Annotated in this window: 54 protein-coding genes and 1 pseudogene; 31 read left to right on the top strand and 24 right to left on the bottom strand. The window is 53.7% G+C overall.

Features of this window, described 5'->3' with window-relative positions; genetic code table 11:
• Window positions 1-202: 202 nt before the first annotated feature.
• Window positions 203-937 (bottom strand): winged helix-turn-helix transcriptional regulator, encoded by a 735-nt coding sequence (locus L1S32_RS09675; protein WP_278154899.1) that lies wholly within the window; start codon window positions 935-937, stop codon window positions 203-205.
• A gap of 13 nt (window positions 938-950) precedes the next feature.
• Window positions 951-1,760 carry a hypothetical protein gene (locus L1S32_RS09670; protein ID WP_278154898.1) on the bottom strand — a complete coding sequence of 270 codons (810 nt, stop codon included), beginning with the start codon at window positions 1,758-1,760 and terminating at the stop codon, window positions 951-953.
• Between the two features lie 342 nt (window positions 1,761-2,102).
• Between L1S32_RS09670 and L1S32_RS09665 the strand changes: the two genes are divergently transcribed.
• Genes L1S32_RS09665 through L1S32_RS09655 form a run of 3 tightly spaced genes read left to right on the top strand, consistent with a single transcriptional unit; the run spans window position 2,103 to window position 5,557 of the window.
• Window positions 2,103-3,029 carry an ABC transporter ATP-binding protein gene (locus L1S32_RS09665; protein ID WP_278154897.1) on the top strand — a complete coding sequence of 309 codons (927 nt, stop codon included), beginning with the start codon at window positions 2,103-2,105 and terminating at the stop codon, window positions 3,027-3,029.
• The gene (locus L1S32_RS09660; protein WP_278154896.1) at window positions 3,026-4,108 is read left to right on the top strand and encodes an ABC transporter permease; all 1,083 of its coding nucleotides are present in this window, start codon (window positions 3,026-3,028) and stop codon (window positions 4,106-4,108) included. The genes L1S32_RS09665 and L1S32_RS09660 overlap by 4 nt, the downstream gene beginning before the upstream one ends.
• A 9-nt stretch (window positions 4,109-4,117) precedes the next feature.
• Entirely contained in the window at window positions 4,118-5,557 is a 1,440-nt protein-coding gene (locus L1S32_RS09655; RefSeq protein WP_278154895.1) for an NEW3 domain-containing protein, read from the top strand.
• Window positions 5,558-5,833: 276 nt separating this feature from the next.
• On the opposite strand, the gene L1S32_RS09650 is transcribed toward L1S32_RS09655, so the two are convergent.
• The 4 genes from L1S32_RS09650 to L1S32_RS09635 all read right to left on the bottom strand — a co-directional run bounded on the left by L1S32_RS09650 (window position 5,834) and on the right by L1S32_RS09635 (window position 9,940).
• A complete protein-coding gene (locus L1S32_RS09650) occupies window positions 5,834-6,679 on the bottom strand; it encodes a glycine betaine ABC transporter substrate-binding protein (RefSeq protein ID WP_278154894.1) in 846 nt (281 codons plus the stop codon).
• Window positions 6,680-6,899: 220 nt separating this feature from the next.
• On the bottom strand, window positions 6,900-7,790 hold the full coding sequence (locus tag L1S32_RS09645) for a glycine betaine ABC transporter substrate-binding protein (protein WP_347403345.1): 891 nt from the start codon (window positions 7,788-7,790) through the stop codon (window positions 6,900-6,902).
• A gap of 90 nt (window positions 7,791-7,880) precedes the next feature.
• Complete coding sequence (locus tag L1S32_RS09640) at window positions 7,881-8,720, bottom strand: proline/glycine betaine ABC transporter permease (RefSeq protein WP_278154892.1); 840 nt, start codon at window positions 8,718-8,720, stop codon at window positions 7,881-7,883.
• Window positions 8,720-9,940 carry a glycine betaine/L-proline ABC transporter ATP-binding protein gene (locus tag L1S32_RS09635; RefSeq protein ID WP_278154891.1) on the bottom strand — a complete coding sequence of 407 codons (1,221 nt, stop codon included), beginning with the start codon at window positions 9,938-9,940 and terminating at the stop codon, window positions 8,720-8,722. The genes L1S32_RS09640 and L1S32_RS09635 overlap by 1 nt, the downstream gene beginning before the upstream one ends.
• A 262-nt stretch (window positions 9,941-10,202) precedes the next feature.
• Here L1S32_RS09635 and L1S32_RS09630 point away from each other — a divergent pair, with 262 nt between their 5' ends.
• The 9 genes from L1S32_RS09630 (at window position 10,203) to gpmA (ending at window position 18,320) form a co-directional block, all read left to right on the top strand.
• A complete protein-coding gene (locus L1S32_RS09630) occupies window positions 10,203-10,745 on the top strand; it encodes a KH domain-containing protein (RefSeq protein WP_278154890.1) in 543 nt (180 codons plus the stop codon).
• Between the two features lie 185 nt (window positions 10,746-10,930).
• Window positions 10,931-13,204, top strand: a complete 2,274-nt coding sequence (locus tag L1S32_RS09625; protein WP_278154889.1) for an ATP-dependent DNA helicase — start codon at window positions 10,931-10,933, stop codon at window positions 13,202-13,204.
• Entirely contained in the window at window positions 13,197-13,754 is a 558-nt protein-coding gene (gene cgi121 / locus L1S32_RS09620; RefSeq protein ID WP_278154888.1) for a KEOPS complex subunit Cgi121, read from the top strand. Before L1S32_RS09625 ends, cgi121 begins: the two co-directional genes overlap by 8 nt.
• 52 nt (window positions 13,755-13,806) lie before the next feature.
• Window positions 13,807-14,211 (top strand): hypothetical protein, encoded by a 405-nt coding sequence (locus L1S32_RS09615; RefSeq protein ID WP_278154887.1) that lies wholly within the window; start codon window positions 13,807-13,809, stop codon window positions 14,209-14,211.
• A 68-nt stretch (window positions 14,212-14,279) separates the two neighbouring features.
• The gene (locus L1S32_RS09610; protein ID WP_278154886.1) at window positions 14,280-14,870 is read left to right on the top strand and encodes a YIP1 family protein; all 591 of its coding nucleotides are present in this window, start codon (window positions 14,280-14,282) and stop codon (window positions 14,868-14,870) included.
• A 200-nt stretch (window positions 14,871-15,070) separates the two neighbouring features.
• Window positions 15,071-15,364 (top strand): hypothetical protein, encoded by a 294-nt coding sequence (locus L1S32_RS09605; protein ID WP_278154885.1) that lies wholly within the window; start codon window positions 15,071-15,073, stop codon window positions 15,362-15,364.
• A 201-nt stretch (window positions 15,365-15,565) separates the two neighbouring features.
• Window positions 15,566-16,456, top strand: coding sequence for a hypothetical protein (locus tag L1S32_RS09600; RefSeq protein ID WP_278154884.1), 891 nt, complete (start codon window positions 15,566-15,568; stop codon window positions 16,454-16,456).
• Window positions 16,457-16,529: 73 nt separating this feature from the next.
• Window positions 16,530-17,447, top strand: coding sequence for an AEC family transporter (locus L1S32_RS09595; RefSeq protein ID WP_278154883.1), 918 nt, complete (start codon window positions 16,530-16,532; stop codon window positions 17,445-17,447).
• Window positions 17,448-17,570: 123 nt separating this feature from the next.
• Window positions 17,571-18,320 (top strand): 2,3-diphosphoglycerate-dependent phosphoglycerate mutase, encoded by a 750-nt coding sequence (gpmA, locus tag L1S32_RS09590; protein WP_278154882.1) that lies wholly within the window; start codon window positions 17,571-17,573, stop codon window positions 18,318-18,320.
• A 174-nt stretch (window positions 18,321-18,494) separates the two neighbouring features.
• Here gpmA and L1S32_RS09585 read toward each other — a convergent pair whose 3' ends face one another.
• Together L1S32_RS09585 and L1S32_RS09580 are read right to left on the bottom strand one after the other, a co-directional pair.
• Entirely contained in the window at window positions 18,495-20,129 is a 1,635-nt protein-coding gene (locus L1S32_RS09585) for a PKD domain-containing protein (RefSeq protein WP_278154881.1), read from the bottom strand.
• Window positions 20,129-21,871, bottom strand: a complete 1,743-nt coding sequence (locus L1S32_RS09580) for a YIP1 family protein (protein WP_278154880.1) — start codon at window positions 21,869-21,871, stop codon at window positions 20,129-20,131. Before L1S32_RS09580 ends, L1S32_RS09585 begins: the two co-directional genes overlap by 1 nt.
• A gap of 168 nt (window positions 21,872-22,039) precedes the next feature.
• Here L1S32_RS09580 and L1S32_RS09575 point away from each other — a divergent pair, with 168 nt between their 5' ends.
• Window positions 22,040-23,371, top strand: a complete 1,332-nt coding sequence (locus tag L1S32_RS09575; RefSeq protein WP_278154879.1) for a PEGA domain-containing protein — start codon at window positions 22,040-22,042, stop codon at window positions 23,369-23,371.
• A 243-nt stretch (window positions 23,372-23,614) separates the two neighbouring features.
• On the opposite strand, the gene L1S32_RS09570 is transcribed toward L1S32_RS09575, so the two are convergent.
• Window positions 23,615-24,061, bottom strand: coding sequence for a ribonuclease III domain-containing protein (locus L1S32_RS09570; RefSeq protein WP_278154878.1), 447 nt, complete (start codon window positions 24,059-24,061; stop codon window positions 23,615-23,617).
• 159 nt (window positions 24,062-24,220) lie between these two features.
• Between L1S32_RS09570 and cbiM the strand changes: the two genes are divergently transcribed.
• From cbiM to L1S32_RS09540, 6 genes are all read left to right on the top strand, one after another.
• Complete coding sequence (gene cbiM, locus L1S32_RS09565; protein WP_278154877.1) at window positions 24,221-24,865, top strand: cobalt transporter CbiM; 645 nt, start codon at window positions 24,221-24,223, stop codon at window positions 24,863-24,865.
• Window positions 24,862-25,203: a PDGLE domain-containing protein gene (locus L1S32_RS09560; protein WP_278154876.1), complete on the top strand. Its 342-nt coding sequence runs from the start codon at window positions 24,862-24,864 to the stop codon at window positions 25,201-25,203. The genes cbiM and L1S32_RS09560 overlap by 4 nt, the downstream gene beginning before the upstream one ends.
• Before the next feature lie 183 nt (window positions 25,204-25,386).
• Window positions 25,387-26,220 carry an ATP-binding cassette domain-containing protein gene (locus tag L1S32_RS09555; protein ID WP_278154875.1) on the top strand — a complete coding sequence of 278 codons (834 nt, stop codon included), beginning with the start codon at window positions 25,387-25,389 and terminating at the stop codon, window positions 26,218-26,220.
• Entirely contained in the window at window positions 26,217-27,035 is an 819-nt protein-coding gene (cbiQ, locus tag L1S32_RS09550; RefSeq protein ID WP_278154874.1) for a cobalt ECF transporter T component CbiQ, read from the top strand. The genes L1S32_RS09555 and cbiQ overlap by 4 nt, the downstream gene beginning before the upstream one ends.
• Window positions 27,036-27,092: 57 nt before the next feature.
• Window positions 27,093-27,893 carry a hypothetical protein gene (locus L1S32_RS09545; protein ID WP_278154873.1) on the top strand — a complete coding sequence of 267 codons (801 nt, stop codon included), beginning with the start codon at window positions 27,093-27,095 and terminating at the stop codon, window positions 27,891-27,893.
• A 59-nt stretch (window positions 27,894-27,952) separates the two neighbouring features.
• Complete coding sequence (locus L1S32_RS09540; protein ID WP_278154872.1) at window positions 27,953-28,522, top strand: hypothetical protein; 570 nt, start codon at window positions 27,953-27,955, stop codon at window positions 28,520-28,522.
• 11 nt (window positions 28,523-28,533) lie between these two features.
• Here L1S32_RS09540 and L1S32_RS09535 read toward each other — a convergent pair whose 3' ends face one another.
• Complete coding sequence (locus L1S32_RS09535; protein ID WP_278154871.1) at window positions 28,534-29,013, bottom strand: peptidylprolyl isomerase; 480 nt, start codon at window positions 29,011-29,013, stop codon at window positions 28,534-28,536.
• Between the two features lie 141 nt (window positions 29,014-29,154).
• On the opposite strand from L1S32_RS09535, the gene L1S32_RS09530 reads away from it, so the two are divergent.
• Complete coding sequence (locus tag L1S32_RS09530; protein WP_278154870.1) at window positions 29,155-29,562, top strand: CARDB domain-containing protein; 408 nt, start codon at window positions 29,155-29,157, stop codon at window positions 29,560-29,562.
• A gap of 157 nt (window positions 29,563-29,719) precedes the next feature.
• Here the strand turns inward: L1S32_RS09530 and L1S32_RS09525 are convergent, their stop codons facing one another.
• The gene (locus L1S32_RS09525) at window positions 29,720-31,636 is read right to left on the bottom strand and encodes a PAS domain-containing protein (protein ID WP_278154869.1); all 1,917 of its coding nucleotides are present in this window, start codon (window positions 31,634-31,636) and stop codon (window positions 29,720-29,722) included.
• A 1,048-nt stretch (window positions 31,637-32,684) separates the two neighbouring features.
• On the opposite strand from L1S32_RS09525, the pseudogene L1S32_RS09520 reads away from it, so the two are divergent.
• The 5 genes and pseudogenes from L1S32_RS09520 to L1S32_RS09500 form a co-directional block, all read left to right on the top strand.
• Window positions 32,685-33,146: pseudogene (locus L1S32_RS09520) on the top strand (hypothetical protein); the annotation flags it as partial.
• 17 nt (window positions 33,147-33,163) lie between these two features.
• On the top strand, window positions 33,164-33,910 hold the full coding sequence (locus L1S32_RS09515; protein WP_278154868.1) for a hypothetical protein: 747 nt from the start codon (window positions 33,164-33,166) through the stop codon (window positions 33,908-33,910).
• Between the two features lie 59 nt (window positions 33,911-33,969).
• Window positions 33,970-34,647, top strand: coding sequence for a HisA/HisF-related TIM barrel protein (locus L1S32_RS09510; RefSeq protein ID WP_278154867.1), 678 nt, complete (start codon window positions 33,970-33,972; stop codon window positions 34,645-34,647).
• A gap of 126 nt (window positions 34,648-34,773) precedes the next feature.
• Window positions 34,774-36,702: a HAMP domain-containing sensor histidine kinase gene (locus tag L1S32_RS09505; protein ID WP_278154866.1), complete on the top strand. Its 1,929-nt coding sequence runs from the start codon at window positions 34,774-34,776 to the stop codon at window positions 36,700-36,702.
• A gap of 47 nt (window positions 36,703-36,749) precedes the next feature.
• The gene (locus tag L1S32_RS09500) at window positions 36,750-37,397 is read left to right on the top strand and encodes a histidine kinase dimerization/phosphoacceptor domain -containing protein (RefSeq protein WP_278154865.1); all 648 of its coding nucleotides are present in this window, start codon (window positions 36,750-36,752) and stop codon (window positions 37,395-37,397) included.
• 207 nt (window positions 37,398-37,604) lie between these two features.
• Here L1S32_RS09500 and L1S32_RS09495 read toward each other — a convergent pair whose 3' ends face one another.
• Entirely contained in the window at window positions 37,605-40,646 is a 3,042-nt protein-coding gene (locus L1S32_RS09495) for a PAS domain S-box protein (RefSeq protein ID WP_278154864.1), read from the bottom strand.
• A gap of 247 nt (window positions 40,647-40,893) precedes the next feature.
• On the opposite strand from L1S32_RS09495, the gene L1S32_RS09490 reads away from it, so the two are divergent.
• Window positions 40,894-41,979 carry a DMT family transporter gene (locus tag L1S32_RS09490; RefSeq protein WP_278154863.1) on the top strand — a complete coding sequence of 362 codons (1,086 nt, stop codon included), beginning with the start codon at window positions 40,894-40,896 and terminating at the stop codon, window positions 41,977-41,979.
• A 36-nt stretch (window positions 41,980-42,015) separates the two neighbouring features.
• Here the strand turns inward: L1S32_RS09490 and L1S32_RS09485 are convergent, their stop codons facing one another.
• From L1S32_RS09485 to L1S32_RS09475, 3 genes are all read right to left on the bottom strand, one after another.
• Window positions 42,016-42,171: a hypothetical protein gene (locus tag L1S32_RS09485; protein ID WP_278154862.1), complete on the bottom strand. Its 156-nt coding sequence runs from the start codon at window positions 42,169-42,171 to the stop codon at window positions 42,016-42,018.
• Between the two features lie 115 nt (window positions 42,172-42,286).
• Window positions 42,287-42,670 carry a response regulator gene (locus L1S32_RS09480; protein WP_278154861.1) on the bottom strand — a complete coding sequence of 128 codons (384 nt, stop codon included), beginning with the start codon at window positions 42,668-42,670 and terminating at the stop codon, window positions 42,287-42,289.
• A gap of 1 nt (window position 42,671) precedes the next feature.
• The gene (locus tag L1S32_RS09475; protein ID WP_278154860.1) at window positions 42,672-43,901 is read right to left on the bottom strand and encodes a histidine kinase dimerization/phosphoacceptor domain -containing protein; all 1,230 of its coding nucleotides are present in this window, start codon (window positions 43,899-43,901) and stop codon (window positions 42,672-42,674) included.
• Between the two features lie 195 nt (window positions 43,902-44,096).
• On the opposite strand from L1S32_RS09475, the gene L1S32_RS09470 reads away from it, so the two are divergent.
• A complete protein-coding gene (locus tag L1S32_RS09470; RefSeq protein ID WP_278154859.1) occupies window positions 44,097-46,217 on the top strand; it encodes a PAS domain S-box protein in 2,121 nt (706 codons plus the stop codon).
• 86 nt (window positions 46,218-46,303) lie between these two features.
• Here the strand turns inward: L1S32_RS09470 and pdxT are convergent, their stop codons facing one another.
• The 6 genes from pdxT to L1S32_RS09440 form a co-directional block, all read right to left on the bottom strand.
• The gene (gene pdxT / locus L1S32_RS09465) at window positions 46,304-46,897 is read right to left on the bottom strand and encodes a pyridoxal 5'-phosphate synthase glutaminase subunit PdxT (RefSeq protein WP_278154858.1); all 594 of its coding nucleotides are present in this window, start codon (window positions 46,895-46,897) and stop codon (window positions 46,304-46,306) included.
• A complete protein-coding gene (gene pdxS, locus L1S32_RS09460; protein ID WP_278154857.1) occupies window positions 46,887-47,783 on the bottom strand; it encodes a pyridoxal 5'-phosphate synthase lyase subunit PdxS in 897 nt (298 codons plus the stop codon). Before pdxS ends, pdxT begins: the two co-directional genes overlap by 11 nt.
• A gap of 77 nt (window positions 47,784-47,860) precedes the next feature.
• Window positions 47,861-48,781 (bottom strand): adenosylcobinamide-phosphate synthase CbiB, encoded by a 921-nt coding sequence (gene cbiB, locus L1S32_RS09455; protein WP_278154856.1) that lies wholly within the window; start codon window positions 48,779-48,781, stop codon window positions 47,861-47,863.
• Window positions 48,763-49,305 carry a hypothetical protein gene (locus L1S32_RS09450; RefSeq protein ID WP_278154854.1) on the bottom strand — a complete coding sequence of 181 codons (543 nt, stop codon included), beginning with the start codon at window positions 49,303-49,305 and terminating at the stop codon, window positions 48,763-48,765. The genes cbiB and L1S32_RS09450 overlap by 19 nt, the downstream gene beginning before the upstream one ends.
• A gap of 26 nt (window positions 49,306-49,331) precedes the next feature.
• A complete protein-coding gene (locus L1S32_RS09445; protein ID WP_278154853.1) occupies window positions 49,332-49,535 on the bottom strand; it encodes a methytransferase partner Trm112 in 204 nt (67 codons plus the stop codon).
• A 4-nt stretch (window positions 49,536-49,539) separates the two neighbouring features.
• Entirely contained in the window at window positions 49,540-50,541 is a 1,002-nt protein-coding gene (locus L1S32_RS09440; RefSeq protein ID WP_278154851.1) for an adenylosuccinate synthetase, read from the bottom strand.
• A 148-nt stretch (window positions 50,542-50,689) separates the two neighbouring features.
• Here L1S32_RS09440 and L1S32_RS09435 point away from each other — a divergent pair, with 148 nt between their 5' ends.
• Entirely contained in the window at window positions 50,690-50,866 is a 177-nt protein-coding gene (locus tag L1S32_RS09435; RefSeq protein ID WP_278154850.1) for a hypothetical protein, read from the top strand.
• 67 nt (window positions 50,867-50,933) lie between these two features.
• On the opposite strand, the gene L1S32_RS09430 is transcribed toward L1S32_RS09435, so the two are convergent.
• From L1S32_RS09430 to L1S32_RS09420, 3 genes are read right to left on the bottom strand one after another with little or no spacing between them, the layout of a single operon-like run.
• Window positions 50,934-52,091, bottom strand: a complete 1,158-nt coding sequence (locus L1S32_RS09430) for an aminotransferase class I/II-fold pyridoxal phosphate-dependent enzyme (RefSeq protein WP_278154848.1) — start codon at window positions 52,089-52,091, stop codon at window positions 50,934-50,936.
• A 9-nt stretch (window positions 52,092-52,100) separates the two neighbouring features.
• Window positions 52,101-52,592 (bottom strand): Lrp/AsnC family transcriptional regulator, encoded by a 492-nt coding sequence (locus tag L1S32_RS09425; RefSeq protein ID WP_278154846.1) that lies wholly within the window; start codon window positions 52,590-52,592, stop codon window positions 52,101-52,103.
• Between the two features lie 8 nt (window positions 52,593-52,600).
• Complete coding sequence (locus L1S32_RS09420; RefSeq protein WP_278157079.1) at window positions 52,601-53,860, bottom strand: ORC1-type DNA replication protein; 1,260 nt, start codon at window positions 53,858-53,860, stop codon at window positions 52,601-52,603.
• 743 nt (window positions 53,861-54,603) lie between these two features.
• Here L1S32_RS09420 and L1S32_RS09415 point away from each other — a divergent pair.
• From L1S32_RS09415 to L1S32_RS09405, 3 genes are all read left to right on the top strand, one after another.
• Complete coding sequence (locus L1S32_RS09415; RefSeq protein ID WP_278154844.1) at window positions 54,604-54,831, top strand: hypothetical protein; 228 nt, start codon at window positions 54,604-54,606, stop codon at window positions 54,829-54,831.
• Between the two features lie 103 nt (window positions 54,832-54,934).
• Window positions 54,935-55,174 (top strand): hypothetical protein, encoded by a 240-nt coding sequence (locus tag L1S32_RS09410; protein ID WP_278154842.1) that lies wholly within the window; start codon window positions 54,935-54,937, stop codon window positions 55,172-55,174.
• Window positions 55,175-56,853: 1,679 nt separating this feature from the next.
• Window positions 56,854-57,342 carry a MogA/MoaB family molybdenum cofactor biosynthesis protein gene (locus L1S32_RS09405; protein WP_278154841.1) on the top strand — a complete coding sequence of 163 codons (489 nt, stop codon included), beginning with the start codon at window positions 56,854-56,856 and terminating at the stop codon, window positions 57,340-57,342.
• The last annotated feature ends 329 nt before the right edge of the window (window positions 57,343-57,671 follow it).

The following is a 57,671-nucleotide window of genomic DNA, read 5'->3' as shown; positions in this document are numbered from 1 at the left end:
AATCGAGAGAGAGCGAGAGCTCAATTTCCTTTAATCTATTTGATTTTCCGAAAAATGACAATCCTATCTGAAATCAATGTTAACACTCTCTTTATTTAATGCATTCATAAAATAATCACAAAATAGGTTCTTCACTGAATATAAACCGTGACAGAACACTCCCCTTCTCAAAAATCAGATAAATCTTGGAGAACGTGGAGACCTACACAGGTTTTCCCCTGATAGTATACTGGTTTTCCTGAATCACGGATTCGGCGTCATCACGAATGATGTATGACACAGACCGTCCTTCCGTGCGGACATCGATCACCCCGTCCTCTTCCAGACGCTTCATATGCCATGTCACGGTGGAACCGGTAATGTCGAGCGATTCGGCAATATCTTTTCTCGTCGCAAACCGGTCTGCTGCAAGAACCGCAAGAATCTCCCGCGTCGTTGCATTCCGCATATGCTTCAGCACCGTCTGCTGAGAGGCGGAATAGGTCCCGCTGTTTTCAAAATAATGCGTATATCCACGATCTTCAAGTGCTGCAATGGTATGACTGCGTCGCAGCTGGTCGATGTGATAGCGAAGGGTACCCAGCGTAATATCAGTCTCCTTTCCAATGCCCCGCAGATGGATCCCCGGGTTCCTTCGGATGCAGTCGAAGATCTTCCGGCGGGTATCATTTGCAAGCACGTCATCTCCACGGATCCGGTAGAGGCCGAACAAACCGCACGATTGTATTGTGCCAATCATCTCTACCGGCAGACAGGCACACTGGAGGAGAATGATCCAGAGGGGCAGCTCCCAGAAGGAGACGGGCTGCGGGGAGACCATCGTCCCTTCCGCCGGGTGATCGTAGCCCGACTGCACAACATACTGGTTCGCTGATACTCCCGCCATACAGACGCCCAGGACGGCAATACAGAGCAACAGATACCGGAATATCTTCATATCAGCCTCTCCTTCAATAGTAGTTGGTGAAATTAAAGTTGCTGTATCCGCCGTTCAGGTTGGTCACCGTGTAGTACCACATTCCGGGAGAAAGGTGCGGCGATGCTGAGATATCCAGATAGATGCGTTGATTCATCTTCCCGTCGGCCGCATCTTCAAACGGCCCGATGACGGTATCGGGCGGATATATGGTTAGCTGGTATCCCATCTCGGGTCCGGTCCAGTTGAGATCGACCCAGAGATGCCGTTTTTCTTTGGGGACATACAGCTGAAAGTGATGATTCGTGCTCCCGGATGACACAAAATTATTGGCTGGCGAAAAATCCATGGTTTCGACCGGCTTCTGGTTCAGATCGACCAGATAATACGGCGGATTGTTGAGAAACATCCCGAGGTCCATCACAGAAACCATCATATCCTGCAGCAGGCTCAGAAGATCCCCCTCTCCCGGCTCCGGTACTGCGCAGCATTTCTCCGAACCGCGAACACCCGCAGAATACCCGGAGCCACCGCCGCCACCTCCATATTCGTACGTCACTTCATTCTCATTCAAATACTGAAGAACACCTGAGTCCAGAGCATTCAGGATAATAACATCGTTACCGGCCCATCCCTCAGGACCATCAGCCTTTACATACGGTTGTGCTTTGTTCAGGGGGATGAAGGTCAGAGAAGAAGTATATTCGCCGGTATCAGTGATGTATATCACCGGCACATAGTCCGCATCGGAATGGAAATTCAGGTCATTGCGGTCACCGGCAGCACCGGCAGGAAGGACCAGTACTATTACCACCAGAAACAGGATGACCTCCCGATGCATCATTGTACTACGTTTGATGAGAACAGATAAGAATAATATGGCACAATCGTCTTCCTGACCGGCCCCGCGGCACATGTCGTACCACCCCATTCCTCTCTCTGAATCAGCCATCCCACATACCAGTCCCGTCTCCCACCAGTTTTCCCGTGCTCCTCCTTTCCCCCGGAGCGGGGGGCCCCCTCCGTGCCGCTCCGGAACCCAAACAGGATACCCGGACATACGTCCTGGATGTCGTGGTTATCGCACAATCATTAACTTTTCCCGATATGTTCACAACTGTGCGACAACTCTAATAACCATTCGCAGACCATCTTTCTGCATTCCCCCTACCGGAATAGTGAAACCATGATCACCTTTGACCACCTCTCAAAAGTATATAACGGCATATCTGCCGTCGATGATCTCACCTTTGAGATCCCCGACGGAGAGATATTCGGCCTCTTAGGACCAAACGGAGCAGGGAAAAGTACAACAATCCTGATGCTCACGGGCCTTATCGAACCGACGGCGGGAAGATGCCTGATAGACGGGGTCGAGGTTGCAAAAAACCCCATCGGGGTGAAGCATCGTATCGGCTATATGCCGGAAGATGTCGGCTTCTACACAAACCTCACCGCCGGAGAAAACCTCGACTTTTTTGCCCGTCTCTATGGCATGAATGCCGCCGCACGAAAATCCCGGATTGACGAACTGTTATCGCTCGTGAACCTCGACGGCGTGGAGAAACCGGTCGGGGGCTACTCAAAAGGCATGCGGCAGCGCCTTGGAATTGCCAAGGCAATCCTGAATGACCCGGCCGTCATCATCCTGGACGAACCGACAGCAAACCTGGATCCCCAGGGGGTCGCCGATTACCGCCAAATAATCAGACAGATGGCGGCAGACGGAAAGACCATCCTCGTCTCGTCCCACATCCTCTCAGAAGTCAGTCTGGTCTGCTCTTCCATCGGTGTATTATCCCGGGGGAAACTGGTGGCACAGGGCACCTGGAAAGAACTTACACAGGCCTTTGATGCAACCCGGCTCGAACAGGTGAAGATCCTGGTGGAAACCCGTGATGCCATGCCCGAATTTATCCATCCCGATCTGATCGCGGCAGAATACGCCAATGATAACCGTGAAGCCGTCATCACTGCTCGCTCCGACATCAGGGATACAATCGCAGACACCCTTCGGGATGAGGGTGTAATGATACGTCAACTTTGCTTTGACCGCTCAACCATCGAGGAGAGCGTCCTCTCGTATTACAACACAGGAGAGAAACAGGCATGAAATCACATGGATTACCGGTGATCGCACAAAAAGAACTGCGTGATCACTTCAGAAGCAAGAAATTTCTGCTTATTTTCGGGATATTCCTGATCATCACGATCATCGGCATGACAACCGGGGTCGCAGAGTATGCACAAAACCTGCAGGACTATAACGACCGTCAGTCGGTCGCAGACGATGATATATACCCTGGCGGATACGGATGGGGAAAACCCTCCATCGTGACCATCTATCTCGGTGTCAGCTCACTGATCGTCACGCTTGGTGCCGTCCTCGGGATTGCGATGGGATTTGACCTGATATCAAAGGAAAAAGAGACAAAATCCCTGAAGATCCTGCTCTCGCACCCGATCTACCGTGATGAAGTGATCAATGGAAAGGCATTGGGGGGCCTGATGTCACTTGCCATCGCGCTGGGCATCACGTTCATCGCCACTTTCGCCATCCTCCTCATCGCGGGAATTGTACCTGCAGGCGACGAACTTGCAAAGATCATCATTTACGGAGGTGCGGTATTCCTGATGATCCTCTCGTACTTCGCGCTCTCGCTGTTTATGTCCACCATCGCATCCGATAGTGGCAAGGCCCTTGTCTATACACTCATCGTCTTTGTCGCCCTCATGAGCCTGCCGATGCTCATCAACGGGTCGGTGATGAACATGATCATCGGCGACCCCCCTGAATTCCCCCAGGATGCGTTTATGTCGGACGGAGCATTCAGCGTCGTAGCGGTGTCATCCGCAAAGGAAACGGGAGAGATGGCAATCGAAGAACCGAATCCAGTCTGGCAGGAATACGAACGGGAATTTGATGAATACTGGAAGAAACGCCAATCGGTAACCGACATCGTCACCCTGATCTCTCCGACACAGAACCTGGAAACAGTCTCATACAACCTGCTGATACCGGATTATGCAGCAATGATGTCATCCATTTCGTTCAGGGCGAGTGATGACTATGAACTTGAGGATACCGATGTTTTCGGACAGATCATCCAAAACATCATCGCACTCCTTGCCTTCCCGGCACTCTTTCTGGGATGTGCCTATGTGCGGTTCATGCGGATGGATATCAGATAGGAGGCGACGATGAAACAACTGCCATATCTTTTACTCATCATTCTTCTCCTTTTCACGGTGACCCTCCCAACGCCGGTCGCGGCAGAGGAGAGTGCGGACGGCCGCGATGTCCAGATACACTGCACCTTTCCGGGCATTGTGCTTGAAGCGGGGGAGAGCACTGAATTCGCACTCTCGGTGACCAACAACGGAAACGCCGACCCCAAAAAATTCTGGGTGGAGACCTTCGGGGAATCTTCCGACTGGGAGTATCATTTCCTGAACGGTGAGACCGAGATCACGAGAGCCGCCATTCCCACGGGTTCCAGTCAGAACATCGGGTTTACCGTCAAGACCTCTTCTGATACGCCGGTAGGCGAATACTATGTGAAAATACATATAGGAAACGGGTACTGCTGGCTCTACATCACCATCTCGAAGACCCATGCAGGAGAGCGCGGTGTCCTTAAACTGACGACCGTCAATGAACTGGGTGAAACGGTGAAGGGCGCAACCGTTGCCGTCATGGAGGACAAATCCACCGAACCTTTCATGACCATTCAGACATCAACAGACGGAAAAATCAGAAGCGAACTCCCGCACGGCGACTATACGCTTGTGATCACGAAGGATGGATATCACAGTGCCCTCCCGGTCGATGTCGAGGTGAATTCCGGTCTCGAGACGGATGCCGGCAATATCCTGCTCGAAAAGATGAACACCGCAGTGGAGGTATCGTACAAGACTCTCTCCATCACCACATCCCTCGACAAAAATTCGGTCTTTGTGATGAACCTGAAAAATATCGGACGGGCGGACAGCATCTTCAGCCTGGATGCAACCGGGATGCCGGAAGACTGGTACACCCGGTTCAAGGAATCGGAGAATTCGGGGGAGAGCCTCTCAGAGATATTCCTCTATGCAGGAGAGGAAAAGACCCTTTACCTCGAAGTCATTCCTGCATACGCGACAGATACCGGGGACTATTCGATCACCTCCGTCGTGACCTCCCCGGCCGGTGACACCTATGAAGAGGTGCTCGCCATAACCCTCCGCGGTGAGTACCGCCTGAAGGTCTACCCGGATAAATACCGATATGAACTGGGGAAGGGTGACAAGGTCACCTTTGATGTCATGCTGAAAAACACCGGCAGTGCAGGTCCGCTGACAAACATCAGACCTGAGATCTCCGCACCGGACGGCTGGACCGCAACCATATCACCCAAGACTCTGGCAAGTTTAGAGCCCGGTGAGAGCGAGACGATCTCGGTCACCGTCATCCCGCCCTCAAACATTGCCGCAAGCGAATACAAGGTTACCCTGAAGGTCACATCCGACCAGACCGAGACGAGCGATGATTTCCGCATGGTGATAAAAGAGAGTTCTTTTGTCACCATCCTCGGACTGCTCCTGCTTGTAGGAGTCTGCGGCGGCGTCTGGTATGCATTCAGGAAACACCAACGGCGCTGAATTCATTCCTTCCTTCTCATTATGAGATGGAAATCAACCTTCTCTTTTTCGATTCCCGGAAACACACCGTGAATAATACCTGAAAAGTACGTATCAACGCATTTCCGGTTCGGAAATAAACGGCATGCACTCCTTTGCCAAACCTGATCTTTTGCAAGTAATCCGTCTGGTGATGACTCAGGATGAATGCCAGAATATCAATACCTGTCCATAATACCATCATATAAGGCATTCCCCGGATTTCAGAGAAATATTAAAAAAGGGATGCTGAGAGAATTATCCGTTAATCCAGTAGATAACGGTATCCTGGTTTGCATCCACCCATGCCTGTGCGGCAGCTTCAGGGGTTTTTCCGCCTTCAACAGCGAGCATCACGGATTCCATGTCTGAAGGCTCCCAGGAGAAGCGCTCAAGAATCGCATAGGCATCGGGATTCTCTTCCTTAAGGCCCATGCGGGCAAGGCTTGCGATGTACTCTTCGCCGCCGTATATCCCTTTGGGGTCTTCAAGGTACTTCAGGTCGAAGCGAACGAACTTCCAGTGAGGCGTCCAGCCGGTGACAACGATCCACTTTTCGTCTGCATATGCATCGGTGAGCTGGGCAGCCATGGCAGCGCTCGAAGATGCAAGAAGGGTATAATCGAGGTCGTACTCTTCAATCGCTTTTTCGGTTGCCGCCATGATGCCTGCACCCGGCTCAATGCCGGTGATGGTGTTGTCAAACTTGTCTGCAACACTGTTCATCTCGTCAATTGAGTCGATAGTCACGTACGTCGGAACGACAAGTCCAATCTTTGCTCCCTGGAGATTCTGGCCAACCATATCAATGGAGTCACCATAGGTATCCCAGTAGCTGGCATGCGTCGCGGGCATCCATGACGAGATGCTCATATCGACCTGACCATCAGCGAGTGCCTGATAGAGAGGGCCTGCATCAACGGCCTTGAGCTCGACATTGTAGCCGGCCTGTTCATACACGGTTTTTAATACATTCGTACTTGCAATCTCTGAGTCCCAGAGCACATAGCCGATGGAGACCTCTTTTGGAACGGTTCCGGGTTCAGAAGGGCCGGATTCATCTGTGCAGCCGGCACAGATAATCCCACATAATAATACACACAAAACAAGTATTATTCCTCTAAATTTCGAATTTGACATGGTGTATCACATCCATCGAATCAGAAACAACACGCCGGGGGAAAGAGTTGGAAACTGACGTGAGAACACATATTCTCAGATCATATATATACATCACTCCCGTCGTTAATCGGAGTAAATTTTGATGTAACCGGTCAGGAACAATCCTTTCCGACCTTTCGGCTAAAAAAGAGAAATCAGGGAATTATCCGTTGATCCAGTAGATAACGGTATCCTGGTTTGCATCAACCCATGCCTGTGCGGCAGCTTCAGGGGTTTTTCCGCCTTCAACAGCGAGCATCACGGATTCCATGTCTGAAGGCTCCCAGGAGAAGCGCTCAAGAATCGCATAGGCATCGGGATTCTCTTCCTTAAGGCCCATGCGGGCAAGGCTTGCGATGTACTCTTCGCCGCCGTATATCCCTTTGGGGTCCTCAAGGTACTTCAGGTCGAAGCGAACGAACTTCCAGTGAGGCGTCCAGCCGGTGACAACGATCCACTTTTCGTCTGCATATGCATCGGTGAGCTGGGCAGCCATGGCAGCGCTCGAAGATGCAAGAAGGGTATAATCGAGGTCGTACTCTTCAATCGCTTTTTCGGTTGCCGCCATGATGCCTGCACCCGGCTCAATGCCGGTGATGGTGTTGTCAAACTTGTCTGCAACACTGTTCATCTCGTCAATTGAGTCGATGGTCACGTACGTCGGAACGACAAGTCCAATCTTTGCTCCCTGGAGATTCTGGCCAACCATATCAATGGAGTCACCATAGGTATCCCAGTAGCTGGCATGCGTCGCGGGCATCCATGACGAGATGCTCATATCGACCTGACCATCAGCGAGTGCCTGATACAGAGGGCCTGCATCAACGGCCTTGAGCTCGACATCGTAGCCGGCCTGTTCATACACGGTTTTTAATACATTCGTACTTGCAATCTCTGAGTCCCAGAGCACATAGCCGATGGAAACCTCTTTTGCGGCTTCGGCCCCGGTTTCGGGTGCTGAAGAACCGGCTTCATTCGTGCAGCCGGCGACAAAAATGACACTGAATAAGACTAACAAAACAAGAATAATTCCTTTCGATTTTAAATGTAGCACATAAAACACATCCAATTTGTCAGAAAAAAACCATCGAAAACGGTTAAGAACTGACTTAGGGAGAAATTAGATAGGGATATATATATATCACTATTGGTTTTGGCCGGAGCGGATCACATTCTGTGTGATCCGGTCAAGGATGATCGCGATTATGACGATACAGAGGCCAGCCTCGAACCCGCCGCCGATATCGACCCGCTGGATACCCATCAGGACATTGAGACCGAGACCAGCCGCCCCGATCATCGCCGCGATGACGGTCATCGAGAGGGCGAGCATGATGCACTGGTTGACACCGGCCATGATCGTGGGCAGGGCAACCGGCAGCTGAACCTTGATCAGCTTCTGCCACTCCGTTGCCCCGAACGCCTCACTCACCTCAATGAGCTCAACCGGCACCTGCCGGATACCGAGGTTGGTGAGACGGATGGCAGGCGGCATCGCAAAGATGATGGTTGCAATCATCCCCGGGACATTCCCAAGGCCAAAGAAGATGACCGCTGGTATCAGGTAGACAAAGGAGGGCATCGTCTGCATCAGGTCGAGAACGGGCCTGAGGGCGGTATCAACGGCTACCGACCGTGAGGCGAGAATCCCTAAAGGAATGGCGATTGCAAGCGTCACCACCGTTGAGGTGAGGACGAGGGCAAGGGTCAGAATGGTCTCAGCCCAGAGGTCCAAAAGATAGATAAAAAGGAGCCCGAAGAGGGTCAGAAGCGCGATTTTGATGTTCTTATGGGTGAGCACCCATGCAAGCACCGCAAAGATTGCGATGAGAATAAGCGGCGGAACAGCCGCCATCCCGTCCTGAAATCCGCTCACGAGGATATCCATGGCTGTGGTTATGGCATCCAGCAGCCACCCGAAGGTCTCATTGATCCATGCAACGACTGCTTCAGCCGCCTCACCGACCGGCAGAATGTCTGACATCAGACCTCAACCTCCAGCCGGGCAAGGCCCGCAAGAAGCGATCCCCGTACAATGATTCCCTTTATTTTCCTTTCGCCGTCAAGAACCGCCACCGGATAGGCAGTCTCCGCCATAATAGGCATCAGCTCCTGTGCCGGTGTGTCCAGCAGGACCGTCGGGCTGTCTGTCACCATCACCTCTTTGAGGGGTATCTCCCGTTTTTTTGCTTTAACAGCCCCTTCAACGGTGACAAGACCACGAAACATCCGATCCTTTCCGGCGACAAAGATGCTCGATATACCATACTCCTCCATCAGGCGGAGCGCATTTCTCGGCCCCGAATCAGGGGGAAGAAGCGGTTCGGGACGCTTCATCACGTCCTTTGCGACGAGCACGCGGGAGAGGTTCACGTCTTCGACAAACCGTTCCACATAATCACAGCGCGGATTCTGCAAAAGGTCTTCGGCGGTTCCAACCTGGGCGATGGCACCGTCCTTCATGAGCGCGATACGGTCCCCAAGCTTGAGTGCCTCATCCAGATCGTGGCTGACGAAGATGATGGTCTTGTTCACCCGTGCCTGAAGTTCAATCAGTTCATCCTGCATATCACGGCGGATCATAGGGTCAAGTGCACTGAAAGCCTCATCCATCAGGAGGATATCTGCATCGCTCGCAAGCGCCCGGGCCAGCCCGACCCGCTGCTGCATTCCGCCGGAAAGTCCGGACGGATAGCTCTCCTCATACCCGGAGAGGCCGACGAGGTCAATGGCCTCCCTCGCTTTCTGTTCCCGCTCTTCCACAGGCATATTCTGGATCTCAAGGCCGAATGCCACATTCTCCAGAATAGTTCGGTGAGGCAGGAGGGCAAAGCTCTGGAAGATCATGCCGATCTTCGTCCGTCGCACCTGCCTGAGTTCATCCTCGCTCATCGCGACGATATCGGTTCCATCTATGTCAATGGCTCCGCTGGTCGGTTCGATGAGCCGGTTTATGCACCGCAGAAGGGTCGACTTTCCGCAGCCGGAAAGACCCATGAGAACGAACAGTTCGCCCTCATAGACATCAAAAGAGACGGAGCGGAGTGCAACATTCTGCTGTGTCTCCTCAAAAATCTCCTGTTTTTTCTTTCCCTGTTTCACAAGTGCGAGAGCATCTTCAGGATATTTACCGAAAATTTTCGTAAGGTTTCTGACACTGACTTTGATTTGTTTTTGTGGTTCTTCTTCCAGGATTTCTTCCATGTTATGGCAACTCCGGGAAATTTGGGTAATTGCCAAGGCAATCCCGAATTACATAAATCTTTTTCTATTGAGCTTACAAGAATGGATTGGGTTCCCCAATTTGGGGGACTATTAGGTCGAATCAATATAATGATTTTGGTCATACATCAGGATGTGACGGAATCAATTCTCTTCAGTGTGAACAAGACGCGCGAGCTTCCGCGCCACCAACCATTATCCCCTTTCCCACCCCATTATACTGTATACAGGGAGAATACCCACCATGACCACCACTGAATTAAAAATCACCGCCAACCGCATCCCGGTCCTCATCGGGAAAGGCGGAAAAACCAAACGCGATATTGAGAAAAAGACCGGCACCACTCTCAGGATCGATTCTGAGGATGGCCTCGTTGAGATCGAAGGGGAGGACGCCATCGCGGTCCTCCGGACTTCAGAGATGGTGCGTGCCATCAACCGGGGTTTCTCCCCCGAACGGGCAGCCACCATCTTCGAGGATGAGGACATGATGCTTGACATCCTGGACCTTTCCAGCGTCTGCACCACACCAAAGCAGATGGAGCGTCTCCGGGGACGGATCATCGGCAAGGAGGGACGGGCCCGTGAGCAGATTGAGGACATGACCGGCGCCATCCTCTCTGTTCAGGGCAAGACCGTCGCCATCATCGGTATGATTGATCAGGTGAAGAATGCCCGGACTGCAGTCGAGATGCTCGTTGAAGGTCTGCCGCATGCGACCGTCTTCTCCTTTTTGGATCGCAAGAAGAAAGAGGCCAAATTCGACATGCTCGATTATTATTACTGACCCCTTCATCTGCACATCATTTTTTTGAAGATGCCGCATATCAAAAAGGACACATGAATCCCTGAAATCTGGAATGTAAAGGATTAAACGGATGATTTCCACTGGAATGCATATACCTGTTTTCTGCTCGTTTTCGGTGAATAAAGTAATTAAATCTGTTTTACACTGGAAAAGAAGGGGTGCCTTTGGACTTTTCTGAATTGTCGCTGCCTACGGCGTTTAAAGAGCATTACAAAGAGAAAGGCATCGAATCTTTATACCCGCCCCAGAGTGAGTGCATAGCAGCAGGCCTTCTGGACGGGGCAGATCTGCTGGTCGCCATCCCCACCGCATCCGGCAAGACACTGATCGCCGAGATGGCCATGCACGCCGCCATCGCACGGGGCGGCATGTGCCTCTATGTCGTGCCCTTAAAGGCGCTTGCGACTGAGAAGGCCCATGAATTTGCCGGCAAGGGAGCTGCCATCGGTGTCGCCACCGGGGACTATGACCAGAAAGAGAACCGTCTGGGCGCAAATGACATCGTCATCGCCACTTCGGAGAAGGTGGACTCCCTCCTCAGAAACGGTGCCCCGTGGCTTTCCCGTGTCACCTGCCTCGTGGTCGATGAGGTGCACCTCATCGACGATGAATCCCGCGGTCCTACCCTTGAGATGGTGATCACCAAACTGCGTCATTCCTCCCCCGGAATGCAGGTGATTGGCCTCTCTGCCACCATCGGCAACCCGAAACAGCTCGCCGGATGGCTGGGCGCCGGCCTCATCACCTCAGACTGGCGTCCGGTAGACCTCCGGGAAGGCATCTGCTATCGCAATACCATTTATTTTGCCGATGAGGAGAAGGAAATCCCCGCTCCCGCAAAGACCGAGGATATCAATCTCCTGCTTGACTGTGTGGCAGAGGGGGGCCAGTGCCTTGTCTTCGTCTCATCACGGCGGAATGCGGAAGGGTATGCGAAACGGGCAGCAACAGCCCTGAAATATTCCCATGCAGTACTGGACAGTATTGCAGAGAAACTGGAGGCTGCAGCAGAGACCGATATGGGGCGGGTGCTTGCCGCCTGTGTCAGAAACGGGGCAGCGTTCCACCATGCCGGAATGAACCGGATACAGCGGACACTCGTCGAAGAGGGATTCCGAACCGGGTTTATCAAGGCCATCTCATCCACGCCGACACTCGCCGCAGGGCTGAACCTCCCGGCCCGGCGCGTGATCATCCGTGACTACCTCCGCTTCGCCGGCGGTGAGGGGATGCGGCCAATTCCGGTGCGCGAATACCGCCAGATGGCAGGGCGTGCCGGACGGCCGCATCTGGACCCTTATGGTGAGGCGATCCTCATTGCAAAGGCCGAATACGCGGTAAACGACCTCTATGAGGAATATGTAGAGGCACCCGATGAGGATGTGCAGTCCCGGTGTGGAGAGGAAGGGGTGCTCACGGCGCATATCCTCTCGCTTATCGCAACCGGGTATGCCAGGTCCCGTGATGAACTGATGGCATTTCTGGAGAAGACCCTGTATGCATACCAGCATACCGGCAAACGGGCGCTCTCCCGGACACTGGACGATGCCCTCGTGTTTCTTATCGAAGCCGAGATGGTGACGGATCTCTCAGGTATGCTGCATGCAACCGAATACGGGGAGCTGACCAGCAGACTCTATATCGACCCACATTCAGCCGAAATCATCACCACTGCCCTCCGCGAAGAAGGGAATCTCACAGACCTTGCCCTGCTCCAGCTGCTGTGCATGACACCTGACATGTTTACCCTTTATGTAAAGAAGAACGACCTCGGCATGCTTGAGAAGTTCTTCTATGAACATGAGGAGGAGTTCAGGACCGAGTTCTCCTATGATGAGATGGAGGAGTTCTTCCGCAGTCTGAAGACCGCAATGCTCCTCTCTGACTGGACGGATGAAATCGGTGACGATACCATATGCACGCGCTATGGGGTCGGGCCGGGCGACATCTACAATGCGGTCGAGGGAGTGGGATGGCTGCTGCACGCCTCCGGGCGGCTGGCCCGCCTTTTTGCTCCCGGGCACCGTGACGCGGTGGAGGAGACCACCCTCCGGGTCCGCCACGGCATCCGGCGTGAGCTGATCCCTCTGGTGCGGATCAAAGGCATTGGCAGGGTCCGGGCACGACGACTCTTCACGAATGGCATCACCACCCCCGAAGCGCTTGCCACAGCAGACCCTTCGTTGATTGGGAGCATTGTGGGCGGCAAGACCGCAGAAAGTATCATCCGGGCGGCCAAAGCCGGAAGACGGGGCGGTATCCGCAGGGACATCACATCCGAACGCATGGCCGCACGCAAAGGGGAAGGCGACCAGCCCACCGAGATGGATGGCGGGGCCCCTGCCGGAAAACCAGGAGCCGAAAGAAACAGCCACCCAGCTGATGATTCCACCGCACAAAAAAGCCTCTTCTCATTCGGAGCGAAATCAGATGAATAGCACAGACAAAAACCCCATGCCCCCGCACACCCTCCTCTATGCTGATGCAGAGATACCAGATATCCGGGCCTTTCTTGCAGCCGTACATACCGCAGCCGACCACCTCGGCCCGCAGACCCACATCATCTGCATTAATGCAGACAAAGTCGCCGGCAGCCTGCACGTAAAGACCGCACTGAGCCATGCCTGCCGGGCCTGGTTTGCGGATAAAAACCCGGTCGCCCGCTCCTTTGAGATGGAGGTGCTTCTCTGGGTGGCGGCAAGCCGCCAGACAAGTGAAGCCGCGGGCTTCGGGGCACAGAACGGGGCGATGGCCCTCTGGGTATTGGTCGTGGGTGCAGAAAAGAGGCCGGAAGATGAGATTGCCCGCCTACCCGGCATGACCCTCCATGCCAGTCCTCCGCTCAGCGCTGAGGAGATGAATGCCGGGAAGCGGGCACGCCTGATGCAGGACTTCTCTGTCACTGAAGAAGAACTTTCAACTGTAGGGAATGAACGCCTCCCGGAACTCATCGCAGAACGTGTCGCCTTATCGGCTGTATACCGCTAGGTGCACGAACGATATTCTTTTTTACCCGGGCCACCCCATACCAGCACTATCCATGGACCTCTCCCGTCTCTGCTCGGTGGCTGTGAAGGCTGTCTCCATCAAAAGAGTCTCAGTTGCGTCCATTCACGGGACCGTAACGATGGCCGTCACCTCCCGTGCACCGACCCGCCTGACCCTCTCAGAGGTGAGGTTTGATGTCCTCCCCACGGACGGCACAACGGAACGGGCCATCATCCACGGATGGACCGAAAACGTCAGCCTGGGCGCCTATACCACCACCGAGGTTCCGATTCCCGTTACCGTCACCTCGGCAGAGGCGGTCCGCTTCCTCACCGGTGCCCTGACCCGCGACATGGACGCCCGCGTACGGGGCACGGCGAAGATAGACGCCTATCTCTCCGAAATAACGATTCCTTTTGATAATGTAGTCACCCTGCCGTCCATTCTGAAACGGTGACCATCTGAATTCCTGTACTACGTAAAATACGTACATTTATTTGCTCAGGGGAGCGATACCCGGCGTATATGGCACAGGGGTTCATCCTCCGGGCAGCTGATATTCTTCTGAAACCTGCGGCATTCTTCCGCCAGGTACAGGATGGCACCCTCATGGAGGCGGCCCTCTTCTTTCTCACCGCCCTCTGTATTCATAGCATCCTTGCCGGTGTGGTTATCCGGGGCGGCGTGGGCGGATTTTTTTGCAGTGTCCCCTTCATCAGCACCACACCCACAGGGGCAGACTCAATCATCGCCGCCATTGCCGGCAGTTTTCTCTTCGGCATCATCTCAGTAACCGCTACAGGCGCCGGCATCCATCTCACGGCAGTGGCATGCGGTGCAAAAAACGGCGTCACGGAGACCTTCCGTGCCCTGCTCTATGGGGTTACCCCTCTGCTGCTGATCGGATGGATTCCCCTGGCAGGCATCTTCACCACGTTCTGGAGCATGGCTGTCACCACGTACGGCATCCGGGAACTGCAGAACCTCTCTTTATTCCGGGCGGCTGTTACCGTATTCATACCTGCGGCTATCCTCATCGGAGTGTGCTCATTCGGTATCGCCCCCCTCTTCTTTGGCTATGATTATACCCGGTTCTTCTCCCTGCCCTGCCGATAATACACCGGTGAACAAAAAAAGGACTGATACCGGGATTACAGGCCGATACGCTGCTTCCGGGATCATAGCCGTACCATCACATTATCGCCATGCACAAACAAGGGTCCTGCCACATATCCGTCTCATGCCGTCCTCCCGAACCCGGTACTGAAACAACCCGTGCCATTATTACCGACAAATGAGAATAACTCCCTGATACTATGGCAGGAACACGAGGACACTTTGAAAAAGGCGTATGGGTGGAAGAACCGATGCCTGCTGATGAGGCAGAGAGGGCAGCACCTGAGGTCGATGTTGAAGAAATAATTGCCACTGCCCGGAAATCAGTCTCACGGACGATAACGGATGTAAAGACACTCGGAAAGACCCTCTTTGGTACAAAAGAAGGCCGCAGCCACCTGGAAAAGGAGGCGACAAAGGCCGGAGATAAACTGGAGAAGGCGATAAACGAGGCCGTCGAGGATGCACGAAAGCTACTGAAAAAAACAGAATAACTCATATTTTTACCGGTTCGCTCCATCTGAACCTCATATACCAAATATGACTGAATCGCTCTCTTGCCCTATACCAGACAAAAGCGGACAGGAATAGTCATTTTGGTTCATATCAGCACCCAAGGTTATTATAGAGAGGGGTAGTATTGGAAGAGTACCACAGGACCGAACGGTGTGAATGGTTCTTTGGAGGTGTGTCTTGTGACGAAACGGTATATAATGGAATTTCTGGTCATTCTTCTCATTGCAATGTGTATTGTGATGCCCGCTGCGGCAGTTGAACTGGAAGAGGTATTCCTGGGAACAGTGACAAAGGCGGATAAAGCGACAGGCGTGCTTGATGTGAAGATATCTGCGCAGTGGAACGGGAAGCAGTTTGCGCCGGTCGACCCGGTGACCATCTATGGGACCTCGACATTCGATGTCCTGTTTGACAACATCAAACAGGGCGATGAGGTGGTCGGCACCCTGATGGGCGGTGAAGAGTGGATTGCCATCGGCCTCGTCGGGTCGAAACAGTCCACCCAGAAACAGCTGGCGTGGATGGTCGGCGACCCGAATGCGATGGTAACCCCATTTGTCGGCAACTACAGGGTAACGTATACGGCAACGCCGAAGTGTGACTCCTGCATGGGATCAGTCTGCTACGCGCAGTCGGTGGATGTAGTCGCGACCATTGTCGGGTATGACGCAAATGGAAAGGAGTACACGGTATCAGATGTCGGGACACAGACCCTGCTGCCGGCAGAGACCTGGAATGCACTGGCGACAGGAAACCAGCAGTATCTGGAGATCCTCTTCATCAAAGGTGAGGCCCCCGCATCAGCCTGTCCGCAAAGTGAGATGATTGTCGGCCCACAAGCCGTGTCTGCCTTCTTTATCAAATCCATGAGCACCGCGTCTGCAGTGCCCACCACAGCACCGGTGACCGAAGAGACGACTGCGGTGCCCGCAACACTGCCGGAAACAGAGACCACGGCACCCACCGCGTCTGAAGTGCCCACCACACCCTCGTCAACTCCGGTTCCAGGATTTGGCCTGATGGCGGCTCTTCTCGGCTGTGCCACAGCACTGGTGGTCATCCGCCGGTAACTCCCCCTTTTTTTCCAGACACCTGCCACGTTCGCAAATAGTATTGTAGCCGCTTCGCCAATGTACTGAACATATGAGTGTCACGGTCATTGCAGAGAGCATCATCATCCTCTTTCTGTTGATGGGCATCGGCTTTCTCTGCAGGCGGACCGGCGTCATCGGCCCGGACGGAGCCCGCGGACTTTCTTCGTTTGTGGTGAACGTAAGCCTTCCTGCCCTGATTGTGATGGCCATGCAGGTGCCTCTCACTCCCGAACTGGTGGCCAATGCGGGCGGTATTCTGCTCGGGGTGGCGGTATTCTATGCGGTCTCCTTTACGCTCGCCTTCACCGTGCCCCGCTTTGTCGCAGACTCTGACCTTGAGGAGGGCGTGATGCGGTTTATGCTCGTCTTCTCAAACCTCGGGTTCATGGGCATCCCGGTAGCAGGCGCGGTATTCGGCCCGGAATCTATCTTCTATGTCTCCATATTCAACCTCACATTCAGTCTCCTGCTCTTCTCAGTGGGCGTGCTTATGCTCAGGCCAGACATGGGCCGCTACCTTGACCCGAAACTCTTCCTGAACACAGGCATCATCGCTTCAGTGACGGGTCTGATTCTCTTCGTACTCCAGATCCATATTCCGTCACCGTTCGCTGACGTACTTACCCTGCTCGGCAGCACCACCACCCCGCTTGCAATGGTCGTCGTGGGAGCACTGCTTGCAACCCTGCCTGTTGAGGGCCTGTTTACCGACAAAAAAATATGGGTCATCGCCGCACTACGCCTCTGTATCATTCCCCTTGCAGTCTTTCTCCTTCTCCGTCCCTTTGTATCGGGGCCATTCCTGCTGGGTATCCCGGTACTTCTCGCGGCAATGCCGGTTGCCGCCAATGCGGTTATGCTTGCAGAAGAATACCATGTAGACGCCACCATCGCCTCGAAAGGGGTCTTTCTCACGACCACCCTCTCTCTTGCAACACTCCCGCTCATCACCCTCCTCATCACCTGAAGGGAGACAAAGAAGAGGGTACTCCTCCCCACCCGGCAGGACAGGAGCAGGGTGCAGCGAACGGGCAGGATGACAAGGTATTTTTTTGGTCCCGACGAGAGGTATGCAGGAGATTTCTGATCTATGTACAGACTTGTGCTGCTCCGTCATGGGGAGAGCGAATGGAACCGCGAGAACCGCTTTACCGGGTGGACTGACGTTGACCTTTCTGAAAAAGGCCTGGAAGAGGCGCATGCGGCAGGGGCCCTCCTCCGCCGCGAGGGGTTCACCTTCGATGTCGCCTACACCTCGGTGTTGAAACGGGCCATCCGCACACTCTGGATCACCCTCGACGAAATGGACCTGATGTGGATTCCCGTGCGACGCTCATGGCGCCTGAACGAACGCCACTACGGTGCCCTGCAGGGTTTAAACAAGGCAGAGACCGCAGCAAAATACGGTGACGAGCAGGTATTCATCTGGCGGAGAAGCTACATCATTCCTCCCGAACCCCTTGCAGCGGATGACGAACGTTCACCGGCAAATGATCCCCGGTATTCTTCTCTTTCACCGGAAGAGATTCCCCTCACCGAGTGTCTTAAGGATACGGTCGCCCGTTTCCTCCCACTCTGGAGCGGGGAGATTGCCCCGGACATCCGGGCAGGGAAGAATGTGCTCATCGCTGCACACGGCAACAGTCTGCGGGCACTCGTAAAAAATCTGGAGGGCATATCTGACGAAGACATCTCACAACTCAATATACCGACCGGGATCCCGCTCGTCTATGAACTTGATGATGACTTAAAACCCATCCGGTCGTACTACCTCGGTGATGAAGAGGCGGTCAAAGCGGCAGCACAGGCCGTAGCAAACCAGGGAAAAGCTAAGAAATAATTCTTTTTTTCCGGATAGAGCGATACCTGTTCCTGAGAGCAATGCTGGAACTCTTCAGGCATTTGGAAAGGGATGTACGGTGGCGGTATCCGGACACAGGTTCTTTTGACTGAAACAGTAAGTCTGGCAGTGTGTGTGCCGAAAAATCCTTTCACGTCGAAAAAATGAATTTTATTAGCTCTTTTTCACCGCAAAGATCAGGAAACCGGGTTCATCATCGATTCCAAGGAAGCCGAAGAGTATTCGGATATACTCATTATAGAGACCGGTCATCTGCCGGTATTCTCCGTCAATAAATCCGGTATCCTCTCCAACAGGCACCGGAGTCGCGGTGGGAACAGGAGTCTGCGTCATGGCTGCAGCAGTCACCGCCGGGTTGACGATGATGTTCATCGTAAACTCATCCGTCCTGCCGTTCTCATCCTCTATCTCGAGGGAGGCCGTGTAGGTTCCGGGCGATGAATAGACGACATTGGACGGCGACGACCCCGTGTAGGTCCGGCCGTTGCCGAAGTTCCATTGATATGACTCAATGCCGCTGCCCGTGGATGCGTCCACAAACCGCACAGTGAGCGGGGCCGAACCACTTGACGGATAGGCATTGAAGCGGGCATTGAGCTGGACGGTGCCGACAGTGACTGTCTTTCCTATGATATTGCTCCCGGCGTCATTCCAGACCGTGAGTGTCACATAGTAGCTGCCGGAGTTCTGGTAGGTGTGCTGAGGATTCCGGAGTGTGCTTACCCGGTTGCCGGTGAAGTCCATCGCATCATCAAAGTCCCACTTCCACTGATCGATGCCTTCACCGGTTGAGGTGTCGGTGAAGGAGACCGGACTCCCCACCACCGGGCTTGAGGGGGTCCAGGAAAAAGAAGCGGTTGGTTTATCACCGGTTACGGTTGTCGTGCCTTCCCCCACGGTGATTGTTTTGGTGACGGTGTCGGAGAACCCACCTGATTTTCTGATGGTAAGTTTTACATCATATTCACCATCAGAGGAGAAGGTATGAGACGGATTCTGGTTCTCAGAACCGGTATTGTCATCAAAATCCCATTCCCAACTGGTTGGATTCCCTTCTGATTCATCAGTGAAGGAGATGGAATCCCCGGCATCAGGACTTGACGGGGAAAAATCGAAATCTGCATCCAGAGTATTCGCCGACGCAACGACAATCGACCGTGTATAAGCAGCAGACGTCCCGGCAGCATTCGAAACAGTCAGGCTGACGATATAGGTTCCGGCAGACGAATAGGTCTGGGCAGGAGGATACTTCACCGCGCTGATCTGTCCGTTGCCAAAATTCCAGTAGTAGCCGGTCGGACTGCCGCTTGACGTATCAGTAAATGTGACCGCGGTTCCCGGTGCCGGGTTTGACGGACTGTACGAGAACGAGGCGACCGGCAGAGCGACCTGTGTCTGTGTGGCTGTCGCAGTAGCGGTTGCAGTCGCTGTCGCAGTCGCTGTGGCAGTTGCTGTGGCAGTAGCGGTTGCAGTAGCGGTTGCGGTAGCGGTTGCGGTTGCCGTAGCAGTTTCAGTAGCCGTTGCGGTAGCGGTTGCGGTTGCAGTTGCGGTCGCAGTCGCTGTGGCAGTTGCTGTTGCAGTTTCAGTAGCCGTTGCGGTTGCCGTAGCAGTAGCTGTAGCTGTTGTATTCGTGATTCCGGCCATTGGCGTTGTATTATCCGCACATACCGGTGGGACGGCGCATGCGATGATGACAAGCACAGCCATCAGCGTGCCGAGAAGGCCGGATATCGTCCCGTCCGGAAGATTCTGCATCCATTGGGGAAGGAAGAGTATTGATTTTTTCATTACTGTGAACCTCCTGCTGAGAAAAAGAGAGAGAATATCACCCCAAAGAGGATGACCGGCACGGCAACCGCAAGCAGCGCAAACCTGTTCTCCACATCATCTGCCGCAACAAGTCCTTTGTACTGCAGTACAAGCATCCAGATTGCTGCAAGAAACGGGCCGAAGAAGGGGATGAGCCCCACTGTGCCAAAGGGCGTTGCCGCATAGGCACACGTACGGAAGGTCTCTGTTACATCATCACTCTGGCCGAGAATGCGCAGCAGGATGTGCATGACAAGTGACCAGATGAGGATGCCCGCGATGCCAAGGATGACAATTCTCGGGATAAGAAGGAGCGAACCCACAATATCAGCTCCCAGAGCGGCCATCCGGGGATACTCCGCTGCATCAAGGGAACCGGCGAAGAGGTGCAGCACAATCGAGGTAACAGCTGCAAAGATGGCAAGAACTGCTGCAAGATAGACCAGCGCCTGCCCGAAACTGTCGGTTCGTGTATACCGGAATGCGTCATCCGGTGCAGCAAGAAAACCGAAAAATTTCTCAATGAACGGAACCTCGGAGAGGCCCAGCTCCTGGCTGCGGAACCGGAATGAGGCCTTTTTTCGTGGCTGCCGCTGTTTTTTTTCCTTTTTTTCCCGCTTCTGACGTGGTTTCTGTTTCTTTGCCGGGCGCTCATCTTCTATGGCCGCATCAAAGGGCAGGTCGCGAATGCCAGTGGTGGCCTGTGCCGATCCGCTCCCGGAACCAACCGGCGATCCGCAGTTCGGACAGAACCTTGGGCTTCCCGTGAGCGGTGCTCCACACTCAGTGCAGAACTTTGCCCCACAAGGGATTGAACCGCCACCCGGTGGACGGGCTGTAGGAGGGGAGAACGGCGCCTCCCGTTCTCCGCGGACGGGCCGGATTGGGCGCGCGACAGGCGTCACGGGTGCCGCGGCAGTCTCTGTGAGTGCTGCCGCCCATTCCTCACGTTCCGGTGCCCGGCCGCCGGAGTACCACTCCGAGAATACCAGCACCATTGTCCGCTCATTGCCGTCTGCCGCCCGGACCCGGAGATGCAGGGAGGGGTCACCCCCTGCCGACTCCTTCGCGACAACGCCGGTAATCTCTCTCCTGCGCACCGTAAGCGGAGGCGCCTTCGGGTCCTCGTGCCGGACGAGGGAGATGGTATCCGGTGTCAGGGAGGCAGTGAACTCACGGCCTTTCACGATGATATGCTCTGCTTTCAGACCGGAAACAGAGGGAGAAGGAGGCCGGACAGGGAGTTTTTCCGGTGCAGGCTCATTCTCAGGGCGAAAAATCGACGAAACGGATACGGGGGGAGCCGGTTCGGATACCAGAGTCTCTGCCGGCCCGGTAGAAGACGGAGCTTCGGTTTCTGCCTGATCGGGTATGGAAGGTGAGAAGACAGCAGCAGGGGCAGGGCCCGGCGGGGGTGCTGTTTTTCCAAGCATACCAGCAACCAGTTCTGCCAGCCGGTCCCGTTCATCAGCCGGTTTAAACCCACCACCCCCGTCAAATGCCAGGACCATCGTCCTTTCACCCCTTTCGGACATGACCGTAAGGGAGAGGGACGGGTCCCCCTCAGCGGTCTCACCGCGCGAGAAGGCCGAAACCATGCTGAATACAATATCCACCTGAGGTGCATCCGGATAATCCGGCTGGGTAAGAATGAGACGTTTTTGCGTGAGGAAGAGATCAAAAAAATGAGATTTGACCCTGACAGAAGGTGAAGTCGTCACCAGTTTTTCATCGTCGCCGAGGTCAGGATATATCGTATAATCACCTGAAGAATGTTTTTCCTGAGATTAAAATATAGTATCGCCCGCATGCATGCCAAATACCTCATGTCCGGACATCTCCATTCCCGACCAGTCAGCTATATCTTTGCACTCACTGTATATTCACCTATGACAGGTCGCGCACACCGGCGCCTCTGTGCCGGCATTCTGATCCTCCTTGCAGGTGCCCTCCTCCTCTGTCCCGCCGCAGCAGGACTGGCACAGTACCGCATCCACACCAACATCGATTATGCACCGGTATATTTTGACAGCGTCTACCAGGGTCAGACCTCAGGAGGGGTTCTGACCGTCACCGTCTCTACCACAGGCCCCCGCTACAGCACAGTTGAAATACGGAAAGCCGGGTATTATACCGTCTCACAGAATCTGCCCTATGTTTCGGACGGATCATCCACTGACCTCTACTTCACCCTCACCGCAGACAGCGGCACGACCACCGGTACGCTTGCCGTGCAGACCTCTCCCACCGGTGCCTCAGTCTATATCAACGGCATCTACCAGGGAACGGCTCCCGTGACCGTTACCCGTCTCCGTCCGGGCACATACACCGTCATCGCCGAGATGCCGGGTGCTGAGAGTGCAACACAGATCGTCACCATGACCGGCAGTGAATACCGGACCGTCACGCTTAATCTGGGCGGCAGCGGCGAGATCATCTTTACCTCCGAGCCTTCGGGTGCGTACATCTCACTTGACGGCACCATCATCGGCACAACGCCCCACACAGAGACCGATATCGACCCCGGCGAGCACCAGATCGTCATCACAAAAAACGGCTATTACAACTGGCGTGAGACGATTGACATGACCGGCAGCGGCACCCGGTACATCTACGCCGTCCTGAGTTCCGTTGTGCCGGAGAATGCCATCCTCATCCGGTCAGTCCCGGCCGGCGCTGCCATATACCTCAACGGCATCTACCAGGGCGAGACGATGGAGAACGGATATTTCCCCATCACTGACCTCAGGACCGGACAGCATACCATTCTCCTCAGGCTCAGCGGATACGATGACTATCAGGAGACCATCTCCCTCTCGGAAGGGCAGACCATCACGGTCTCTGCCGACATGGAGGAGGGAACCGGCAGCGCCATATTCACCACCACACCCACCTCATCCGCAGCGACCGGAAAACTTGCGGTGAGCACCAGCCCGCCGGGTGCCCGGATCTCCATTGACGGCAGTCTCTCCGGCCGCATGACCCCTGCCACCATCTCGGCCATCCCTGCAGGTACCCACACCATCCGCCTTCAGCTTGACGGGTATGCGCCTGCAGAGGCAACAGTGACCATCACCGCCGGACAGACGGCTTCACTCTCCCTGCCACTCGCTCCGGGCGGGGCGGCAACACCGGTGCCCACCACAACCCCGGCACCACTCTTCATCCCGGCAGCAGGGATTATAGCCCTGCTCTTCATGCACTCCCGCCGGGCCCGCTGAACAAAAGAGATAACCTCAATTTTCCTTCTCTTCTGTGGTGCATGGTCTTCAGTGTCACCACATGTCTTCGGAATGCACCGGGCCGAACCGTTGGTCTGCTGTATACGTCAGGGATGGAGTTACCGCCGCTCACGGGTGCTAAATACTCCGTTCGGGAGGAATAATGCAGAGAGAAGAGAACACGGGCCGGAAACATCCTGCATGAAAGAAAGAGCGGAAATCTTTGGATTTCTGAAACCGTGATTATGGAAAGAAGCCGAGGTGTGCAAGAACCCTTTGAACGGCTGTTGTTCCGCCGTCAAGGTACGCCGCTCCACAGACCGCCTCCATGCACTCCGCAAGCACCCGCCCTGACCGCCAGATCTCCTGCCCGGACTCCCCCTTCCCCCACGTCACATAGCGGTGCAGTTCAATGGACTCTGCAAGACGGCGGAGAACCGTCATATTAACCATATTCATCTTGGTTACAGAGAGCTCACCCTTGCTCTCCATCCCCCCTGCGATGAGATGCTCCAGCACCACCACATCGATAACCGCGTCACCAAGGGTAGCCAGCCCGTCCATTGCGCTGCCATCGCCGCATCCATCCTCTTTTGCCGCCGCAAGCCGGTTGGTGGCACGAACAAGCAGGGCACGGTCGCGGAACCGGTAGCCAAGCGCATCCTCCAGTTCATCGTACAGCAAATTCATAGATATTCATGTTATCTGGAATGAGTGAAGAGATAACCCCTTCTCCCTCCGGATTTAATACCCATATGGGAACAAATCAGAAATGATATTACGAATTTGAATTTTGATTGATTTAGTAACACATATAAACAAAAACGTAATATTTTCAAGTGGATTACCATGCATATACCTGATGCGTTTCTCCCACTATGGCAGAGTGCCATCTACTGGATTGTGGCACTTGTCTTTATTGCCCTCGCACTAAAATGGGCGAAGAATGAACTGTCTGAAGACAAAATCCCGCTTGTTGCGGTCCTTTCTGCAGGAATATTTGCCATCCAGGCATTTAACCTCCCGGTCGCCATGGGCACCTCCGGGCATCTTGTCGGCGGCGCACTCGCAGCCATTGTGCTCGGCTCACCGTATGCGGCCGTCTTCATCCTGACGCTGGTCCTGATCATCCAGGGCATTATCTTCGGTGACGGCGGCCTCACCACAATGGGTGTCAATATCCTCAATATGGGTGTCATCGGCGGATTTGTCGGATTCTACGGCTACCAGACCCTGAGCGGGGCAGGACTGAACCGCTATGCATCTGCAGGCGTTGCAGCATGGCTTGCCTGTCTCATTGCAGCACTTGCAGCAGCTGTTGAGATGGCCATTGCAGGCACATTCCCCCTTGTGCCGGGCCTCATTGCAATGGGCACCTATCATGCGGCAATCGGCATCATTGAAGGCATCATCACCGCTGCTGCGATCTACTTCATCGCAACGGCACGCCCGGATATGCTGACAGACAACGCCGCCACGGAGGCTGCAGCATGAACATCTCCAATAGCCAGTTTCTCATCGGCGGCCTGGTGATCGCGATTCTCATCGGCGGCCTTGCAGTATTCCTTGCATCCGGTGACCCGGACGGCCTGGAGTCCACCGCTCTCTTTGTGCAGGGCGAAAAGACCCTCACCGGCCCATCCCCTGAAGACGGGGACCCGGAAGCAGTCGGGGTAAGTGACGCTTTCGAATACGAAGCACCGCTGCCTGACTACACCACCGGCGATGAGGGAGGGAAAGCGGGAGAACTCTTTGCTGTCTTTGCAGGCATCGTCATCGCCTTCGGACTGGCCTTCATCGCCTCACGTCTGGTCGCTGCAAAAGCGAACTAATACAGGCCTCCACACCAGGCACACGTATACCGACAATTACCGGATTCCCGTTTCCGGGGCAGGGAGACTGAACCCCTCCCCATTCTCTGACATACCAGAGAAAAACGAATACCTATTTTTTCATACACAATATGACAATCTTAATACCCATTCCCTGCAGAGATTTCTCTACGGTATCTATCCATGCACATCATCGAGACACGTGACCTCACCTACTCCTACCCGGGAGGGATCGATGCCCTTCGGTCGGTCAGCATGCATATCCACAGGCATGCACGGATAGCCGTTCTTGGCTCGAACGGAGCGGGTAAAAGCACTCTTTTCAGCCATTTCTGTGGCATCCTCACACCGACCTCCGGGCAGGTGCTCGTGCACGGAGAAGCGGTAACAAAAAAGAATATCAGGGAGGTGCGAAAGACCGTGGGCATGGTCTTCCAGAATCCCGATGACCAGATCTTCTCCCCAACCGTGGAGCAGGATGTCGCCTTCGGCCCGGTGAACCTTGGCCTCGATGAAGAGACGGTTACGCACCGGGTCGATGAAGCCCTTCGCCTGATGGAAGCCGGGCATCTGCGCCACCGCACCCCGCACAAGCTCTCGGGAGGAGAGAAGAAACGGGTGGCCATCGCAGGGGTTCTCGCGATGGAGCCGCAGGTGATTGTGCTGGATGAGCCATCCTCCGGCCTTGATCCGCAGGGTGTCCGGGAACTTACCGGCTTTCTCCGCACCCTCCCGGACACCTACGGGATGACGGTCATCTTCTCCACCCATCAGGTTGACCTGGTCCCGGAGATCGCTGATTATGTCTATGTAATGCAGGACGGCATCATCGCGGGGGAAGGTACGCCGGATGAGATATTCCTCCGTGAAGAACTCCTCCGCGGGGCACGCCTGGACGTTCCCATTCTGGCACGCCTCCTGCGGTCGCTCAGGGACAGCGGCATCAGAATTGATGCGGGGTCCTCCTACCGCGATGTGGAGGCTGAACTCCTCCGGCTGCTGGCGGACCGGGCATGATCGAACATCTCGCCACCATTGAACGCGACGCCCAGGGCACCAGCCGTGTCCACCGGCTGGATGCCCGGGTAAAAATAATCATCACCTTTGCTGCCATCATCTCGATGGTGGCCATGCCCTACTCCACCGCGGTATACCCGCTCGCACTCTGCTGGTTTGGGCTCTTTACTGTCTGGTGGGCTCTCTCGGGTCTCTCGCCACGCGTCTTTTTCTGGCGCTACCTGATGACCCTGCCCTTTGGGCTGTTCATCATTTTCTTTCAGATATTCTTTGAAAATCCATATTATGACGTATTCACTCCAATAGTCACCTTCCCGTTCGGGATATCGATATATGCTGAATCCGTTGAATTCGCGACCATTCTTGCCCTGAAATTCACGGCATGTATTATCTGGGTGATTCTTTTGTCATCCACGACTCCCATGGAGGATTTGCTGCAGGGAGCGCGGCGCCTCGGGTTTCCTTCGGTGATGGCACTCTCCCTCGGAATGATGATCCGCTACCTCTTCGTCTTCGCAGAGATGTATGCAGACATCAACGACGCCCTCGCCGTCCGCCACTTCAACGCCTTCTCCCGGGCCTTATCCTACCGCTACCGGATGAAGATCCTTGCCTACACCATCGGCACGATGTTTCTGCGCAGTTATGAACAGGGCGAACGCACCTATACCGCAATGCTCTGCCGCGGATACGGAAAGGATGCCTATGAGCATCTGAAAAAAAAAGCACTCACCGGCAGGGAATACGGACTCATCATATCGATGATCACCCTTTTTTGTGCGGCATCCGCCGGTGCCTTCCTTTTTTGGGCCTGAGCATTTTCGGAAGAAAGGGTTATGACCCGTCATCCCCTCTTTTCAGTTATATAAGAAGTGACTGACATGAGAGTATCCGTTGTGTTTCTGACTATTCTGGCGGCTGCTGTCCTTTCCGGGACAGCTGCCGGATACCTGATATCATTTGACGCTCCGTCCTGGGTGAGTGCCGGAGAACCGATTGCAGTGAACGGCACCAGCACCTGCCCGCCTGGCGCACAGGGCTCCATCATCGCCTACCGCGATATGCCGGGCAATATGCCGGTATCAGTCGACTACCGGGTCTTTACCACAGGGCCGGACGGTGCCTGGGCGGCCACCTTCTCAACTGACGGCTGGATGGCGACCTCCTACAAGCTTGAGATCGGAAAAAAAAGCAACTATCCCCTTGGGTCGTCCTCGGTCACCTATCGGTTTGTCGAGGTGATTGACCGCTCAAAGGACTGTGTGGTAACGACCCCTGCGACGCAGTACTGGCAGGGAAACATCGCCATCTCAGGAGTGGCCCATTCCCCTGAGGGTGGCCATATCCTGATAGATGTCTCCGACAGCGCCGGCAATGACATCTGTGGAACTGTCACGGTCCCGGTTGCAGCAGACGGCGCCTTCGCCTTCAGTTGCTCTGTACCCGGGCCGGACACCTACACAGTCCGGTATTCCGATGAAAAGGGCCTTCTGACCACTGACGAGGTGACCGTCATCCCGGTTCCTGCTGTCACCCCGGCGCCGGTGGTGACACCGGAATCTCCAGCAGGACCTGCAGCTGCACCGGCAGAGAGAACGCCTGCCCCACTCGCTGGTATCCTCGCAGGGTTCATCTGTGCGGCATACTGCTGCAGACGGGGGTGGGACTCATGAGTCACATTCAGGAGAGGCTGTCCACCCCACCTGCCACTGCCAGAAGAGAAAGACAGGCGATGAAGACAATACGTAAGATATGCATACTCGCCGCCTGCTGCGCCCTTCTGGGAGGGACGGCCGCCGGGTATACCATCGCATTTACCGTAAACCCTTCCGAGACCATGCCAGGCGGGATGGTAACGATCACCGGTACAAGCACGATACCGGCCGGGTACGCAGACGAAGCAATCCTCTATCGGGAAGTGCCGAACTACCCCGCGAGGGAAGCAGGCCGCTACCCGTTTACAGTAGCAGAGGGAGGGAACTGGGGATTTGTCATCGACACCACCGGATTTCTGCCCGCGACCTATAAAATTCAGCTGTCCAAATCCGGGGAGTACCCGTATGGATCCTCCGCGGTGCTGATGCAGACCTTTGTCGTCACCGCTCCCCCGGAAACACCGGTGCCTGCCACTACTCCGGCATCCACCCTTACACCAATACCAGCCGCCTCACCGAAAGAGACCGCACCATCCGCCAGTGTGCCGGCACCGACCACCTCTCCGGGAGGGGTGGGGACCGTGCTTGCGGCAGCAGGCATCAGTGCTCTTGGATGCGCATCTGCTCTCAGACGACGAAACGAATAAAAAAGAATATTTCAGAGAATGGTTGCCTTTGTGATGACAACCTTCTCTACCGGGCGGTCATTTTTGTCGGTGCGGGAGAATGCAATGGCATCGACAACATCCATCCCCTCAACCACTTCGCCAAAGACCGGATGCTTGGACGGGGTCTGGCGGTCATCAAAGTCCAGGAATTTGTTGTTCACCAGGTTAATAAAGAACTGTGAACCGCCGCTGTTTGGCTGGCCGGTGTTCGCCATTGATATGGTGCCACGGATGTTTGAGTGGCCCTTGACAAACTCGTCTTTGATGGTATAGCCTGGTCCGCCGGTGCCGGTGCCCTTCGGACAGCCGCCCTGGATCATGAAATTCCGGATCACCCGGTGGAAGACGATTCCGTCATAAAATCCATCCTCAACGAGTTTTTTGAAGTTTCCTGCAGTGATTGGCATGTCATCGTAGAGTTCGATGATAATGTCGCCCTTGGTCGTTTCTAATTTTACTCTGGTAGGCATCGGGGTTGCTCCTTTCGTGTACAGGCACTATCGCACCTGTATTCTCAGTCTTTTTACACCCCGGCAGATAAATAATCATGGGTTAGTCCACTGTCTCCGCCGCAACAGGCAAATGCTGCCACTCCCTAATCTATCCGAAAGATGAAGTGGTACATCCCCCTTATCATCGCCGGCAGCTGTCTGCTGCTGTTTGCCCTCTTCGGCGAACCCGGCACCCCTGCCCTCAGCTACGGGACAGTGGCGGCTGTGGCAGAAACCGATCCCGCAAACCTCACACTCACTTACACTGTCACCCTGACCGTCGAGAACACCGGAACCGCCGCTGCAGACAATATAGTCGTGGCGGTCTACCTGACAACGCCTCCCGGTGCGCCTGAGTGGCAGCAGGCAGACCTTGTCTTTCCAATCGGGCGTCTTTCCAAAGGAGAAGTGGCAACACGTACCAATACCACCACCCTCACCGTGGAGGAAGAGACCTATACCCTGCTTACCAGCGGGACACTCCCCGAGACCGCAGTTGTCGCTACCTACTCTGATGCCTTCTTTTAAAATACGAACGTGAAACGTATCTTTCATGCTCTGTTCATTGAAGATGTGCTCCCCTTTTCATGGAGAAGAGATCAGATCCTTTTTCCCGGTAATCCCATCCACTGTCTCCGGAACGTCTCCCGGAGAATACGCAGAGAGGCACACGGGCCAGGTGCCGTCAGGACCGCTCATCGGGTTCATCCGGATCCCAGCCATGGTGTTTGCGCAGGAACTCACGGACCTTCTCTGATTCCAGCCAGCGCTGGTCCAGGCGGCGGACCAGTTCGTTGATCGTGGCAATCTGCTCATAGATCCGGTCCGCATAGACACCCTCATCAAGTTCGGTATACCCGAGGATCACCATCAGGGGGTTTCTGATCTCATCATTGAGAATGGCAAGGTGCTCCAGGTTCCGCTCGATCTGCTCCAGTGTCTCACGCTGCTGCCGCCTGAGTTCGACAATGCCTGTTACATCCTCCAGAAGGACGCCTGCTTCATCCCCCTCCGCGGTGGAAAAGGCAGTGATACGCAGATCCTTTCCCAGTATCTCTGAACGGAACTCAATGGGTTCACCGGCCCGGCCCTCACGGACCCGCCGGAGGATCTCCCGTGCAGTTATTCCCCTGCCGGGCAGGACGTCTTCAACAGGGGTGTTGATCGCATTTTCCGGTTTTATCTCCGTTATCTTCGCAAAAGCCGGGTTTACCGTAAGGAAGCGGATATCATCACTTTCTTCCCTCCTGATCAGGGCAAACCCGGTATTCATGCCGGTGAAGAGATCCCGGTACTGCCGTTCACTGGTCCGCAGGGCCGCAGCTGCCGCCTCACGGGCGGTAACGTCAAGAGCAGTCACCACAATACCGGTAGGCACACCGCTCTCATCCAGTACCGGGCTTGCGATCACTTCCGTGACCGTCCCGTCGGCTGTGGCAACCGTACCCTGCACCGGGTGCTGCCTCTCCAGTGCCTCCGGTATCGGACAGCCCTCGCAGACACCCGGCTCATCGTGCACTACACGATAACAGGGACATCCCGTCGGCCCCATCTCTGTTCCGGTTGTGATCCGTCTGGCAGCCGCATTCGCCCAGATGATGTGATAGTCAGTGTCAAGGAAGAAGACGCCTTCTGTGACCGCATTTAATATCAGCGTCTTCTCCCCCTCAGATGCCGCAAGTTCCCGGTTTTTCCGGTTAACTTCGTTGATCTTCTCTTTCAGTTCTGTGACAAGCACCGTGGTGCTGTCGGCAATTCGCGAGAATTCGGGAATTCGGGCAGGCCGAATTGCATGATCCAGATCACCGGATGCGATGATATCGATATCATCAACGATATCCGTGACGGGACGGGCAACGTGACGGGAGACAATAATCCCTAAGATGGCGGCAATGCCAAGCCCGAGCAGCATAATAGTGCCGTACGTCACAAGTGCCTGAAATGCCGCCGCCTCGCGTGCCCCGGTCGTGTAGGTCACCTCTGCATAAAAATCCACAAGTGAGTGTATGGGTGATGAACTGTCCTCAATGTCGACAATAAAATAACGGGTTTCCGTCTTGTTCTTTGGGTCAGAAACACCCACCGGCTCACCGGTATCCTTCACCTGCTGCAGGATGACGATTGTCGCATCATCCGCACCTGCCTCCCCTATGCCCGTGTTGACGTTAAAAGGGCCATATGTTGAACTATAGAAGCGTATATTGGTCACTATCGGATGAGCATCGGTAAGAGCAGGGATTAATTCATCATATGTGAATATACGCTGCTCATCCGGCAGAGTCTCCATGTTCAGGCTCATCTCGAGGAGGTACTGGTGGTCAGGAGTGGGGAGGTACGCAAACTTCCGCAGAGCTTCGGTATGGTCCACACCGCTGCCGCTTCTGTCCGGGACAAATGCATCCCCTTCCCGTATTTGCGTAATCTCCCCAAAAAATTGTGGATAGGCACTGAAATCAATCCCAATGTCCGGTTCATAGGTGGCATATTCAATCACGCCGCTCTCATTGATGATATAGAGATCCACCTCTGCTGCGGTATACTGACCGATCTCCTCCTTCAGGAGTATGAGGTCGATTGCTGCCGGGTCCCCCCCGGACGCCACATATGCTGTCTGAAACTGCTTAAGGCCATTTTCCAGCTGGCTGTTGAAGGTGGCCTCATAGATCCGGTTTCCACGATCAATGAGATTTGAAGAGACAGTAATCTGTTTTTCCGCCGCCTGCTGGCTTTCATAAAACGTATGGTCAATATTCTCAATGGCAGCGGTATACGAGAAAAAGCATGCGATAACAATAGCGACGGCGAGTGCTGCGACAATGGTCAGTGAAAGAATCCGGGAAAATGAATGATGACTTGTCAGACTATCCCCGCCCCGTATTGGTAGATATCAAAATAGAGTAAATAACCCTTCTGGTTTTAATTCCATTTTGGGGATCATTTGAGATAAACCGATACTTTTTGGGAGCAATTAACACCAGTGATTAATTTGATCCGGTATACATAACCCCGATTTGTGTCTGTGACCACCCGGCAGTATCGGTGGAGAGAAGGGGGTGCGGCACGAATCATGGAATCTCCGGACGCAATCACCCGCAAAGGCTGCATTGACAGTCGAGTAGACGGGCCACATGTACGGAACATGCCCCCCCAACCAGTACTACTGATCTAATGAAAGATGAAAATCAGACTGAAACCAGCCTTTTAACGGGAAAGGGAATCTGCCATTCAGTTCTGAATAGCAATACCCCCAACAGATATGGGGCATATGCGGGGCAGGCACCCGGATACTGACGACACCGCATACCGCTTTAATAGCACTTAACGTTACAGACCGTCAACGCTTCAGTATCTATTCGTAAATTATCACAGGATGGGTGTAATATGGCAGAACGGACAATGCACTGAAGCTCTCAGCGGCTCTTTATTCTTGCAGCAATTGGATCTGCAATCGGATTCGGCAACATCTGGCGTTTCCCGTATGTCGCCTATGACAACGACGGAGGGGCCTTCTTAATCCCCTACTTTATTGCTCTCTTCGGAGCAGGCATTCCTCTGCTGCTCCGTGAGCCGGGAATCGGAAATAAAACAAAGGCAGGCGCCGCACAGGCCTTCCGCGACCTTGTTGGAAGAAAAAAGAGTGGAACGGCTGGATGGCAGTCGTGGTCGCATTCATCATTGTCGCGTACTATGCGGTGATCATCGGGTGGGAGGTCGATTATGCCTTTTTCTCTCTGGACCTTGCGTATGCAGCGGGTCCGGAGTCATTCTTCTTCAATGACTTCCTAGCCATCTCAGACGGACCATTCTCCCTTGGAGCAGTCAACTGGATCATCATCGCGGGACTGGCTTTGGTATGGATCTGGATATATTTCTCCATCTTCAGGGGCGTACACTCTGTCGAGAAGATGGTGCTGGTGACCGTCACCGTCCCGTGGGTGCTCATCATTCTCTTTGTCGTAAACGGCTTAACCCTCCCCGACGCGATGGATGGCCTTGCCTACTATCTTACCCCTGACTTTGCAAGACTGCTGGACCCTGATGTCCGGATAGCTGCCTTCGGGCAGATCTTCTACACGCTCTCGCTTGCGATGGCCATTATGATTGCGTATGCCTCTATCTCCCGGAAAAGGTGGATATCACCAAATCGGCTATCACCATCTCACTTGCAAACTGCTTCACCTCGATTTTTGCCGGGATTGCGCTATTCACCACCCTTGGATTCCTTGCCCACCAGTCCGGTGTTGCTGTCTCAGAGGTTGTATCAAGTGGTATCAGGCTGGCATTTGTCGTTTATCCGGCTGCCATTGCACAGTTCCCGGTCTTCCCGCAGGTACTTGGCAAACTCTTCTTCGTCATGCTGATAACCCTCGGCGTTGATTCGGCGTTCTCACTCACTGAAGCGGTTTCAACGACCATCTTTGATGAAAAGCCGCATCTCAACAGATCAGTGACAATCGCGGCCTTGTGCGGCATTCTTTTCCTGATCGGGATCCTCTTCACCACCGGAAGAGGCCTCTACTGGCTCGATATCATTGACCACTACATCAACACCTTCATGCTCCTCATCACCGGCATTCTGGAGACCGTGGTCATCGGATGGATATTCGGGGCTGAGAAGCTCAGGGATCACCTCAACAGCCTCTCGGCGTGGAAGATCGGTACATGGTATGATCTCTGTATCAAATTCATCGTCCCGCTCGTGCTTGGTGTGCTTCTCGTGCTCAATGTGATATCCGAGATCACAGAGCCCTATGGCGGCTATGATCCACTGGCCCTCGGCATTGGGTTTACCCTCGTTGTCATCGCCGGCACCGCGGCATCCTTCATCATCGCCCGTGTCCTGCAGGCGAAACGGCCTGAAGGAGAAACTCCCTGATCCATCCGGACAGGCGCAGTTTTTTGCCTTTCAGGCACCCTTTTTTTATCAGGAATCCTATGGACATTCTGCTTGCAATAGACATTATGGACGGATATGTCGTCCAGGGGCAGTCCGGCAACCGGGCGGGCTACCGCCCTCTTGACTGGGGACTGGTTTCGGATGCCGCACCCGCTGCATACACGGCGGCGATGAAACCGGTGTATGGCTACGTCGCTGATCTGGACGGCATTGAAGGGACCGGCCGGGACAATGAAGAGGACGTCCGGGCCTGCTGCCGCCTCCTGGAGAAGAGCTACGTCAACCGCGGCCGCCGTGAATTTATCGTGAGTGAGGAAGACCGGCGGGCAGGCATCTTCCCCGTCATCTCAACCGAGACCGGCGGGCAGGACCTTGCCGCCTACCACGGCGGGGCCCTCACCGTTGACCTGAAAGCTGACCGGATTTATCCGACTGGTGAAACGCCTGCATCATTCCTGAAAACCGCAAACGGCTGGGACTATGATGTCTGCATTGTAATTAATCTCGGCTCTGTGGGAACAGAACGGGGGCTGCCACCATATCTCGCTGAGATGCGCTCGGCCTATGAAGGGATCCTTTTTTATGGCGGCGGGATGGCATCTGAGAGTGACTGTGCAGTTGTTTCTGAGGAAGGCTATGACGGGGCACTGGTTGCAACCGCAGTGCACCACCGAAAGATACCATTGGACACCATTCAGCGCGGTATCTATCCATAAACACCCAATTTTTGTGAGAAACGTATTAATGACAGTATTTATACGATAAATGAGCTATAACAATTCAGCAGATTAATCTTTTCATAAATGAGATAAACTTTTTAATAGTATAACCAAGAGGCGCGAATGAACAAAAAACCAGCATACATTGGCCTTAACCTCACCATCGGTACAAAGATCATGCTGGTCTTTTTCTTCATCTTCACCCTCCTTGTCTGCGCCTGTTCCTATAACGGATTCGTCACCGAAAAAGAACGAATCATTACTGCATATTCCGAGAATATCGAGCAGACCGAGACGGCTATAACAACCGCTGTTTCGCTCGTCTCCCGTGGCACGATGGTGCTCAGCTCCATCTATGACCCGGCAATGAATGATGCACTGAACCGGATGGAGGCAGCCTATCTGGCAGCAGGTGGAGAACCCGCACAAATGGACCTTGCACGTCTTCAGGCCACCATACAGGGGGATTTCACCGATGATGTGAACCTCTATATCATTAACGAAGAGCAGATGATCATCCATACGACCGATGCCACCCAGATGGATGCCGACTTCTCAGTGTATCCTGCCTTCGCAGAACGTCTCACTGCCATCCGGGAAGGAACCGGATATGTCGGTGACCCGTGGGAGCAGAGTGTGCTTGACCCCACCCTTGTCCGCAAGTATGCCTACCTGCCGACACCCGATCACCGGTATATTCTTGGGATTGGCCTCTATAACGAACGTCTGGCCGCTCCGGGCACGCTCTACTTTTCGTTTGGTGATGTCACAGACCAGCTTGAAGCAGCCGACAATGCCATTGAATCAATTCTTATAGTTGATGGAAACGGGGTGTTTGTCGAGAAGACTCCGGATGAGATGGAAAGGTGGTATGCGAGCCATCCTTATCTCTCCCGGGATGATATCACCGGCACAGCAGCACGGGTGCTCCGGACCGGGGACGGCATCGAGATGACCTTTCCGGACCAGGAGCGGCTGGTCCACGTCTTTCTCATCGACCCGGGATACGGCTCACTCGTACCGTCAGACACTGTCTATGCAGCAGTGCTGATCTATTCAACAGAAGAACTCAGTGCCTTGCTTGCAGAGACCCTCTCACGCTATATGCTCATCCTTATCGGAGGATTGATCTTTGCCGCAGGGGTGGCATATATCGTCGCCTACACGGTGGGTCGCCCGGTGGAAATGATTGCAGATGACGTGGATGAGATTGCACGGGGCAATCTTGCGCATGAAATCCGCCGGACGCACGGGTATGAACTCAGGCGGCTGGAAGATTCCATCCGTATTCTCGTGAAACGGCAGGCGGACGATCTGACCGAGATACAGGCACAAAAGCTGGCCCTTGACACTGAACTGAAGGAAAAAACACGGATGGAAAGACGGATCCGGGATGCCAACCGGAAGCTCTCCCTCCTGTCCACCATCACCCGCCATGACGTCCTCAACCAGCTTGCTGTTCTCGGGATGTACTGTGACCTTCTGGAAGGATTTACGGACCGCTGCCCTGAAATAGCCGACTATACCGGGAGGATGGAGCAGACGCTGAAAAAGATTGAGCGCCAGCTCACCTTTGCCCGCGATTACGAATCGATGGGTCTCGAAGAGCCGCGGTTCCAGTCCATAGCAGATGTGGTGGAGAATGCCCTTGCGTCCATCCATGCCCCGTATCTGCAGTTTTGCGTGAGTACTGACGGTGCAGAGATCTGTGCCGACCCGATGCTCGAAAAGGTCTTTTACAATCTCTTTGAAAACGCCATCCGGCACGGTGGTGAGACACTCTCAGAGATTGCAGTCTCATTTACCGGCACACCGGGACAGAGAGGGAAGATCACGGTTACCGATAATGGCGATGGAATTGCCGCCGCAAAGAAAGAGAAGATATTCCAGCAGGGGTATGGGTCAAATACCGGATACGGCCTCTTTCTGGTGGCAGAGATCCTCGCCATAACGGGCATCACGATCCGTGAATGCGGGACCGAGGGCACAGGCGCCCGCTTTGAGATGGATATCCCTCCTGCTGTCTGGCGACTGCGCCCGGACGATGAATAGCGAGAGACCATACACACATTTTTTACCCTGCAAACAAAATTCCCCGTATGAATGGGCAGATTGGGGCAGGAGGAGATCGGGGCCCGGATGCGGTGATGATCCACCGGGGGGTCGCAGACGACCTGCAGATCATCACCAGTCTTTTTGATATCAAGATGGCACTGGTGGCAGACGAGGACGCCCTGTGCACCCTGCGCGAGCTGCAGACGCTCACCAAGGTGATGGCCATTGTCCACGGCACCATGTATGCGGCAGGCACCCCTGCCGCTGTGGGTGCTCAGCTCCTCTTTGAGAAGATTGTCAAGTCTGTCCGCCTCACTCATTGTACACAGACATGGATTGCGTCATCGGTGGACTGCGGGAGGACGATGCTGCCCGCCGCCTGTGCGGTACCATGCGCCTTCGTCCTGGCAGAAATCATCCGGAGTTCTGTTCTCTGCTCATTTGAAGGCGTTGCAGAGGGCAGAATGGATGTCTCCTTTTCGGGTCCCGGGGACGATGGCTGGTACACCCTTGTCGTTGCGGACAACGGTTTTCCTGAGTATATCCTCTCTGATGAAGATGACGAAAATGAGGCTCTCAGTATGTCAGTTGCAGAACACATCGTCCGTTACCGACTCAGGGGCACGGCTGAACGGCGGGAGGAGGACGGAGTGACCTGGACCGTCCGGTTTCCCGGAGCATGTGCTGACTGATAAAACCGGGCGCTAACGTTCTGTATCTTCCGGTAACAAAAAAGAATCTGTCAGATTACCGCTTCCGCTCTGTTTTTTGGAGTTTCTTTCGCACTATCCCTCTGCTTGAGGGGGCCGGGACTGTATGATGCCCTTTTTCGGTCTGCTGTGCCCTTACATGTACATTGGGAGACGAACAAAAATCACCTCCATGAACACCGCGGCCGGTCAGGCGCCTTCCTCTGTTCGCCATCCGCCAGGAGGCACCAGCAGTTCAAAGCGGGCACCCTTACCTTCGATCCCGCATTCACGGATCGCGATACCGGTGATGGCAAGGATCTCACGGACAAGAAAGAGCCCCAGACCGGTATTGCTCCCGTGTCCCCGGTCAAATATCCTCTCTTTCAATGCATCCGGGATACCCACCCCATCATCCTCCCACACAATCGTAAACCCACCGGACTCTTCAGGGACACAGGAGACAATGACCTCAGTGGCACCCCCGGCATGCCGGATAATGTTGTCCATCATATTGGAGAAGACTGTTGTGATCAAGGGATCTGCGAAGACCTCAACCCCCTCACAGCAAACGGTGACCGGAAGGTCAGCCGTCATCGCAATATTGACAACCGCATTCTGAACGGAGAGCCATTTGGGTTCATTCTTTCCAAGCTGCTCATACTCGCGGGTGAATGCAATGGTCTGCTCAATCAGGAATGCTGCTTTGTGCATCTTCTGCAGATACTTCCGGATTGCCGGGTCAGGATTCATCTCTTCTGTGAGGCAGATATATCCGTTCAGAGCCATCGCCTGGTTGAGGATGTCATGGCGGGTGATACCTGACAAAAGCTGCAGTTTTCGGTTTGCAAGGCGCAGCGCCTCTTCAATCTGCCTGCGCCCGCTGATATCAATATGCGTGCCTACCATCCGGAGCGGCCGGCCCGTATCATCCCTCTCCATCACCCGGCCACGGGCAAGAAACCAGGCGTACGTGCCATCCTTTTTGCGCATGCGGAATTCATGGGAGTACAATCCATCCCTGGCAATTGCCTCCTGAATAGCAGATTCCACACCATCACGGTCATTCGGGTGCACATACTCAGACCAGGCAGAGCGGTTGCCCGCAAATTCACCGGGTCCATAGCCAAGCAACCGCAGGTACTGTGAACTGACCTCTGCAGCATCACTGACCATATTCCAGTCCCAAAGTCCTTCATTTGCAGCATCAAGGGCAAATGAAAACTGTTTTCTACTCTCCTGCAGGGCCTCCTCGACCTGCTTTTGTCGGCTGATATCCGTATGCGTACCCACCATCCGGAGCGGTTGCCCCTCACTATCTGTTTCCATCACCCTCCCGCGGGCGAGGATCCAGAGGTACGAACCGTCCTTTTTTCGCATACGGATTTCCCGGGAAAAGTCGTCCTTTGTCGCTATACTCTCAAGAATGGCTGACTGAGCATCAGCACGGTCATCCGGGTGTACATACTCCCACCATGCATCGTACGTGGTGGCAAATTCGTCAGGTTCATAGCCAAGCATTCGCAGATACTGCGGGCTGAAGAAGGCCTGCCCTTTGGGAATATTCCAGTCCCACAACCCGTCATTTGCAGCTTCAAGGGCAAATGAAAGCTGTTTTCTGCTCTCCCGCAGGGCATGTTCGATCTCTTTCCACTCAGTAATATCTTCTGCGATGCTGAGGAGGACTGTCTGTTCTCCCCACTGCGCCACGGAAAGGTGGACGAGAACAGGAAGGATGCTCCCGTCTTTGCGGTAGCGTTCTGCCTCAAATATCGACTCACCCTCTTCTCTCACTTCCTGAAAGCGCTTTTCAATCAGGGCAGCAGAGGCAGGCACATCAAGGTCCTCCAGACGGAGGGCCATAAACTCATCCCGGCTGTAGCCGTGCATCGCGATTGTGCACTCGTTTGCATAGATGAACCGTCCGTCATAGTCATGAACCGTGATGGAAGACGAGGCATGGTCCACCATGTGGCGCAGGATACGGTTCTCCTCCTCCACCTCCCTCCGGCTGGTGATGTCGATTATCACGGCGACAAAGACCGGAGGGGTGACCACCCGGGAGAGGTGGAGATGCACCTCAACCGGATATTCAGAACCGTCCTTGCGGCGGTGTTTGGTGGTAAAACTGACCAGATCCTCCGTTCCATCAAGCAGGGGTGAAAGGAGCGCCCAAAAGGACTCGTCCGTGCATTCCGGTTTCAGATCAACCGGCGTGAGGGTTGAGAGCTCCTCCATCGAATACCCGATGTTCTCCCGACCGCCCCGGTTCACCTGCACAAACCGGAGCGTGCCTGCATCAAAGATATAGATCTCATTACGGGAATCATCCAGAATATTCCCGAGGAGGGTGAGACGGTCCCGCGTCTCTTTGAGCTCGGTTATGTCAGTATGGGAGGCGACAGACCGGCTGGTTCCCGGAATGAGGCCTGTCGTCATGTAAATTATATGCTCTTTCCCAAACCGGTCCACAAACCGGATATCATAGTGCTTTGGTGCACTCCCCGGGTCACGCCTCCGTGACCAATGGTACTCCGTCAGGCGGGCCAGTTCATCCGGGTGCACAAACCGGGACCATTTCATCCGGCCTTCAATCTCCTCCCTTGAAAATCCCGTGAGCTCTGCAAATGCAGTATTTGCAAGAGAAATGGTCATATCCTCCTCAAAAATCGCCGTTGCAGACCCGGTGTGGTCAAAAATTCCCTGATAAATCTGCTCAGACTCTCTGAGGGCCTGCTGCATCGCAGCAATACTCTCTTCGCGGAGTTTCAGTTCAGCTTCAAAGGCCGCCAGCTGTTCGTAGGAGGATTGGAGTTCCGCATAGGTGCTGCAAAGGATCTGTTCGATGCGGCAGCGTGAAACGGCACGGCGTATCTTGTGCACCAGATCCGCAAACTGGGGTTCGGGCGCCCCTGCCTTCTCCACATAATAGTCGGCGCCATTGTTGAGCGCCTCGATGACAACCTCCTCACGCCCCTTCCCGGTGAAGAGAAGAAAGGGGAGAGACCCGTATGTACTGCGGATATACTTGAGAAAAGCAATCCCGTCCATGCCCGGCATCTGGTAGTCAGAGACGATGGCATCAAAAGCACCGTCAACAAGCAGCCGAATTGCATCCTCCGTATTGTCGACGGTCGTAACACGGATGCCCTCGGCCCGCTCCAGAAATATCTTCCCGATCTCCAGCAGGGCATATTCATCATCAACGTAGAGAACCGAGATGGGAGCATCCGATGCCTGCGGGAGTTCCATGACAGGGATTATCTTCCGTAATCAGCATAAGTCTATCTCCCTGCCGATACCGTTGCAAGTGTGCAGAAACGTGTGTCATTTTATGCAATGGTTGCCGGGACACAGTGTACCGGAACAGCAATCAGCCATACGAGCATTACAGCGGCGGAAGCATCCCGGAAACAGCTGTACCGCTCATCGAAACCCTCCGCATTACCGCACCTTCACACCGGTATTTTTCGTGCGGGAGAGCCAACAGTTCACTGTTATGACACTGAGTGACGGCACCCGCGGTGTGCTCTATATTCTTGCGGCAGCGTTCTTCTTCGGATCAGCCGCGCCGCTCACCAAACTGCTCCTCACCAGTGTCTCTCCGGTCACCCTCGCGTCGCTGCTGTATATGGGAAGCGGCCTCTTTTTTGCCGCTTTGTGGCTTGTACGCCGCAGGTTCTTCACTACAAACCATACCCGCGAGGCACCCGTCGAACGGCGTGACCTGCCGTGGATTGCAGGGTCGGTACTCTCCGGTTCGGTCCTTGCCACCCTGGTTTTAATGGTCTCCCTCCAGTACACTCCCGCTGCGACAGCGGCAGTCCTGCTGGGATTTGAGGCCGTTGCCACGACCCTCGTTGCCGCCCTCGTCTTCCATGAGCCGGTTGGCCGCCGGATATGGGGTGCCCTCGCCTGTATCACCCTCTCCTGTGTGGTCCTCACCTGGGATCCGTCAAGCCCGTTCGGGTTTTCCCTTGCCGCACTGGGCGTCATCCTCACCTGTTTTCTCTGGGGCACTGACACGAACATCTCCCGCCATGTCTCAGGCAGGGACCCGATACAGCTGGTCGCCATCAAGGGCCTCTCCGGAGGTCTCATCCTCACGGCGGTAGTCTTCATCCTTGGTCAGCCCTACCCGGATTTGCCCTTCATTTTCGGCGGCATGGCGGTCGGCATTCTCGGATTCGGCGGGATTATGACGATCTGTTTCCTCCGCTCACTCCGCGTGCTGGGGGCGGCCCGCGCCGGTGCACTCTTCTCCACAAACCCGGTATTCGGGGTCATTGTCTCCCTGCTGATATTCCGCGAACTCCCGGAACCAGGGTTTATCATCGCTTTCGTCTTTATGGCGGCAGGAACCTGGCTTTTGGTTTCAGAGAAGCACGCACACCGCCACACCCATGATCCATTGCGTCATTCGCACCGCCATGCCCATGATGACCTGCACCATGACGACCATATCCACGGCCCGGAGGCGCCTCAGGTTGATAAGGATGGATATCATTCCCACCCACACTGGCACAAGCCGCTCGAGCATGAGCACCCCCACCGCCCGGATCTCCATCACCGGCATAAACACTGAGCACATCCACTTTCGCCCCACGCCCGGAAACCCCCTTTATCCCCCAAACACAAATCCACAATCAGCCTCGGGGAGAAGAGGCTGCCTGACCGCTACCGTGCCTCTCATCATGCAGGCGGCAGGCGGCCGCCCCTTCCCGTGGTGAGATGCACCAATACAACAGATGGCGATTCGTATCCGGTTCATCGGCATTCAGGTCATACCCCTGTCCTATTGCTTTTTATCTTGAGGCGAATGAAAGAACAGGTAATTCAATCTGAAAGAGATAACAGAAAGATTAACAAAAAAAAGGGTAGAGACAACGACCCTAACCGGAACGGATCTTCTCTTCAGCCGCTTCCAGCGTCTTTTTCAGTTCCACTTCACGTAGCGGTTTCACGATATAGCCCAAGGGCTCCATATCCAGCGCACGGGACCGCATTTTCATATCAGAATAGGCAGTGATGAATATCACCGGCACCGAAAGGGTGTCCCTGAGCATGCGTGCTGCCTCAATCCCGTCCACCTCTCCCCTGAGGCGGATATCCATAAGTGCGATGTCTGGGTGTTTGCGGGAGGCGATATCCAGTGCCTCTGCTGCGGTATCTGCAACACCGCACACCTCATACCCAAGCTTCTTTACCCGGTGCTCAATATCCATCCCGATGATTGCATCGTCTTCGACAACCAGTACCCGCAGGTGCTTTTCCATGTCAGTACTCCTTTGTCAATGCGCCCGGTTTCTCATCCCGTTCAATAAACTGAATCATATAACTGGTGCCTTTTTTATTTGATATCTCCATCGTACCGTTCAGCTGCCGGTCAACCAGCGTCGAGACCAGCATCAGGCCAATGGAGCGCTCGTCACCCGAACGGTATCTCTCACCGATGCCGATACCATTATCCTTGACTGAGACAACAACGCGGTTTCCGTCATCCTTTACAATCGTGATTGCAATAAATCCCTCACGTCCGTCCGGGAAGGCATGTTTGATTGCATTGGTGACCAGTTCAGAGATGATAAGGCCAAAAGAGACGGCGGTATCGAGGCCTATCAGGACTCCCGGGGCGTTGACACTGTAGCGAATCTGGTCAGTCGGCACCCGATAAGTGACAAAGAGTGAATCCACCAGTTCATTCACATACTCCTCCACCGCGATATGCATGTGGTCAGGGGAGTCATGAAGATTGTCGTGTACCAGTGCAAGGGCCTCGATTCTGCTCTGTGTCTGCTGAACAATCCGCTGTGCATCCGGGTCTTTCACCTCTGAGGTCTGGAGATTGATGAGGCTTGAGATCACCTGCAGGTTGTTTCTGATACGCTGATGAATCTCAGTTAAGAGCTGTTCTTTCTCTGCAAGGGCAGATTTCAACTCCTGCTCTGTCCGTTTCAGGTCGGTGATATTTTCAAGAATCACCGTGGCACCCGGCTGTCCGTCGTCAAAGACCGTGGGGATCATCTTGATCAAAAATGAGAAGTCCTCACCGTCAGCCTCCCACCAGAGTTCACGGGAGAGATCCTGACCGCGGAGCACCTCCTCAAAGATATGCGGGTCGATGGCATCGGTCAGAACCGGGAGTTCACGGTCAAGAATCGATGTACCAATGAGCTCTTCCCGTGGGTACCCGGAGAAATCAACATAATTGTCATTAAGCTGAACTATCTTCAGATCTGCATCCAGAACGATAATACAGTCGGAAGAGAAGTCGAGCATGGCGGAGATGGGAACCCGCTGGGAGAGGAAATAAACCTTTGCAACCCCCACGGACCGCATATCAACATGCCCGGAGACGAGAAGCATATTAAGATATTTTGAAACCGAATTCCGGTTCATATTGAGAATCCGGGAGATATCTGTGATGGAAAGCCCCCGTGGTTCATTTTTCAGAAGCTCTTTTACCCGTGATAGCTCCCGTTTACTTTCGTCAATTTCCAGTGCCACACCTATCGCTCCGTACGCGTTAGTATATTTGTTCCTGATATATAATGCTGTTCTCTTTTGATATGCAATACAGAATATATATTGCATTTGTTGCCGGGTGCAGAATAGAATACAGACCATTCCCGCTCTATTATCCTGTCTTCAGGTATCTGAGAATATCACGTGCATTTAATATGAGAAAACCTATGGATATATATGGAGGGTACACGGAGAACCACCGCTGCTGATGTCGGATGGCACCTGAATTTCTGGGTTGCTGTCATCCTCACATTCAGTATCATCTCCGTTGCCATTATTCTCTATGGCATATCGATCGGAATCACCAACCTGACACCATATCTCTTTCTGATTCCCATCATCTTTGTCGCATACCGTTTTCCTGAACGGGGCATCTCCTTCTCCCTTATTGTCGGAATTCTCAATATGCTCCTGCACTACCCGTTCATCGCTGTGCTTGCAGAACCGTATCTCATCTTTGTCAACTCCATTGTGCTGGTAGGAGCAGGCGTTGCGATATCCCTTCTCTCAGGAGAGGTGAATAAAGAGAAAGCACGCTATGAAGCAATTTTTACCACCTCACAGGCAGGCATTCTCCTCCTTGAACACCCCGGCCTCATCATCAGTGAAGTGAACAGCCGTCTGGAACGGATGCTTGCCTACCGCCCGGGTGAACTGCAGGGAGCACAGCTTGCCCGCATCTGGAAGGACACCAATGAGATGAAGGCATTCTTCTCTGCCATCGCTGATGTCCGGTCCGCATCAGATGTGGAGACACGATTTCTCCGGAAAAATGGTGACGAGATCATCGTGCTGCTCTCAGTCGGAAGCGGTTATGGCAAATCCGTGGTACTCACGGTAACCGATATAACCGCACGCAAAATAGCCGAGAAGGAGCGCGAACAGGAACGCCTGCGTTCCCAGACCTATCTTAACACCGCAGGAGTGATGCTCTTTGTAGTACAGGCGAATCACACCATTGCACTTGCAAACCGGCGGGCGGATGAGGTGCTGGGAACGTCTGAACGCATGATCATCGGGTATGACTGGTTCTCCACATTCCTTCCGGAAACGATCCGGGAGGAAGAACGCCGCCGGTTCAACAGCATCCTTACCGGAAAGCCGGTTCTGAATGATTCCTTTGAATATCCGGTCATCACACCCCATGGTGAACGAATTATTGCCGGCCATTTTACCGCTCTCCGGGACGAAGGCACCCTTGTCACCTCTGTGCTCTACTCAGCAGATGATGTCACCGAAGCGCGGAGAATGCAGGAGGAGATTCGCCTCTCCGAGGCAAACTACCGGACCCTCTTTGAGGTAGGTGGTGCGGCGACCGCTATTCTGACCCGGGAAGGCACTCTGGCCCTCATCAATACGCGATTTGAACGCCTCAGTGGGTATAGCAAAGCAGAGGTGGAAGAGCAGATGGGCTGGCAGGAGTTTATCCGTGTCCGGACCGGAGAGCCGGGAGAAGAGGAAGAAGCAAAAACCCCTGACATTCACTGGCCACCGGAGACTGAGGCCGGCCGGATGCCCGCGATGCAGCCCCGGGAATATGAAGTGGAGTTCCGGGTCCGGGACGGGACGTACAGGGATGTTATCTGCTGGACCTCACCCATTCCCGGTACCGACCGGTATGTCGCCTCCATACTGGACATCACCTCACGCAAACAGGCTGAAGATGAACTGCGCCGGTCCCTGCAGGAGAAAGAGGTGCTCTTAAAGGAAGTGCACCACCGCGTCAAGAACAATATGCAGGTCATCTCATCTCTCATCTCCCTGCAGGCGGACAAGATCACCGATCCGGAGAGTCTGGAGCGCCTTCGCGAAAGCCAGAACCGGATCAAGTCCATGGCACTGGTGCATGAATCCCTCTACCAGTCTGAAAACCTCGCATCCATTGATCCCGCCGGATACCTCAGAAATTTGACATCCGAAGTGATATCCTCATACTCCCTGGAGACCGCCATCACGGTGGATTTCAACATCACGGTCCATTCGATGGATCTCGACACCGCCCTGCCCTGCGGCCTCATCGTGAACGAACTCATATCAAACTCTCTGAAACATGGATTTAAAGGGAGAACTGAGGGGAAGATCGTTATCGGGCTGACCATGAAGGATGATGAATATGTCCTCTCAGTCCGGGATGACGGCTGTGGCCTGCCCGCCGACTTTGATATCACAATCCTCGACTCCCTGGGGATCAAACTGATCAATGTCCTCACCCGCCAGATGCGGGGGACGATAGAGATCGAGACCGGCGGCCCGGGTGGTTCATTTACATTCCATATTCCCCGGACAGCCCACACGTAGGCACCTGACTGCCGCACCCTTCTAACCAGCCGGGCAGTTACGCATACGAAAAAAAGATCCGGTATGAGACCGGCTACCCGGTCTGCCTACGGTGCAGATGTATATGCACCGAGACGTTCCAGAAAGAGCAGGTGGAGACGCAGATCCCCACCCAGTTCGGGGTGAAACGAGAGTGCCATATGCGGCCCCTGAACAGCGCCCACAATGTGGTCAGCGTAACAGAGTGGCTGAGCCTCCGGACCAACCGAGAGAATGACAGGCGCCCGGATAAAGTAGCCGCAGAAGGGCTCCCTGTCACCGGTTATGGTGACCGTCATCTCACATGAATCCCGCTGGCGGCCGAATGCATTCCTCCCGACCGTTATGTCCATAATCCCAAGCGGTTCGACCCGGGGATCATCAACCTCACGGCCGATGAGCACCATACCGGCACAGGTTGCAAAGATACCCCCTTTGAATGCACGGAGCGGGCCGTACATGTCATTTTTCCGGAGCAGACGGGAGATGGTGGTTGACTCCCCTCCGGGGAGCACAATCGCATCACAGCGTGAAATGTCCGCTGCCCGGCGGAAGGAGAAGACCTCCCCTTCCCGGCCTGAAGCAGACAGGGCAGCTGTAAATGCCGCTATATGCTCGGAAACATCGCCCTGCAGGGCGCAGACACCAATCTTAATTCCCACGGAACCGGAGCACCTCGTTTTCCGGCAGAGTGTGGATATCAAGGCCACGCATCGGGTCACCAAGGCCGCGGGAGACTTCAGCGATGACGGTGGCATCGTCATAGTGGTTTACTGCCTCAACGATGGCCCGTGCCATCTCAGCAGGTGTCTCTGACTTGAAGATGCCGGAGCCCACAAAGACACCGTCACAGCCGAGCTGCATCATCATCGCCGCATCACAGGGTGTTGCAATGCCGCCGGCGGAGAAGTTGACGACGGGCAGGCGGCCACGCTCTGCGCAGTCCTTCATGATATCAAACGGCGCTTCTATGGCCCGTGCACGGGCGGCAATCTCGATGTCATCCATGCCCTGCAGTTCGTGGATCTCAGAGGTAATGGCCCGCATGTGCCGGACTGCCTCCACCACATTGCCGGTACCGGCCTCGCCTTTGGTCCTGATCATCGCCGCACCCTCATTGATCCGGCGGCATGCTTCACCGAGATTACGCGCACCGCAGACGAACGGTACCGTAAATGCGGTCTTTACGATATGGTAGTCCTCGTCCGCCGGTGTTAAAACCTCAGACTCGTCGATCATGTCAACGCCCAGTGCCTCAAGCACCTGCGCCTCGACAAAGTGGCCTATGCGTGCCTTCCCCATCACAGGGATGGAGACCGCATCAATAATTTCTGCAACCTTCGCCGGGTCTGCCATCCGGGCTACGCCGCCTGCCTTGCGGATATCAGCCGGGACACGCTCGAGTGCCATCACTGCAACGGCGCCCGCCTCTTCGGCAATGACCGCCTGTTCTGCATTCACAACATCCATGATGACGCCGCCTTTCTGCATCGCTGCAAAGCCGCGCTTCACGAGTTCAGTCCCGAACCTGAGCTCTTCAAGTTTCATTGTCTGTACGTCTTGTCCTGTAACTGCAATAAATACATGGTCAAAGACACCCTGATCTGGCCATGCCAGGCACCGGTTCAGGGAGAAATGAGCGGGAGGAGGGTCCCGGCCGCGATGAGCGCAGCGGTGCAGATGAGAGCAGCGATGACCGTCGCACCGCGGACTGCTGAGACAATGGCAGGCCCGCCCTCCCGGAGGCTCTGTTCTCCGTCCCCGATGGTGTAGACACCCGGTTTCACAAAGGCAGTCGCGGTCCCCCCGGCCACAAGCGCCATCGTGATGCCGCCGTTATAGCCTGGCCTGAGGTGTGCATCGCGGCGCATACACCGCCAGGCAGCAGCGGCACGCCCAAAGGGAAGGAACCAGAGCAGAAGGCAGAGGCCGGCGAACCGTGCGGGAAGGTAACAGAGTACATCGTCAAGCCGGGCCGGAAACCATCCAATATACCGTCGGTGATCGCAGTAGCCGAGCATCGCATCCATCGTGTTTGCAGCGCGAAAGGCGGCCGCCCCCGTGAGACCCGCCAGGGTGAACCAGAAGAGCGGCCCGACAATCGCATCCGTCAGGTTCTCTGCCATCGACTCGTAGGCGGCAGAGCGTACCTCTTCGTCTGTCAGGGCTGCGGTGCTGCGTGACACAAGCATCTGCACCTCGTCCCGGCCGCCACCGGCAGCAAGCCCCCGTTCCACCGCCGTGACATGCTCCTCAAGGGAACGCCAGCCCACAGTCAGTGAGAGAAGAACCGCACCTGCCATGAGATAGCAGAGGGGCGGAAAAAAACGCGACACCAGATAGAACGGCAAAGCAAAGAGAAGAATGGTGCACAGGCAGCAAACGGCACCATACAGCCGTTCACGTGCCGGAGAAAATCTTCCGGCCACCCCCCACCATCCGACAAACCGGCCCAGCCAGGCGGTCGGGTGCCACCGGTTCGGCGGGTCCCCTGCGGCACGGTCAGCCGCAAGGGCTGCCCAGAGGATCAGCGGTTCGAAAACCATGCCGCGATGACACCGAGGAAGAGGAGGACATATGCAATGTAATTATACACAGTCTCCCCCTCCATGAACCAGAGACTATAGAGCAGCAGGGAGAGACCGATTGTGAGGGCCACCGGAAGGATGCCGCCCGCTGAGAGAGGATTTGCACCACGCCTCCCATCGTCAGGGTCGGGAAGGTCCGGGCTTTCAGTGAAGCGCTCTTCAACCTCCGGCCGCAGGACTTCAATTGGGGTCTCCGCACGTTTTGTCCCGTAGCCGACGATCACTTCCAGGGAGAAGTCACCGGAGGGTGCATACTCACGGATGGGAATGATAAAATCCTCGGTATCCGGGACATAGATATTCGCATGAAAAAAGTCTGTGAACGATGAGGCATTGATAGCCTTCAGCGTCAGGTGGATCGGTGAGCCATGATTGACAAACCGGACGACGAGGTCAGTCCCGGGCTCAACAATTGTCTTCTGCGGTATATCGACCGCGTTTATCTGCCGCCTGTTCAGATGAATTTCACAGATGCCTGTCACAATACCTCTCTCCCCCGGTATGAATATTATTGGTCCGCTTTCTTCTCCTGGGGGAGAAGATTCGGGATACCCTCTGCAATCGGATAATTAATACCGCATGCACCGCACCGCAGGATGCCTCTGATGACATCGGTGGAGCGCCCTTCCGTCTCCACCGTCTCGAACGCGGTCAGTTCGAGATCCCCCCTGCAGACCGGACAGCAGAGGATCTCAATTGTTTCTGTCTTCATACGATCACCGTATATCGATGATCTGGGACATCTCAGGTCCTGTTGAGATGAGCTTGACAGGCACCCCGATGTCCTCTTCTGCCTGCCGGATGAAGGCAAGTGCCTTCTCAGTCAGCTGGCTGTACTCAGTGGCCCCGAAGCATGCCTCATCGACATTGTCGATGCCCGTGATGGCAGCGATGGTGCAACCGTTGATCATCGCGGAATAGCGCGCCATCTTCCCATCCCAGCACCCGATACGGCGCTCGCGATGGGTGACCGTGCCAAACTCCTCGATGCCAAGGGCGTGGGACTCTTCCCGTGTCATTTCGGTTCCGAAGGGCCCTTCACCGACCCGTGTCGGGTAGGCCTTGAATACAACGATCACATCGTCGATTCTCGTCGGGCCGACACCATTGTCAGCTGCAATCTGGGATGCCGAGGTATCCTTGGAGGTAACAAAAGGATAGGTCCCCCAATATAGTGAGATGCCGAACCCCTGCGTCCCTTCCAGAAGGACGGTCTCGCCTCTGTCCAGGGCATCATTAACCTCCTGGGCAGCATCGATGACATACGGCACGAGTTCAGGTACGTCCTTTGCCAGTGTTGCAACCCGCTGCACCCGGTCGACATTCGCAGGCCCGCACCCGGTTCCGGTGGAACCAATGGTCTTGGATAGGTGTTCATCACCACGGTCCCGCTCAATATGCTTCTCCTCAATAATAGAACAGCGCCCGTCGACAAAGATACGGCCCTCCACTCCGACGTACTCTATTTCCTGTTTCAGGACCCGCGGGTCGACCATCACACCTGTGCCGATAAAGAGACGTGCATCCGGATAAACAAACCCGGATGGGATCATCCGTACGCCGTATTCCTTTTCCCCGACCTTCACTGTATGGCCGGCATTCGGACCGACTCCTCCCCGGGAGATGATGGACGGTTTGTCCTTATGGGCAACATGGGCAACGATTTTACCCTTCCCCTCATCTCCAAAAAACCCACCGACAATGATTGTGCAGCTCATTCTTCAATCAGATAGTCATTGGAACAGTGAGGACATAAACCTTACAATCGGGTCTGAATAGCAGTCGGTGCCGGTGAATCACAGTGGGTTTCCAGTGGAAATGAAGGGGTAGAGACGGATCGTAATTCTTTATCTACCTGAGCAGGGTATGTCAGATATACAGCGCTGCCGCCACCGTCCTGTCCACGGTCCGGATACCCCAAACCATACCGAATTGTCTGACACTAAAAAGAAGATCAGGGACTGTATCTCCGTCCTGTACAGACGCCCGGCACTCTCCCGTTCCAGTGGAAATGAAGGGGTTAAATACCGGTCGTATCTCTGATTTCTGACAGCATCGAACGGGAGTTTCCCGTGGAGATAAAAAGAGATATTTATGGGTGCATGCCGTGTTACAGGGACGTGGTAAATGCCTCAATCCGCCTGATGGCTTCACGCAGCTCTTCCCGGGAGACCGCATAGGCACAGCGCAGGTGGCCCTCACCGGACGCCCCAAAGACGCTGCCGGGGACCACTGCTACATGCTGCTCTTTTAAGAGTCGTTCTGCAAATTCAACGTCAGAGAGACCAAATCCCTGAATGGAAGGGAATGCATAGAACGCCCCGCGGGGCAGGTGACAATTGAGCCCGATGCGATTTAGCCCCCGCACAAAGAGGTTGCGGCGCATCTGATACTCAGTCACCATCTCCTCCCGGTCCTGATCAGCATTCTTCAGGGCTCCGATCGCTGCGTACTGGCTCATGGTCGGTGCGGAGAGCATCACATACTGATGAATTTTAAGCGCTGCGTCACAGAGTTCTTTCGGAGCGCAGAGATAGGCGACCCGCCAGCCGGTCATTGCATATGCCTTCGAGAATCCGTTGATCAGAATTGTACGTTCCTGCAAACCTTCTGCCTGCACCGCACTCGTCATCTCCCCATCATAGGTCATCTCGGTGTAAATTTCGTCCGATATCAGGAGCAGGTCGTGATCACAGATGACATCTGCAATACCCTGGTAGTCCTCCCGCGACATCACTCCCCCGGACGGATTGTTCGGGAAGTTGCAGATGACCGCCTTTGACTTCGGCGTTATTTTTTCCATCAGGGCATCCGGGGTTAACCGGAATTCATCCTTCATCCGGCAGGGCACCGGCACCGGTACACCGTCAGAGAGGGTTACGCCGGGGGAGTATGAGACATACGAGGGGTCTGCGATAAGAATCTCATCGCCCGGATCAGTGACCGCCCGGATAGCGATATCAAGCGCTTCCGATGCACCGGTAGTGATGAGCATCTCATTCTCCGGGTGATAATGAATTCCAAACCGCTTTGCAAGGTAGCGTGATGCCTCGGTGCGCAACTCAGGCAGACCACGGTTTGAGGTGTATGATGTCTGTCCCTGTTCAACGGAGGCGATGCCTGCTTCACAGGCAACCCACGGGGTTGCAAAGTCGGGTTCGCCAACCCCGAGCGAGATGACATCGTCCATCTCCTGTACGATATCAAAGAACCGACGGATACCTGAAGGAGGGATCCTATGGGTTCGTGCTGAAATAAAATCTCTCATAATTGCACCCTAAAATGAGAATGGAAGACGTTCTCCCTCTTTCCTGTCATACAGTATTCTTCCGTTCTCCTTGTAGGTCTTCATGACAAGAATGGTAGCGGTCTCACGTATCTGTTCCATTGGAGCAACCTGTTCTGAGACAAAACGTGTGATATCCTGAATATTTCTGCCGGTCACCCTGAGTTCGAAATCGTATTCACCACTGATAAGGCGCAGGGAGCAGACCTGAGGGAACCGGGCAATGCGCTCAGCGATACGGTCATAGCCGACGTCACGCTCAGGGGTCACTTTCAGATTCACGGTCGCCGCTGCCACTCCTTCGCCTGCCTTCTCCCAGTCAATGCTCGCGCAGTAGCCACGGATGATCTTCTCATCTTCCATGGCACGGACACGGTCCTGTACCTCAGCTTCACTCAGGCCCGTGAGGTCAGCCACCTCACTCACCTCCTGTGTGCTGTCCTCTTCGAGAATGCGAAGGAGCAGCCAGTCTTTGGCGTCCATGATTTTTTTCACCGGAATAATGTTTTATAGCGAGATATATCAATCTGATTCAGGCGTTCGTCTGAAAAACGGCCTTCCTGCTGAAGTGTCTCAAGAATCTTCTTTGTTCCGGCACCAAACCACATCTCTTTCGTCCGCCCGTAGCGCCCGCGCGAAACAAGGCGTGCCTTAATGACACCGAGCATATCAAGTTCCGAGATGAGATCAGTGATGCGCCGGTGAGTGAGGACATCAAGGTCCAGCGCCTGGGCGACATCACGGTAGACCTGCACCACTTCTCCGGAGGTGAAGACCTGTTTGTTCATTTCCGGAAAGAGCAGCATTGCATAGAGCACAGCCTTCGACTGGGTGGGCAGTGTCTTGACACATTCGATGAGACTGTCGGCTTCAATCTTGTTGCGCGCCTCACGGACATGCTTTTCCGTGACGATCTCCGCATTTTTGCGCTCGGTGAGTTCACCGGAGACCCGCAGGAGATCCAGTGCACGCCGGGCGTCCCCATGTTCCTGCGCGGCGAGGGCTGCACAGAGAGGGATTACATTCTCATCGAGAACTCCTTCATTGAATGCATAATCGGCACGCTGCTGAAGAATATCGACAAGTTGAGGGGCATTATAAGGTGGAAAGACGATTTCCTCTTCTGAAAGGGAGGAGAGTACCCGGTGATCCAGGTAGCTCGTAAAGAGCAGATCATTGGAGATACCCACAATACAGACCTTCGCGTTTTTCAGTTCGGAATTGATACGCGAGAGGTTGTAGAGGGTTTCGTCACCGGATTTTTTGACCAGTTTATCAATCTCGTCAAGTACGACGATATGGACACCTCCAATTGCCTCAATGAGATTTTTAAGTTCCACATATACCTGGTCAGTCGGCCACCCGGTCATCGGGATGGTTGAGCGCGGCCGGTCAGACGAGCGCCCCTCATCATCTTCGAGAAGTGTTGCTATCTGTGCAAAGACCCGATACTGGGTATCGATTATTTCACAGTTCAGATGGACGACATTGCACTCTACCCCTACCGAGCCGCAGGCCTTCTCCAGTTCTGCGCCGACATAGCGAACCGATGCCGTCTTTCCGGTTCCGGTCTTTCCATAAATCAGGATATTTGATGGCGTCTCATTTCTGATGGATGGCGCAAGGATGGATGCAATGGTATCCATCTGCTCTTTCCGGTGCGGGAGTATCTGTGGGCGGTATGAATGCCTGAGCACTTCCCGGTTTTTGAAAATCGATCGATCTTTTAGATATTTCTGAAATAGGCCTATTGAAGAACTTTGTTCCTCTTCGGTTGGATCCCGTTCCCCTGAACGATCTCCGTATATATCACTGGATGTGTCATTGTATTCCCCCATTTGAATCCGTCACCTCCATGTGTGGTATTTCCATTGGATGTATGTATGTAGATGGGAGCTATACTAAAAGTATCTGAATTGATTCGCCAGTGGAGGGTACAAAACGAAAGAGAAGGCACCGAAAACGGACACGGTTATTAGGTTTGCTACTTCAAAAGCAGGAGTATTCTCTCCATTATTTGACAATGAAGTCTTTCCACGCAGAATTTCGGATGTGAAAACGCAAAGACCGATAACAGACTCCTGATCTGTCATTTTTCAGAGAGGGGTCGGCATATTCACACCAGTATTCAACAAGAATCAATTCTCAACAGAAAAAATCTGTGAAAAAAAAGTTTAAGAACAGGGCACATGTGAGACAGGATAATTTGGTCTTTTAGCATAATTTGTCTTTTTTCCCAAAAAAATTCCGACACTCAATCGGGAAGAGTGTGATCCAAAAGATAAGGGAGGGATTTCAATTGAAACAGAAAGGGAATGCAAATTGATTTCACACAGAGAAAACCCGGTCAGGATATAAGGTGCTGCATGAAGTGAGGGAGAGAAAAAAGAAGACATATATCAGAGCTCTGATGTGGAATTTCCGGGAGGGTTAAATCAGTTTGCTGGACGTCTGTGCGCTATTTAATTCCCGAAAAAAAGAGGAGAGTTGAGTTTTGAGAGGAGAAATCACAGATAGACCAAAAAGGTGCAGCAAAAAATGTCAACTCTTTCACTCTTTTTCCTGTGAAGAGCCTGAAGATAACGAAGGGGCTGAGATTCAATGTCTTCGTGAGAAAGAGAAAATCCAGGAATTGAAGATAGGTGAGAAAGGAAGGAAACGAAATGGAACAGGAAGTGCCTGTGAAGAAGAAAAGAGGAGAGAAAAAAGGAGAGAAAAGTGAGGTTTAGACGTGATTGAGGGAAAGCAAAACAGAGGGGGACGTGATGAGCGGCTCGGTGATTGAAAAAGAGGAGGCAGCAGGAGAGGAGGGTGAAGGAGAATAAATGCGACCTGCCGCATTATCTTTAGAGCCTGAAAGAATATTTTTGCATGAAATGCCTTATTTTTTTAAAAAAAATAAAAGAATGGCAAAAAAATTTGTTTTTCCACTTTTTAAGCTCAAAACAGTGCTAAAAAATTCAAAATTTTTTAAATTGCGGATAAAAAAATCGTTAACACCCCTTTATTTCCACTGGAAAGTGGAAAAATTATTCCCCTTTTTAAAATTCCTTTTTATCGCCTGAATCTATCAGAGAGAAAAGAAAACTCTGCCTTTCCATTTTTTTTCAGTTCATGAGAAAAAAATTTTCCCCCACACCCCTTTATTTCCAGTGCAACTAAAAAAATTGTCCGGGAGAAAAGCAAACTTGCTTTTTAAAAAACAATAAGAAAAGCCATTGAATGATCTCTTTTTCATAATATATAAAGTACTTCAATAATGTACATCAATGTGTGAAAATGGTAGTTGTGTAACACATTTGTTCTGGAAAGTACAAAACTGTCAAAAAGACGGAATTTGTAAAAAAATGCTCTTAGATTCGTCTGACGTTTTGACAGAAGTTCACCCGGAAAAATTTCATTTCCAGTGGAAATTGAGGGGTCTCTCCCATTCTCTGGTAATATAAAAAGAATATGGATCAATTTTTTTTTTCATTTTCAGTTTCTCTCTTCTCTTCTCTCTCAATATCCCAAAAATATGCAATATCTCTCAATTTCTTTGATGAATTATTCTTTATTCAAAAAATTCTTTATCCACTTTTGATACAATCCACATCCATCCATAGGAAACAAAGGTCCTTCCCCAGCCAGCAACTAAAAAGAGCATTCATTCAAAAATGAAGAAAGTCCTTCTCTCATTCTTCCTCCCCCCTTCCTCCTCTTTTCCTTCTGCTTCGCACTGTTGTGCCGTCAATCTGTTTAATCACAATTCCTGCCTGATATTCTTTCTTTTTTCCAAATGAATCTAGAAATGAATCTAAATATATCAGCTCTTAATGTAATTTTTTCCCGGAAACCCCAATTTTCATCTTCCCTCTCTCAACCCCTTAGCTATTTGTCCCCGGCCAGGCTTTCAGAAATGTATTATCATATCATATTTTTCGCATTTTTTGGTGTTGACAAATCTGTCGTGCTCCCTATTTTGGGCAGGATTTTTGGATAGGGATATCCCCACGCATCCTGCTCTCAAAACACGTTCCATCAATTCACTCACCCATCATTCCTTTAATCCGTCCACATTTTTTTCGTACCATTCCTCTCTTGTTTCTCTTTTCTCGGAAAATCCACCCGTGCCCCCTGCCCTCAGAGAACTCATTTGCCTTTTTCGAGACTCTTGCCTGATGTCCTTCCCGGGCTGGAAATCGCATTCTGAATGAAATCTCTTTCTCTAAAAATTCCGTACATTGCTGTTTTTTCCTCTCGCTCCGAAATTACGTTCTGTCGGTCTGTTCTCAGAAGGCTCAAAAATTTTTTTTGCATCCGGAAATTACTCTTCTTTTCGCTTCCTCATTCGCTTCCCCATTCGCTTCCCAAAGCTGTCCTGTGTCAGACCCGGCATCTTTTTTCGTTTCGAAATTTTTTCATTTTCTCCTTTCTCCTTTCTTCTTCAAAATTCCCTTTCTGCCTCACTTCAGACGCCTCAAAACTGTTCTTTTCTCACTCTTTTGTCCTCCCTGCAAATCCTCTGTCTGTTTCCATCCCTGGTCCTCAATAATTTCGCCTCAGGAAATGACTGTCCGGTTCTGACCACCGCGAAACAAAGCGGGAATTTTTTTCTGTTCCGTTCTTTCCTTCCTCAATCTCCCTTTCCTTCTTCACTTTCTGACGGTTTTCAGATTTTTGATCCCGGTGGAAGAAACATAGTCCCGCAGGATGATCACCAGAACCGGTATTCTGAAGAGGTTGCAATACAACCATCATTAATATGGATCCATCCCATCTCAGTGATGTCACCCTTCAGACTGCAGTGATCACCGTTTCAACATCCCGGACAGCCGATGAGGATGTCTCGGGAGCTGTAATAAAAGAGCTCAGCGAGGCAGCAGATATTCCGGTCACATTCTACCGGGTCGTACCGGATGAGATTGATGCCATTCGCGCCGCGCTTCAGGAGGCGCTCTCAGCAGCCAGTTGTGTAATAATCAATGGCGGTACCGGAATCACACACGATGACTGCACGATTGAGGCAGTCTCTCCCCTTTTTGAGAAGACGCTGGACGGATTCGGCGAAATCTTCCGGATGCTCAGTCTGGAGGAGGTGGGTACCCGGGTTCTCCTTTCGCGTGCGGCAGCAGGTATCATTGACCGGCGAGCGGTATTCTGTATTCCCGGCTCAACGGCTGCAGTACGGCTTGCGATGGTAAAACTCATTCTCCCTGAGATGCGGCATATCGTTACGCACGCGAATAAGTGATCGTGTCCGTACCGGTGCGCGACAAAGCGGGTGTGATATCCTAAGTTAGATCACTCGGGAGTTGCCGTGCAGATGAGACAGAAGTGAGGATTCATTTCGGTGAAAAGGACTTTCCTGTCTCGTCCCTCTCCGGTAATATTAGAGGAGTGCTAACGGACCGGCCGGTTCCGGAAATCAGATCCTGCACGCATTCAGAGAAGCGTCTCATTTCTGAAGCATCCGCTATCTGCATCTCTCCCATTTGGGCAGCATCTGTTCCTTCTGTCGGACGGCTTGAGAAAGAGCCTGCAGGAAACACTACAATAAAGATAAGTACAGTATAAGAACGG

It is taken from the genome of Methanogenium sp. S4BF, assembly GCF_029633965.1.
Taxonomy (GTDB): Archaea; Halobacteriota; Methanomicrobia; order Methanomicrobiales; family Methanomicrobiaceae; genus Methanogenium.
This window is presented reverse-complemented; position numbering and strand designations above follow the sequence as displayed.

Bases quoted from the DNA above. Each gene is read 5' to 3' on its own strand.
- L1S32_RS09540 (WP_278154872.1), top strand. From the start codon at position 27,953: ATGAAGACAATACGTAAGATATGCATACTCGCCGCCTGCTGCGCCCTT.
- L1S32_RS09505 (WP_278154866.1), top strand. From the start codon at position 34,774: ATGAACAAAAAACCAGCATACATTGGCCTTAACCTCACCATCGGTACA.
- L1S32_RS09595 (WP_278154883.1), top strand. From the start codon at position 16,530: ATGAGTGTCACGGTCATTGCAGAGAGCATCATCATCCTCTTTCTGTTG.
- gpmA (WP_278154882.1), top strand. From the start codon at position 17,571: ATGTACAGACTTGTGCTGCTCCGTCATGGGGAGAGCGAATGGAACCGC.
- L1S32_RS09430 (WP_278154848.1), bottom strand. From the start codon at position 52,091: ATGAGAGATTTTATTTCAGCACGAACCCATAGGATCCCTCCTTCAGGT.
- L1S32_RS09630 (WP_278154890.1), top strand. From the start codon at position 10,203: ATGACCACCACTGAATTAAAAATCACCGCCAACCGCATCCCGGTCCTC.
- L1S32_RS09585 (WP_278154881.1), bottom strand. From the start codon at position 20,129: ATGAAAAAATCAATACTCTTCCTTCCCCAATGGATGCAGAATCTTCCG.
- L1S32_RS09405 (WP_278154841.1), top strand. From the start codon at position 56,854: ATGGATCCATCCCATCTCAGTGATGTCACCCTTCAGACTGCAGTGATC.
- pdxS (WP_278154857.1), bottom strand. From the start codon at position 47,783: ATGAAACTTGAAGAGCTCAGGTTCGGGACTGAACTCGTGAAGCGCGGC.
- L1S32_RS09435 (WP_278154850.1), top strand. From the start codon at position 50,690: ATGTCAGATATACAGCGCTGCCGCCACCGTCCTGTCCACGGTCCGGAT.
- L1S32_RS09615 (WP_278154887.1), top strand. From the start codon at position 13,807: ATGGACCTCTCCCGTCTCTGCTCGGTGGCTGTGAAGGCTGTCTCCATC.
- L1S32_RS09560 (WP_278154876.1), top strand. From the start codon at position 24,862: ATGAACATCTCCAATAGCCAGTTTCTCATCGGCGGCCTGGTGATCGCG.
- L1S32_RS09635 (WP_278154891.1), bottom strand. From the start codon at position 9,940: ATGGAAGAAATCCTGGAAGAAGAACCACAAAAACAAATCAAAGTCAGT.
- L1S32_RS09485 (WP_278154862.1), bottom strand. From the start codon at position 42,171: ATGCCGATGAACCGGATACGAATCGCCATCTGTTGTATTGGTGCATCT.
- L1S32_RS09445 (WP_278154853.1), bottom strand. From the start codon at position 49,535: ATGAAGACAGAAACAATTGAGATCCTCTGCTGTCCGGTCTGCAGGGGG.
- L1S32_RS09555 (WP_278154875.1), top strand. From the start codon at position 25,387: ATGCACATCATCGAGACACGTGACCTCACCTACTCCTACCCGGGAGGG.
- cbiB (WP_278154856.1), bottom strand. From the start codon at position 48,781: ATGGTTTTCGAACCGCTGATCCTCTGGGCAGCCCTTGCGGCTGACCGT.
- L1S32_RS09470 (WP_278154859.1), top strand. From the start codon at position 44,097: ATGGAGGGTACACGGAGAACCACCGCTGCTGATGTCGGATGGCACCTG.
- L1S32_RS09490 (WP_278154863.1), top strand. From the start codon at position 40,894: ATGACACTGAGTGACGGCACCCGCGGTGTGCTCTATATTCTTGCGGCA.
- L1S32_RS09605 (WP_278154885.1), top strand. From the start codon at position 15,071: ATGGCAGGAACACGAGGACACTTTGAAAAAGGCGTATGGGTGGAAGAA.
- L1S32_RS09500 (WP_278154865.1), top strand. From the start codon at position 36,750: ATGAATGGGCAGATTGGGGCAGGAGGAGATCGGGGCCCGGATGCGGTG.
- L1S32_RS09440 (WP_278154851.1), bottom strand. From the start codon at position 50,541: ATGAGCTGCACAATCATTGTCGGTGGGTTTTTTGGAGATGAGGGGAAG.
- L1S32_RS09570 (WP_278154878.1), bottom strand. From the start codon at position 24,061: ATGAATTTGCTGTACGATGAACTGGAGGATGCGCTTGGCTACCGGTTC.
- L1S32_RS09425 (WP_278154846.1), bottom strand. From the start codon at position 52,592: ATGGACGCCAAAGACTGGCTGCTCCTTCGCATTCTCGAAGAGGACAGC.
- L1S32_RS09660 (WP_278154896.1), top strand. From the start codon at position 3,026: ATGAAATCACATGGATTACCGGTGATCGCACAAAAAGAACTGCGTGAT.
- L1S32_RS09675 (WP_278154899.1), bottom strand. From the start codon at position 937: ATGAAGATATTCCGGTATCTGTTGCTCTGTATTGCCGTCCTGGGCGTC.
- L1S32_RS09530 (WP_278154870.1), top strand. From the start codon at position 29,155: ATGAAGTGGTACATCCCCCTTATCATCGCCGGCAGCTGTCTGCTGCTG.
- L1S32_RS09575 (WP_278154879.1), top strand. From the start codon at position 22,040: ATGACAGGTCGCGCACACCGGCGCCTCTGTGCCGGCATTCTGATCCTC.
- L1S32_RS09495 (WP_278154864.1), bottom strand. From the start codon at position 40,646: ATGGAACTCCCGCAGGCATCGGATGCTCCCATCTCGGTTCTCTACGTT.
- cgi121 (WP_278154888.1), top strand. From the start codon at position 13,197: ATGAATAGCACAGACAAAAACCCCATGCCCCCGCACACCCTCCTCTAT.
- L1S32_RS09655 (WP_278154895.1), top strand. From the start codon at position 4,118: ATGAAACAACTGCCATATCTTTTACTCATCATTCTTCTCCTTTTCACG.
- L1S32_RS09535 (WP_278154871.1), bottom strand. From the start codon at position 29,013: ATGCCTACCAGAGTAAAATTAGAAACGACCAAGGGCGACATTATCATC.
- L1S32_RS09640 (WP_278154892.1), bottom strand. From the start codon at position 8,720: ATGTCAGACATTCTGCCGGTCGGTGAGGCGGCTGAAGCAGTCGTTGCA.
- L1S32_RS09670 (WP_278154898.1), bottom strand. From the start codon at position 1,760: ATGATGCATCGGGAGGTCATCCTGTTTCTGGTGGTAATAGTACTGGTC.
- L1S32_RS09510 (WP_278154867.1), top strand. From the start codon at position 33,970: ATGGACATTCTGCTTGCAATAGACATTATGGACGGATATGTCGTCCAG.
- cbiM (WP_278154877.1), top strand. From the start codon at position 24,221: ATGCATATACCTGATGCGTTTCTCCCACTATGGCAGAGTGCCATCTAC.
- L1S32_RS09480 (WP_278154861.1), bottom strand. From the start codon at position 42,670: ATGGAAAAGCACCTGCGGGTACTGGTTGTCGAAGACGATGCAATCATC.
- cbiQ (WP_278154874.1), top strand. From the start codon at position 26,217: ATGATCGAACATCTCGCCACCATTGAACGCGACGCCCAGGGCACCAGC.
- L1S32_RS09610 (WP_278154886.1), top strand. From the start codon at position 14,280: ATGGCACAGGGGTTCATCCTCCGGGCAGCTGATATTCTTCTGAAACCT.
- L1S32_RS09410 (WP_278154842.1), top strand. From the start codon at position 54,935: ATGCGACCTGCCGCATTATCTTTAGAGCCTGAAAGAATATTTTTGCAT.
- L1S32_RS09665 (WP_278154897.1), top strand. From the start codon at position 2,103: ATGATCACCTTTGACCACCTCTCAAAAGTATATAACGGCATATCTGCC.